General features: G+C 46.7%; 55 protein-coding genes (1 of these 55 cut by a window edge). 28 read left to right on the forward strand and 27 right to left on the reverse strand.

Annotated features, from left to right (window positions below):
- The 3 genes in view from mngB to manA are tightly spaced (at most 42 nt apart) and all read left to right on the forward strand, a layout consistent with a single transcriptional unit that may run on beyond the window.
- Window positions 1-585 carry the end of a mannosylglycerate hydrolase gene (gene mngB, locus I3X05_RS18535; protein ID WP_337971400.1) on the forward strand. 2055 nt of this gene lie to the left of the window's left edge, so only the last 585 of its 2640 coding nucleotides appear in the window; its start codon lies off the left edge, out of view; it ends in the stop codon at window positions 583-585.
- A gap of 42 nt (window positions 586-627) precedes the next feature.
- On the forward strand, window positions 628-1767 hold the full coding sequence (locus tag I3X05_RS18540; protein WP_337971401.1) for a glycerate kinase: 1140 nt from the start codon (window positions 628-630) through the stop codon (window positions 1765-1767).
- Window positions 1768-1780: 13 nt separating this feature from the next.
- Window positions 1781-2974 carry a mannose-6-phosphate isomerase, class I gene (manA, locus tag I3X05_RS18545; protein ID WP_337971402.1) on the forward strand — a complete coding sequence of 398 codons (1194 nt, stop codon included), beginning with the start codon at window positions 1781-1783 and terminating at the stop codon, window positions 2972-2974.
- Between the two features lie 301 nt (window positions 2975-3275).
- Here the strand turns inward: manA and I3X05_RS18550 are convergent, their stop codons facing one another.
- The 8 genes from I3X05_RS18550 to I3X05_RS18585 form a co-directional block, all read right to left on the reverse strand.
- Window positions 3276-3656 carry a transcriptional regulator gene (locus I3X05_RS18550; protein ID WP_337971403.1) on the reverse strand — a complete coding sequence of 127 codons (381 nt, stop codon included), beginning with the start codon at window positions 3654-3656 and terminating at the stop codon, window positions 3276-3278.
- A gap of 125 nt (window positions 3657-3781) precedes the next feature.
- Window positions 3782-3976, reverse strand: a complete 195-nt coding sequence (locus I3X05_RS18555; RefSeq protein WP_337971404.1) for a hypothetical protein — start codon at window positions 3974-3976, stop codon at window positions 3782-3784.
- A gap of 174 nt (window positions 3977-4150) precedes the next feature.
- Window positions 4151-4909 (reverse strand): hypothetical protein, encoded by a 759-nt coding sequence (locus I3X05_RS18560; protein ID WP_337971405.1) that lies wholly within the window; start codon window positions 4907-4909, stop codon window positions 4151-4153.
- Window positions 4910-5031: 122 nt separating this feature from the next.
- A complete protein-coding gene (locus I3X05_RS18565; protein ID WP_337971406.1) occupies window positions 5032-6435 on the reverse strand; it encodes a relaxase/mobilization nuclease domain-containing protein in 1404 nt (467 codons plus the stop codon).
- Window positions 6425-6970 (reverse strand): chromosome partitioning protein ParA, encoded by a 546-nt coding sequence (locus I3X05_RS18570; protein ID WP_337971407.1) that lies wholly within the window; start codon window positions 6968-6970, stop codon window positions 6425-6427. Before I3X05_RS18570 ends, I3X05_RS18565 begins: the two co-directional genes overlap by 11 nt.
- A 1019-nt stretch (window positions 6971-7989) precedes the next feature.
- A complete protein-coding gene (locus I3X05_RS18575) occupies window positions 7990-9786 on the reverse strand; it encodes a recombinase family protein (RefSeq protein WP_321284703.1) in 1797 nt (598 codons plus the stop codon).
- Window positions 9787-9962: 176 nt separating this feature from the next.
- Window positions 9963-11162 (reverse strand): acetate/propionate family kinase, encoded by a 1200-nt coding sequence (locus I3X05_RS18580; RefSeq protein ID WP_337971408.1) that lies wholly within the window; start codon window positions 11160-11162, stop codon window positions 9963-9965.
- 377 nt (window positions 11163-11539) lie between these two features.
- The gene (locus tag I3X05_RS18585; protein ID WP_045570407.1) at window positions 11540-13465 is read right to left on the reverse strand and encodes a DEAD/DEAH box helicase; all 1926 of its coding nucleotides are present in this window, start codon (window positions 13463-13465) and stop codon (window positions 11540-11542) included.
- A 381-nt stretch (window positions 13466-13846) separates the two neighbouring features.
- Here I3X05_RS18585 and rnb point away from each other — a divergent pair, with 381 nt between their 5' ends.
- Together rnb and I3X05_RS18595 are read left to right on the forward strand one after the other, a co-directional pair.
- Window positions 13847-15844, forward strand: coding sequence for an exoribonuclease II (rnb, locus tag I3X05_RS18590; protein ID WP_045570408.1), 1998 nt, complete (start codon window positions 13847-13849; stop codon window positions 15842-15844).
- Between the two features lie 138 nt (window positions 15845-15982).
- Window positions 15983-16789 carry a helix-turn-helix transcriptional regulator gene (locus I3X05_RS18595; protein ID WP_045570409.1) on the forward strand — a complete coding sequence of 269 codons (807 nt, stop codon included), beginning with the start codon at window positions 15983-15985 and terminating at the stop codon, window positions 16787-16789.
- 23 nt (window positions 16790-16812) lie between these two features.
- On the opposite strand, the gene I3X05_RS18600 is transcribed toward I3X05_RS18595, so the two are convergent.
- Window positions 16813-17163 carry a DUF3024 domain-containing protein gene (locus I3X05_RS18600; RefSeq protein WP_045570410.1) on the reverse strand — a complete coding sequence of 117 codons (351 nt, stop codon included), beginning with the start codon at window positions 17161-17163 and terminating at the stop codon, window positions 16813-16815.
- A 171-nt stretch (window positions 17164-17334) separates the two neighbouring features.
- Here I3X05_RS18600 and I3X05_RS18605 point away from each other — a divergent pair, with 171 nt between their 5' ends.
- Window positions 17335-18159: a phosphate ABC transporter substrate-binding protein gene (locus tag I3X05_RS18605; RefSeq protein WP_045570411.1), complete on the forward strand. Its 825-nt coding sequence runs from the start codon at window positions 17335-17337 to the stop codon at window positions 18157-18159.
- Window positions 18160-18227: 68 nt separating this feature from the next.
- Here I3X05_RS18605 and aroG read toward each other — a convergent pair whose 3' ends face one another.
- Window positions 18228-19280, reverse strand: a complete 1053-nt coding sequence (aroG, locus tag I3X05_RS18610; protein ID WP_045570412.1) for a 3-deoxy-7-phosphoheptulonate synthase AroG — start codon at window positions 19278-19280, stop codon at window positions 18228-18230.
- 422 nt (window positions 19281-19702) lie between these two features.
- Between aroG and I3X05_RS18615 the strand changes: the two genes are divergently transcribed.
- Together I3X05_RS18615 and I3X05_RS18620 are read left to right on the forward strand one after the other, a co-directional pair.
- On the forward strand, window positions 19703-20788 hold the full coding sequence (locus I3X05_RS18615; protein ID WP_045570413.1) for an OmpA family protein: 1086 nt from the start codon (window positions 19703-19705) through the stop codon (window positions 20786-20788).
- Between the two features lie 255 nt (window positions 20789-21043).
- Window positions 21044-22744, forward strand: a complete 1701-nt coding sequence (locus tag I3X05_RS18620; RefSeq protein WP_045570414.1) for a phospho-sugar mutase — start codon at window positions 21044-21046, stop codon at window positions 22742-22744.
- 35 nt (window positions 22745-22779) lie between these two features.
- Here I3X05_RS18620 and I3X05_RS18625 read toward each other — a convergent pair whose 3' ends face one another.
- Both I3X05_RS18625 and I3X05_RS18630 read right to left on the reverse strand, forming a co-directional pair.
- Window positions 22780-23217, reverse strand: a complete 438-nt coding sequence (locus tag I3X05_RS18625) for a GNAT family N-acetyltransferase (RefSeq protein ID WP_413470574.1) — start codon at window positions 23215-23217, stop codon at window positions 22780-22782.
- Window positions 23218-23290: 73 nt separating this feature from the next.
- Window positions 23291-23923, reverse strand: a complete 633-nt coding sequence (locus tag I3X05_RS18630; RefSeq protein ID WP_045570416.1) for a LysE family translocator — start codon at window positions 23921-23923, stop codon at window positions 23291-23293.
- Window positions 23924-24157: 234 nt separating this feature from the next.
- Here I3X05_RS18630 and I3X05_RS18635 point away from each other — a divergent pair, with 234 nt between their 5' ends.
- The 3 genes from I3X05_RS18635 (at window position 24158) to I3X05_RS18645 (ending at window position 26115) form a co-directional block, all read left to right on the forward strand.
- Window positions 24158-25003, forward strand: coding sequence for an AraC family transcriptional regulator (locus tag I3X05_RS18635; RefSeq protein ID WP_045570417.1), 846 nt, complete (start codon window positions 24158-24160; stop codon window positions 25001-25003).
- Between the two features lie 84 nt (window positions 25004-25087).
- Window positions 25088-25804 (forward strand): AzlC family ABC transporter permease, encoded by a 717-nt coding sequence (locus I3X05_RS18640; RefSeq protein ID WP_045570418.1) that lies wholly within the window; start codon window positions 25088-25090, stop codon window positions 25802-25804.
- Window positions 25801-26115, forward strand: coding sequence for an AzlD domain-containing protein (locus I3X05_RS18645; protein WP_039427885.1), 315 nt, complete (start codon window positions 25801-25803; stop codon window positions 26113-26115). Before I3X05_RS18640 ends, I3X05_RS18645 begins: the two co-directional genes overlap by 4 nt.
- On the opposite strand, the gene I3X05_RS18650 is transcribed toward I3X05_RS18645, so the two are convergent.
- Together I3X05_RS18650 and I3X05_RS18655 are read right to left on the reverse strand one after the other, a co-directional pair.
- Window positions 26112-26726, reverse strand: coding sequence for a fumarylacetoacetate hydrolase family protein (locus I3X05_RS18650; protein ID WP_045570419.1), 615 nt, complete (start codon window positions 26724-26726; stop codon window positions 26112-26114). The genes I3X05_RS18645 and I3X05_RS18650 overlap by 4 nt on opposite strands.
- 102 nt (window positions 26727-26828) lie before the next feature.
- Window positions 26829-27287: a MarR family winged helix-turn-helix transcriptional regulator gene (locus I3X05_RS18655; RefSeq protein ID WP_045570420.1), complete on the reverse strand. Its 459-nt coding sequence runs from the start codon at window positions 27285-27287 to the stop codon at window positions 26829-26831.
- Window positions 27288-27392: 105 nt separating this feature from the next.
- Between I3X05_RS18655 and I3X05_RS18660 the strand changes: the two genes are divergently transcribed.
- The 4 genes from I3X05_RS18660 (at window position 27393) to I3X05_RS18675 (ending at window position 31066) form a co-directional block, all read left to right on the forward strand.
- The gene (locus I3X05_RS18660) at window positions 27393-27815 is read left to right on the forward strand and encodes an organic hydroperoxide resistance protein (protein WP_045570421.1); all 423 of its coding nucleotides are present in this window, start codon (window positions 27393-27395) and stop codon (window positions 27813-27815) included.
- A 244-nt stretch (window positions 27816-28059) separates the two neighbouring features.
- Window positions 28060-29037 (forward strand): porin, encoded by a 978-nt coding sequence (locus I3X05_RS18665; protein ID WP_045570422.1) that lies wholly within the window; start codon window positions 28060-28062, stop codon window positions 29035-29037.
- A gap of 399 nt (window positions 29038-29436) precedes the next feature.
- A complete protein-coding gene (locus tag I3X05_RS18670) occupies window positions 29437-30318 on the forward strand; it encodes a DMT family transporter (protein ID WP_045570423.1) in 882 nt (293 codons plus the stop codon).
- Window positions 30319-30448: 130 nt separating this feature from the next.
- Entirely contained in the window at window positions 30449-31066 is a 618-nt protein-coding gene (locus I3X05_RS18675) for a glutaredoxin domain-containing protein (protein ID WP_045570424.1), read from the forward strand.
- Window positions 31067-31140: 74 nt separating this feature from the next.
- Here I3X05_RS18675 and I3X05_RS18680 read toward each other — a convergent pair whose 3' ends face one another.
- From I3X05_RS18680 to I3X05_RS18690, 3 genes are all read right to left on the reverse strand, one after another.
- Window positions 31141-31275, reverse strand: coding sequence for a hypothetical protein (locus I3X05_RS18680; RefSeq protein WP_264299426.1), 135 nt, complete (start codon window positions 31273-31275; stop codon window positions 31141-31143).
- A gap of 217 nt (window positions 31276-31492) precedes the next feature.
- On the reverse strand, window positions 31493-31843 hold the full coding sequence (locus I3X05_RS18685; protein WP_045570425.1) for a hypothetical protein: 351 nt from the start codon (window positions 31841-31843) through the stop codon (window positions 31493-31495).
- 59 nt (window positions 31844-31902) lie between these two features.
- Window positions 31903-33057, reverse strand: coding sequence for a multidrug effflux MFS transporter (locus I3X05_RS18690; RefSeq protein WP_193157778.1), 1155 nt, complete (start codon window positions 33055-33057; stop codon window positions 31903-31905).
- A 142-nt stretch (window positions 33058-33199) separates the two neighbouring features.
- Between I3X05_RS18690 and I3X05_RS18695 the strand changes: the two genes are divergently transcribed.
- Together I3X05_RS18695 and I3X05_RS18700 are read left to right on the forward strand one after the other, a co-directional pair.
- Window positions 33200-34087, forward strand: coding sequence for a LysR family transcriptional regulator (locus tag I3X05_RS18695; RefSeq protein WP_045570426.1), 888 nt, complete (start codon window positions 33200-33202; stop codon window positions 34085-34087).
- A gap of 170 nt (window positions 34088-34257) precedes the next feature.
- A complete protein-coding gene (locus I3X05_RS18700; protein ID WP_337971409.1) occupies window positions 34258-36081 on the forward strand; it encodes a putative bifunctional diguanylate cyclase/phosphodiesterase in 1824 nt (607 codons plus the stop codon).
- A gap of 70 nt (window positions 36082-36151) precedes the next feature.
- Here I3X05_RS18700 and mepM read toward each other — a convergent pair whose 3' ends face one another.
- A complete protein-coding gene (gene mepM, locus I3X05_RS18705; RefSeq protein ID WP_045570428.1) occupies window positions 36152-37438 on the reverse strand; it encodes a murein DD-endopeptidase MepM in 1287 nt (428 codons plus the stop codon).
- Window positions 37439-37542: 104 nt separating this feature from the next.
- Entirely contained in the window at window positions 37543-38169 is a 627-nt protein-coding gene (locus tag I3X05_RS18710) for a hypothetical protein (RefSeq protein WP_045570429.1), read from the reverse strand.
- Window positions 38170-38439: 270 nt separating this feature from the next.
- Here I3X05_RS18710 and I3X05_RS18715 point away from each other — a divergent pair, with 270 nt between their 5' ends.
- The 4 genes from I3X05_RS18715 to I3X05_RS18730 all read left to right on the forward strand — a co-directional run bounded on the left by I3X05_RS18715 (window position 38440) and on the right by I3X05_RS18730 (window position 44981).
- A complete protein-coding gene (locus I3X05_RS18715; RefSeq protein ID WP_045570469.1) occupies window positions 38440-39108 on the forward strand; it encodes a YoaK family protein in 669 nt (222 codons plus the stop codon).
- A 303-nt stretch (window positions 39109-39411) separates the two neighbouring features.
- Complete coding sequence (locus I3X05_RS18720; RefSeq protein WP_045570430.1) at window positions 39412-40794, forward strand: YjiH family protein; 1383 nt, start codon at window positions 39412-39414, stop codon at window positions 40792-40794.
- Between the two features lie 289 nt (window positions 40795-41083).
- Window positions 41084-42955 (forward strand): methyl-accepting chemotaxis protein, encoded by a 1872-nt coding sequence (locus I3X05_RS18725; RefSeq protein WP_045570431.1) that lies wholly within the window; start codon window positions 41084-41086, stop codon window positions 42953-42955.
- Window positions 42956-43112: 157 nt separating this feature from the next.
- The gene (locus tag I3X05_RS18730; RefSeq protein ID WP_045570432.1) at window positions 43113-44981 is read left to right on the forward strand and encodes a methyl-accepting chemotaxis protein; all 1869 of its coding nucleotides are present in this window, start codon (window positions 43113-43115) and stop codon (window positions 44979-44981) included.
- A 49-nt stretch (window positions 44982-45030) separates the two neighbouring features.
- Here I3X05_RS18730 and I3X05_RS18735 read toward each other — a convergent pair whose 3' ends face one another.
- The 3 genes from I3X05_RS18735 to ppiC all read right to left on the reverse strand — a co-directional run bounded on the left by I3X05_RS18735 (window position 45031) and on the right by ppiC (window position 47824).
- Window positions 45031-46383 (reverse strand): alpha-amylase family glycosyl hydrolase, encoded by a 1353-nt coding sequence (locus I3X05_RS18735; protein WP_045570433.1) that lies wholly within the window; start codon window positions 46381-46383, stop codon window positions 45031-45033.
- Window positions 46384-46889: 506 nt separating this feature from the next.
- Window positions 46890-47489: a glutathione S-transferase family protein gene (locus I3X05_RS18740; RefSeq protein ID WP_337971410.1), complete on the reverse strand. Its 600-nt coding sequence runs from the start codon at window positions 47487-47489 to the stop codon at window positions 46890-46892.
- 56 nt (window positions 47490-47545) lie between these two features.
- Window positions 47546-47824, reverse strand: coding sequence for a peptidylprolyl isomerase PpiC (gene ppiC, locus I3X05_RS18745; RefSeq protein ID WP_045570435.1), 279 nt, complete (start codon window positions 47822-47824; stop codon window positions 47546-47548).
- A gap of 169 nt (window positions 47825-47993) precedes the next feature.
- Here ppiC and I3X05_RS18750 point away from each other — a divergent pair, with 169 nt between their 5' ends.
- A complete protein-coding gene (locus I3X05_RS18750) occupies window positions 47994-48908 on the forward strand; it encodes a chemotaxis protein (RefSeq protein ID WP_045570436.1) in 915 nt (304 codons plus the stop codon).
- 51 nt (window positions 48909-48959) lie between these two features.
- Here the strand turns inward: I3X05_RS18750 and I3X05_RS18755 are convergent, their stop codons facing one another.
- The 4 genes from I3X05_RS18755 to hutW all read right to left on the reverse strand — a co-directional run bounded on the left by I3X05_RS18755 (window position 48960) and on the right by hutW (window position 52059).
- Complete coding sequence (locus I3X05_RS18755; protein WP_045570437.1) at window positions 48960-49502, reverse strand: ATP:cob(I)alamin adenosyltransferase; 543 nt, start codon at window positions 49500-49502, stop codon at window positions 48960-48962.
- A gap of 79 nt (window positions 49503-49581) precedes the next feature.
- A complete protein-coding gene (gene hutZ, locus I3X05_RS18760) occupies window positions 49582-50112 on the reverse strand; it encodes a heme utilization protein HutZ (protein WP_039434577.1) in 531 nt (176 codons plus the stop codon).
- 24 nt (window positions 50113-50136) lie between these two features.
- On the reverse strand, window positions 50137-50640 hold the full coding sequence (gene hutX / locus I3X05_RS18765) for a heme utilization cystosolic carrier protein HutX (RefSeq protein WP_193167586.1): 504 nt from the start codon (window positions 50638-50640) through the stop codon (window positions 50137-50139).
- A 45-nt stretch (window positions 50641-50685) separates the two neighbouring features.
- Window positions 50686-52059 (reverse strand): heme anaerobic degradation radical SAM methyltransferase ChuW/HutW, encoded by a 1374-nt coding sequence (gene hutW, locus I3X05_RS18770; RefSeq protein WP_193186741.1) that lies wholly within the window; start codon window positions 52057-52059, stop codon window positions 50686-50688.
- Window positions 52060-52211: 152 nt separating this feature from the next.
- On the opposite strand from hutW, the gene I3X05_RS18775 reads away from it, so the two are divergent.
- Genes I3X05_RS18775 through I3X05_RS18800 form a run of 6 tightly spaced genes read left to right on the forward strand, consistent with a single transcriptional unit; the run spans window position 52212 to window position 56764 of the window.
- Window positions 52212-52973, forward strand: coding sequence for an energy transducer TonB (locus tag I3X05_RS18775; protein ID WP_337971411.1), 762 nt, complete (start codon window positions 52212-52214; stop codon window positions 52971-52973).
- Window positions 52974-52975: 2 nt separating this feature from the next.
- Complete coding sequence (locus tag I3X05_RS18780) at window positions 52976-53662, forward strand: MotA/TolQ/ExbB proton channel family protein (RefSeq protein ID WP_193186738.1); 687 nt, start codon at window positions 52976-52978, stop codon at window positions 53660-53662.
- Window positions 53659-54072, forward strand: a complete 414-nt coding sequence (locus I3X05_RS18785; protein WP_193186735.1) for an ExbD/TolR family protein — start codon at window positions 53659-53661, stop codon at window positions 54070-54072. The genes I3X05_RS18780 and I3X05_RS18785 overlap by 4 nt, the downstream gene beginning before the upstream one ends.
- 12 nt (window positions 54073-54084) lie before the next feature.
- The gene (locus tag I3X05_RS18790) at window positions 54085-54942 is read left to right on the forward strand and encodes a heme/hemin ABC transporter substrate-binding protein (protein ID WP_193157752.1); all 858 of its coding nucleotides are present in this window, start codon (window positions 54085-54087) and stop codon (window positions 54940-54942) included.
- Between the two features lie 8 nt (window positions 54943-54950).
- Window positions 54951-55982 (forward strand): FecCD family ABC transporter permease, encoded by a 1032-nt coding sequence (locus I3X05_RS18795; RefSeq protein ID WP_193157751.1) that lies wholly within the window; start codon window positions 54951-54953, stop codon window positions 55980-55982.
- Window positions 55979-56764: a heme ABC transporter ATP-binding protein gene (locus I3X05_RS18800; protein ID WP_045570444.1), complete on the forward strand. Its 786-nt coding sequence runs from the start codon at window positions 55979-55981 to the stop codon at window positions 56762-56764. The genes I3X05_RS18795 and I3X05_RS18800 overlap by 4 nt, the downstream gene beginning before the upstream one ends.
- A 53-nt stretch (window positions 56765-56817) precedes the next feature.
- Here I3X05_RS18800 and I3X05_RS18805 read toward each other — a convergent pair whose 3' ends face one another.
- Window positions 56818-57276, reverse strand: coding sequence for a TetR/AcrR family transcriptional regulator (locus I3X05_RS18805; RefSeq protein ID WP_039427962.1), 459 nt, complete (start codon window positions 57274-57276; stop codon window positions 56818-56820).
- Between the last annotated feature and the right edge of the window lie 395 nt (window positions 57277-57671).

Raw genomic sequence — 57671 nt, forward strand, 5'->3', positions numbered from 1 at the left:
TTGCGTGAGTTTGAAGTGATTTCAAGCCAAGGTAATGAAGAGCGAGACACATTCGCCCTAACCCTTCTGCGTGGTGTCGGCGTGTTGGGTAAAGAAGAGTTGTTACTTCGTCCGGGTCGTCCATCTGGTATCAAGATCCCAACGCCAGATTCACAAGTACGCGGCAAGATTGTTTGTGAATTCGCATTGTTCGGTTTCGCAGGAAACCACATCGAAGCAAACGTCATGGCAGCGGCGCGTGACAACGTGACTCCAATCCAGTGCTACAACAAAATTCCTTACAACGCAATGAAGCTCAACGTTGGCGAGCAAAACCTGCCACTAACACACAGCTTGTTGAACAAATCGCAAGACGGCGCAGTATTGAGCGTATTGAAGAAAGCAGAAGACGAAGATGCGCTCATCCTACGCGTTTACAACCCATCAGAAAGCGACGTGATTAACGACACAGTGACGTTCACCTCAAAAGTGGCCTCATGGAAAGAAACACAGCTAGACGAAAAAGTGTTACCAAATGAGGTAGACACAGCATCGTTCGGCATGCTGAAACCGTGTCAGGTTAAGTCTTTCCAAGTGAAATTTTAAGTTAACCATAGCTCCGCGACATGCGGAGCTTAAGGAATCTTCATGAAAATTGTAATCGCCCCAGATTCTTTTAAAGAATCACTCAGCGCTAAGATGGTTTGCTCTGCAATTGAACTGGGTTTTCGCGACTCATTTCCAAATGCCGAATACGTGCATCTTCCTCTCGCGGATGGCGGTGAAGGAACTGTGGATGTGCTACTGGAAAGCTTAGGTGGCTCATTGCAGAAAACGCAAGTTGAAGGACCAACGGGTGAATGGATCAACGCACACTGGGCTTTGTTAGATGACGGCAACACCGCACTCATAGAAGTTGCTGCGGCCTCAGGGTTAGACTTACTCACGAAAGAAAAACGCGCCCCTCTTTTTACATCTACCTACGGTACGGGTCAGTTAATTAAAATCGCTCTGGACCATGGTGTGAGTAAAATTCTCATTGGTTTGGGGGGAAGCGCTACCAATGACGGAGGCGCAGGTATCATTCAAGCACTTGGAGGCCACCTATATGACTCTCAAGGTAATGAATTGATTAGAGGGGGAGGAGATTTATCTCGGCTTAGCAAAGTCGATCTAAAAGGTCTCGACTCTCGTTGTCAAAATATTGAGATGATAGTGGCCTGCGATGTCACGAACCCGTTGTGTGGTCCACGCGGAGCGAGTCATGTGTTCGGCCCTCAAAAAGGTGCTTCGGTGGCTGATATAGACAAGCTAGATACGGGTCTCATGACTTTTTCCTCTTTCGTTTCACCTAACAAGCAATTCGACCCACTATTCACTCCCGGATATGGGGCTGCTGGAGGGACGCCACTAGGTTTATCGTTAGCTTTCGACGTTCAATTAAAGCCTGGTATTGATATGGTTTTGGAAGCTATAGATGCCAGGAGCATCATCAAAAGTGCGGACCTCGTTATAACCGGTGAAGGGCAAATGGACAACCAAACTATACAAGGTAAAGCACCTTGGGGGGTTGCAAGGTATGCCAAAGAAAAAGATGTCCCTGTGATCGCGATAGCAGGCTCTTTGGGGACAGATATTCACAAGCTTTACTCACATATTGATAGCGTATTTGGTTCAGTGCGCAGCCCTCAGTGTCTCTCACAAGTCCTGGTAGAAGCCGAAGAAAATTTGATAAGAACAGCAAGAAATATTGCTGCAACTCTCAAACTGGGTAAGACGTTAATCTAAAGAGGATTGCACTATGAAAAATTTATTTTTTAAGCTTGAGAATACCATTCAAAACTATTCTTGGGGCAGTCGTGATGCGATTAAAGAACTTTTTGGTATAGAAAACCCTGACAACTCACCCCAAGCTGAAATTTGGATGGGCGCACACCCAAACGGATGTTCGCGCAAAGCCGAAACCCATGAATTGCTATCCGATGTAATAAACCAAAACAAAGTTCAATCGTTGGGAAACTATACAAAGGAAAGATTTGGCGAGCTGCCTTTCTTGTTTAAAGTGTTGGCCGCAGAAATGCCACTCTCGATCCAGGTTCACCCAAGCAAAAGCAAAGCTGAAATGGGTTTCGCTCGTGAAAATGAACAAGGTATTCCGCTTAACGCGGCAAACCGTAATTACAAAGATCCAAACCATAAGCCAGAGCTAGTTTATGCGCTGACCTTTTACAAAGCGATGAATGGTTTCAGGCCAATAGAACAAATTTTAACTTTGTTTGAGCACGCGAATATTACAACGCTTAGAGCAGAAATCAGTGCATTAAGAGCGTCTCCAAACAGTGACGGTCTCAAAGGCTTTTTTTCTGCAATTATGTCTCTGGAAGGTGAACGCAAGCAACAAGCACTGGAAGAGCTTTACACGAGTCTTGAGCGCCCAGCAAAAACAGCGATGGCTCGTGAGGCTTATGGTTATATTAAAGATTTTCGTCAGTACTATGCCGATGATATCGGTTTGTTTTCACCATTGATGCTAAACACTATTGAGCTTGAACCAGGTGAAGCTATGTTTTTGCATGCGGAAACACCACACGCCTATGTTCAAGGCACTGGCTTAGAGATTATGGCGAACTCAGATAACGTGCTACGCGCAGGCTTAACCACAAAGTACATAGATGTGCCAGAGCTGATTGAAAATACGACGTTTATACCCATTGATCCAGCACATATAAAACTTGATCCCATCCATAAAAACGGGAAATTAAGCTACCCAATTCCTGTTGACGATTTTGGATTTGAAGTTGTGCCTGTCGCAAATCAAAACATCATACAATTCGTTCGCAGTCCAGAGATTCTATTTTGTATTGAAGGAAAAGTGACCATTTCCAACCAGCAGGATCAAATAAATCTAAAAGCAGGAGAATCCCTCTTTGTTAGCAGTCATTCCGTTAAGTATTTATGCGAAGGGAACGGCACATTAGCTCGTGCATTTAACTAATTAAAAGCAAGAGCGAAACGCAAAGACTAACCAACTAACATTATCTTCATTTTTCGTGACTGTTAATTTGAAGAAAAAACAGTGCTTGTTATCAAATATAAACACGTTACATATGGCCGACGCTACTCCCTCCTTGGGCCATTCCCACCAATGCTCACGTTCATTGGTGGGTAATTTTTCTTCATAATAAATATTCCTGAATGTAAATCTCCTCGTTAGGGCAATAGGCGACGAATGTTTTCCAGATAATTAAGCACTGACTGCTTTATCAGCAAAAAGCGTTAACTACTTGATGTTAAAATTAAAGGGGTTGTAGAAGCTGGGCTTCCAGTTCTTTGCCCACGAGGATCTCAAAAGAGGTATAAATTGCAGTAATACTCTCCTCGTTTCCACATCTGTCAATACGAACAAAACCTTTAGATGTAAGTTTCTCAATAGAAACCTCAAGCTCTTCGACACTACGATCTGTTATCTCTGCTAGCTTCCCTACACTATTTACTCTCTCACGAGAAATCATATACAAGAGCTTAATATTATCGTTAGTTAAAACCTGTGCCAGCTCCGTTAATGATGCAAACCAAAAATGAGGAATATCTTCGACATTGTTTAATTTACCAGCTGCAAAATCCAACATATACTTACGAACCAGTTCTTCATCGGCGATTCCAATTCTAGCTTTCATAGTCTATCCATGTTAATAAAAATATAATGATTTTGTTTAAATCAAAGGAAAACTGGTGATAATAATGGAAAATTACAGCATATTTCTTATGCCTCAATATGAAATTTCTTTAAACCACGCTCTTATTATTCACTACTTTGATGAAGCGCAATAATCTTAAGAGCATCAGCAGTAATATTAATTGCTTTAGTGCCTGATGGTATATCCATCTTGTCTTGATATTGCACCCAAACCTCTCCGTCTTTAGATATGCGGATCATTGCGAATGTATCGTTAAGAAAGGACTTATTGACGCCAAGTTGTTTATGTATGTCATCCATATGGAATCTTCCTATACTACTCTATAACATATCCAAATGATATTAACCCTTTATTTATAGTTAAACAAGAATGTTTAGTTAACCACTTGGTTTTTAAGTATAGTAAAAAGGCTATATAATAAAAACCAGCTCTTTGAGCTGGTAGTTGTCAAAGTTATCTTTGAACCATAGTTATTAAAAGAAGCACTCTATCGACTTTCTTTGACTATTCATTTTTTTAGGCTTATCGCCTTGATCAAAGCAATCTATTTTATCCTTATGCTTTAAAAATCGTGTAGCATTAAGCTTGCTTGAAATTTTAACACTCGATAAATAATTAATATTTTTTATTCGTTCTACCAGTGCTCTATCAGAAAACAACATATTATGAAAAAGTACGTCAGGCATAACATAAGCATCTAACACTTGTTTAATTCTATACATTGCCTGATACAAATCCTGTGCTTCAACAACAGTTAACAAACCTTCTAAAGCCAGTTTTGTAACAATGTCTGCGACCTCATGTACAGGCATTGAAACCTTTGCCGCTTGTTTCTTAATACCTGCTCTATCAATATCGAAGTACCCTCGACATTCATTTATTTTTGCTTCATAATATAATCTATAATAAGATTTGTGCTTAGCTATAAACTTGTCGTAAGCCCCTTTAGTAACATTATACTTGCCTGACTTTACACATTCAGTTACATCGTTTTCTAGAAACTCTTCAAATGTATATTTTGGAATGTCATCAATACGTTTTTTGGCAACAATGACTACCTTATTCTTAGGACAGCCATTTCTTACTTCTTCATCACATCTTTTAATATTTAGTCGAAGATAAAGAGTCATTCCTTTCCTATGTCGATACGGAGTGTAGTTCTTACCATCATCAAGTATATTATTTCTTTTCTTATCAATCGCGACATTCATTGCATCTGCATAATTAGCCATAACTTAAACCTTAAAATTTATTCTTATCTTTTAATACAAGATACCAGTTAACTTTATATAAGTAAACAAACTGGAATTTACAAAGAATATAATTACATTTAATGACAGCTATAAATATTAGGCTACTTATTTATACCTTTGTGATCCTGGCTAATGATACTTTCTAATAGTTTGTTCACCGAACTTCGTTGTGATTTATCATTCTTGTGTAAGATCTCAACATGCGCAGTAGCAATAAAAGTCTTATAGTCACTCTCAGAAATTTGTTTTGTGCTTAGATTTTCAAATACATTTTCCATTGCTTTTCGCTTAGTGATGCAGCTAAATGCTTTATCAAGAGTATCCAAAAATAGCGCCTCAATAACTGTTTCAAAACCCATTTCGACATCTTTAAGCATAGAAATCATCTCAACGACATACACGACATCAGAAGCGCCTTTTAATCTTTTACGTGCTCTCAGATTCCATTTCATGTCATCTATGAATTGTTCCACTTCCTTGCGATATCTAACATTCACAGAAAGCATCACAAGATAAGTCCTCATATCTTGATCTTGCTTACTTTCATAAACTCTAAGCGCATTATCTGATTGTTCTTGAGCGTGCGCAGCCGCTCTTTCTAGTTCTTCTTCATAGTTACTCAGGTCCTTACAGGCGTCATGTAGAATACCGTTTCCAATAAGCTTTCCGAGTGTATATTTTCGATTTCCACCTAACTGGGAGGCAGACATTCGAACTCCGTCGAGATTAAATACGATACCCACCGCAATCCCCTTCTTTGTTTGTAGCTCAACTTTGAGGCTTGAATGTGTTGACTCAACAGCAGTGACAAACTCTGCAAGATTAGAGCGTGGCTTTAACTTATTGATACCAGTTTTTACCAGCCGAGCTATTTGAGCCTTTTTGTTAAATGTTTTAGCGTCATTAATATCAGCATAGGAATCGTAACCAATCTTATTACTACTTACTAATTGTCGCAGACCAAACTCTATCTCTAGCTCCCTCATTACTTCTTGTGCTCGTATCTTGCTATAAGAGTCTTTGATGCGTTTTCTTGTTACTATATCGATAGTAGATGTGACTACATGTATATGTTGTTCATCGGTATCATTATGTTTAAAAGCAATATATCGGCAATTTGCGTAACCCAAATGGTTCATCAACTTTTTAGCTGTTTTGCACCATTGGAAATTAGTTAAACTCTCATTAGTATCTAAGCTTACAATCATGTGCTTAAATTGCTGTTTGGCGGTTGGATTAAGCCTTATAGACTCCTGCATCTCCCTTATCGCAAGTGTCATATCTAACATCTCCCCTGGTGAGTTTTTAGCATTTACAGGGATATGTATAATATTATTTGCATAAATAAGTTCTGTTACTGCATCAGCGCTTTTAGTGATTCCTGCACCATAATTTACTAAATATTTAGCCACTCGTTCATCGTCACCAGCCACATACTTTATGAGAGCGTCTGCGGTCTGCTCAGTGTGCTCACCGCCTTTTTGTGCAGGTTCCTTATAGATCATGACTTGACCCTCTGAATTCTTTCAGTGCCTGAACAAGCTTGTCTTCACTTAAATGCTGTTTTGCTATTTCATAAGCCGCTTCTTGAGTCAAGCTATTCACTAGCAAGTGACGAGTTGCCTGAAACTCTCTTAATAGTCCCGCTAATATTACAAGAGTACTTTCTATTTCATCTCTTGTGAGAGCTTTACTATTCTCAATATCGGTGGCAATTGTTTTAATTTGATCACTGAGTTCTGAAGTTTCTGTAAAGAACTCTTTAGATGCCTCTAGAATGATGGGTTTGACTTGTATAGCATTATTGATGACGTCACGAGTAAATGCTGAAAGCTTTGAATAACCAGCCATACATTGCTTTTTAACTAGTTCTTGATATTCTTTTTCAGTGAGATTTGTCTTTACTGATTTAATCTGCAAATCAGCAGGTTCTTTACGAGATTTGTATTTTTCTTTTTTTACTGTCTTAATGGCAGTTTCAATAGTTCTAAAATCTCTTGCACCTACATTTCTTAAAATGTCTAACATATCGTTGTTCATAATCATTACCTTTTATTGTATCTATACTCACCTCTCAAATAATTAGATATAGCTATTAAGATCTAAGACTAACAGCATATGATAAACCAGCGCTAACACCGAAGGGGGTTAGTGCAACCAACCAGAATGGGCGGAGTATTTGTCGGAGTTTTTATTTGGGACAAATAAACGCGCAGACACAGCTTGCTTCAAGTTGTATTTTTATCATATTAACAATATATTAAAAATATTCAATATAAATTTAAATCAAGCGTCTGTTTTTTAATTTTAATCATGAGTTTATATCTCTAATTTTAGAGCTAACCAAAAAATAACTTTACAATCATCGACTTAACAGTTATTTTATTAAAATTAATTACATGACTTCTTAACTATTAAGTGCCATGGCATGTGATAATACTTACCCTTTAAGTAAAAAGATAATATTAAATACTTATCGAATAATAATTTAAAACATCTTTCATTAAATAATAATTACAATAGTTACTCCTTTGAAATCATTCCATTTATTACAATTGAATTAGTCAATAATTAACATAGCCTGAGTCGTCATAAAAGAACGGAAAGAAACACTTTTTACGTTAAATATAATTGGGAAAGTGATATTATCAGAGAAGTAATTTGTGATACAAACTTAAAGTAACGCTATACTGAACAGGAGAAAAGTAAAATCGAACATATGCACGATTCCAGTTGTAACAATCGATTATTTCAGCTACCCAATCGGTTTCCATAGCTCTCATTGAATAGAACAGAATTAACTATTAATAAATCATGTTTTACCCAATGACCAATCATTTATTGTCCTGAGCAGAAATCTAAGAAAGAGGTTTAGCAAAGTTCCTACTCTATTACCCCGAGCTTCGTAAGAGGATATATCACGGCACTGAACAAGCTACGAAAACATACTGCTCAAAGGCAAAATTGCCTACTCAATGATCTCGGGTATATAATTGGTTTTTTTCGCGTTTTTCCAAACGAAACAAAAGCACCGCTTTGCGGTGCTCTGTTGGTGGAAGTTACTCAAATAACCTTGCGTCATCTGCGATTGCTTGCCATTTTTCGGGGTTTTGTAGTACAGCTTGTCTTACTGCAAAAAGATATTTTATCCTTTCTAGTGCGTCGCCCAAATCATCAGGTACGGGTACAGTATCAATAGCTGCTAGTTTACCTAAATTACCATGCACGCGTGACATGTTGATTAGTCGTATTGGGGCAGCTTCGTTTACATCTTTCTGCGCGGTAAAAATATCACTAATAGCTTTGTTATTTTTGTCGTCATTAAAGAATACTGGCACTTCACCCACAGCTTCACTTTTAAACACTATACGCAGTGGTTTACCAAGCTTTGAATCCGATGCTATCACATACTTGACGAATGAGCGCACAAAGCCGTTGTAGCGCTCTCTGTCCTCGTTTCGCTCTAATTGTAGCTGCTCAAGCGTGTTTACATCATAGTCGCTTGTTTGCGTTGATAGCTTTTCAAATCGTGCTTTTGCTTTATCTTGCTCTGTATAGATAGCTTTTAGCTTGTTTACATAAACGGATATAATACGAGGATCTGACTCTTCAAGCATTTGTGTCTTAATATCGTCAGCGCTTGCTTCTAGCTCTGCAACCTGCGCTTCTAGCGTGTTTAGCTCTTTCTGTAAGCTAGCAAAGCTATTGTTGTTAATCTTTGCGTAATCTAAACCAGCCAGCGCTTTAATTAATCGCGGCTCGATTTCTTCATAGTTAAGTGCGCGTTGGTCGCAGCCTTGCTTGTCAATCTGCTTGCGACATCTTACTTTGATGCGCCCGCGATTAGGCTTAAAGTAAGACATGCAAGAACCACAGGTTGGGCAATAAAGCATGTAGCTAAATAGATTTGAAAACGCGCCCGTTTGTCGCCCTCCAGATCTCTTAAAAGATGCTTTAAGCCTGATCCACTCTTCTTCTGTAATCAATGCTGGGTAATAGCCTTTTATTACATCTCCAACAGGTTCTTTGCGCACCCCCTTTTCGCCGTGCACATGCTCGACTGGTTGAAAGTCGCCGACAAGCTGTATCATCTTTAGATACTTCTCAACAATCTTTGTGTACCAAGTATTGCTGCGGTTCCAGCAAGGACATCCTTGCTCATTAAGATAAACTGTAATGCGATGAGCACCCCAGCCTTGCAGCTTTAAATCTACCATCTTGCGCACAATTCGCGCACGCTCAGGTATCAACACAAAGTGCGTTTTATCTTTGCTTAATTCAATCCAGCTAGGACTCATTGATGTGCGTCTCTCACCGCCCTCTTTTTCTAATAGTCGCTTGTGTGTGAATCTGGCACGTATGCGTTTTGATTTCTGTTCACTCTCTAAGTGCGCTAAATGTATTGCTGTAGTGATAAGCAGGTCTTGACCTAAGTCACTACTTTTGTCGTGATAAATGATCAGGTTGAAACGGCAAATGGCAACATCAATGCCGTACTTTTTGAAACGTGCAAACAGAGCGCGGGCATCATCAACGGGCAAGCGACTTATACGGTCAATTGCTTCTACAATTAGCAACGTACCTTTTTCTACCTGTCCGTTTTCCGCTGCTTTTAAGAATGCGCCAAGCCCCGCGTTTTCATCTGTATTTAATCCAAAGTACGCACTTAACCCCCTGTCGTAGATGGGGCTATCTGCAAGTGTATACACTGGTAAACCATCACGGCTGTTTGAAATGTTTACATCTTCAATAAACTTGCTAGCTATTTCGATTTGTCGCCGTAGGCCATCTCCTTTTACTTGTGTGCCCTTTGAAACTCTAGAATAAATATGTGCAATGCGTGGTTTTTCGTCCATTCCAATCAGCCTGTAATGCTATAACCTATAATTTTTTGTTAGGATTGATTATTGCACATTAATCAAATGGATCAACAAAAAGAGGGTTTTATACAGGAAAGTGCATTAAGTTACTGAATTTATTGAATAAAAAAGCCACCATATTTGGTGGCTTGTTGTTTAAATTAACTGCTATACTATTGATTTAGAAGCTTAACGGATTGCGATGCTATCACCCACTCTTCATTGGTTGGCACCACCAACGCTACTGCGTTGAGTAGTTCTGATTTGGCAATCACGCCAGCCTTGCCAAAACGAGCCTCTTCGTTGCCTTTTTCATCTTCGACAAAACCAAGCAGTTTGAGGTTTTGCAGAATCTCGCGGCGGATCGGCAGTGAGTTTTCACCAATGCCACCAGTGAAAATAATGCCATCAAAAGAATCAAGCGCAGCCAGATAAGAGGCAATATACTTCGCGACGCGGTAGGTAAACACTTGGAATGCCAATGTGGCCCCTTCGTGGCCCTGCTCCATCGCCTCTAAAATGCCACGAGCGTCGCTGGTTAGGCCGGACACACCCAAGAAGCCAGACGCTTTGTTGAGTGAGTTAAACACTTTCTCTTGCGACCAGCCTTTCTTCAGCAGGTATTCGATTATCCCAGGGTCCAAATCGCCGCAGCGTGTGCCCATCATCAGGCCAGACAATGGGGTAAAGCCCATTGAGGTATCCACCGATTTTCCGTTGTTAATCGCGCAAACAGAAGCACCATTGCCAAGGTGCACAGAAATGAAACTCGACGCTTCGACCGGCTTATTGAGCATCTTGGCCGCTTCACGGCTAACGAAATAGTGGCTGGTGCCGTGGAAGCCGTAACGACGGATCCCAAAGTCAGTGTACAGCTCGCTCGCAATCGCGCCAGTGAAAGCACGTTTAGGCATAGTTTGGTGGAACGCGGTATCAAACACCGCAAATTGCGGCAACGCTGGGAAGGCTTCCATCGCGGCACGAATACCAATCGCACCCGCCGGATTGTGCAACGGCGCAAGATCGGCCAATTTTTCGATCTCAGCCGTGACTTCTTCGTTGATCCGCACTGTCTTAGTGAACTTCTCACCGCCATGGACGATACGGTGGCCGACGGCGACGATATCTTGCGTAAGGCCTAATTCTTCAGTCAAACCAACCAACTTGCCAATAGCAAGTTTATGGTGGTTTCCTTCCCCTTCAATGGCAATTTCCGTTTTCTCGCCAGCGTATTTCCAGCTCATGCGAGCGTCTGCCAAGCCAAAGCACTCACCCAATCCACTCAACACCGCATTACCGCAGACCGAGTCGATAACGGCAAATTTGAGAGAAGAACTACCTGAGTTGATCACTAGTACGAACGAATTAGACATGGAGTATGTTTCCTGTTGTGGAGCGGGAGCTGGGTACAACGCATTTGCGCGGTTCTCTTAATCTACAGGTCATTATTCAATAATTTTTTAATCTTTCAACTATCTTTTAGTTAAAACGGCTTAAACGCTGATTTTTTGTTGATCTTGAACAGGTTTTGATTTTATTAGAGGCGTAAAAAATATAAAGGGCGGAATCAGAAATGCATAACATCGCAGCAAGAAATGAATTGATTGATAGAAAAGGCAGAGAGATGAATGGCCACTTTATGCTTAAGCATTTCGGGGCGGTGCTGCAACTTGCCGACAAAGAGGCCGACTACAGACGAAAAAACGCACAGACGAAAAAAAACCGGGTCGAAACCCGGTTTTCTACAATCTTATGCTTCTTCGCGACGACTACTGCTGTTACTGTTGCTGCGGCTATGGCCACGTTCACCACGATAGTTACCACGATGATCACCACCACGGTTACGGTCAAAGCGACGCTCACCTTCACGGCTAGCACGGAAACCGCCTTCACGACGAGCACCGCCTTCGCGACCGCCTTCGCGCTGACCACGGTAGCCACCTTCACGGCGTGCACCACCTTCACGACGAGCGCGTGGCTCACCGAAATCTTCGAAATCACACACTACCGCGCCGACTTCTTTCTGGCGGATGCGCAGCTTACGAAGTTTGCTGGCTGCTTGTGTGCTCATCGCTTTTGGCAGCTGAACAAAGGTATGCTCTTGCGCTAGTTTGATCGCGCCAATAGAACCTTTACCTAGGCCAAGTTCGTTTGCGATTGCGCCAACGATGTCTTTAACCTGAACGCCTTGATCACGACCAACTTGCAACTGGTAAGTATCCCAATCTTGGTTGTTGAAGCTCTCACGACGGCCTTCACGACCGCCCTCACGACCTTCACGACCGCCCTCACGACCACCTTCGCGGCGATCTTTACGGCGTTGTTTTTCGCGTTCAACGGCTTCAACCATTGGGTCTTCGCCAACGTAAAACAGCGGGCGTTTACCTTGCTGACGTTTGAGCAGAATCGCAGCCAATACTGAAGAATCGATTTCTAGCGTTTCTTCTAGCTTTTCAACCAGTTCAGCAAACTTGTCTAGCGCTTTGTGCTCCGTTTCTGCTGCCAGTTCAGCGGCCAGCTTGTTCAGGCGAGCCGTTGCAACTTGATCGCGCAGTGGCAATTGGATCTCTTCCATCGAAGATTTCGTCACTCGCTCAATGGTGCGTAGCATGCGGATCTGGTTAGTACGAACCAACAGGATCGCTTTACCTTGACGTCCAGCACGACCAGTACGGCCGATACGGTGGATGTATGATTCCACATCGAACGGGATGTCGTAGTTAAATACGTGCGTAATACGAGGAACGTCAAGACCACGTGCCACAACGTCAGTTGCAACAAGGATGTCGATCACACCTTGTTTAATGTGATCAACAGTGCGCTCACGCAGAGACTGAGGAATGTCACCGTGTAGCGCCGCTGCTTTGAAGCCACGCGCGCTTAGCCAATCCGCCAGACGCTCGGTATCTTGACGAGTACGAACGAATACGATCGACGCATCGGTCTCTTCAGTTTCAAGCAGACGAGACATTGCTTCGTCTTTCTCTACGCCTTTTACGACCCAGAATTGCTGAGCAACTTTGTCAACCGTGTGGTTTTTACCCGCAACGTCAACCGTGACTGGCTCACGCAGGAAACGCTCAACAATGTTTTTCAGCATTGGAGGCATCGTTGCCGAGAAAAGGACACGCTGCGCACTGGATGGTGCGTGTTCCATGATTTCGGTCACGTCATCAACGAAACCCATATTTAGCATTTCGTCTGCTTCGTCAAGAACGAAAGTGTGAACTTCACTTAGGTCAAGACGCTCACGGTTAATCAGGTCTTGAACACGACCTGGTGTACCCACGATGACGTGAGCACCATTTTTCAGTGCGCGCATTTGATCAACGATAGAAGCACCACCGTAGATCTCGAGAACTTTCAGTCCCTTGATGTTTTGGCCGAGATTTTTCATCTCTGCAGCAACTTGGATAGCCAACTCACGAGTTGGTGCTAGCACGATAGCTTGTGGCTTACGTTGTGCTAGGTCCAGTTTGTTTAGCAGAGGAAGAGAAAACGCAGCGGTTTTACCTGTACCTGTTTGTGCTTTGCCTAACGCATCTACGCCCTGAAGTAGATGTGGGATAGCGGCTGCTTGGATTGGTGTTGGAGAAACAAAGCCCATTCCTTCTAGAGCAGAAAGGATAGAATCATTCAGTTCTAAATCACTGAATTGAATAACAGAATCTTGCATGGGGATCCTACTGTATTTAATGTAAAAATGGGTCCCACAAGCTCTTCTCATTCGATACTGATTCATCCGGTTTTAGCTTCCTTTTGCAGGAAACAGCACAGTACAAAAACGCTACAAGCCATTGGGGACGACTTAAGGGACGCGGATTATTCCTTAAAAGCATAAAAAAAGCCAGAAAAAATTGAATTTCATCACAAATATTTCTTAGCAGTGGTAGAATCGGACCGCCTAATCCCTTCAGCCCAAGTAAATACAAGGGCTGAGCTCAATCATTTATTGGTCAAATTGTAGATGATGGACGGTGAAATAGCCTGTTTTTGGTAGTAATAAAGCCGTGCAATGATTATAGTGTGCCCAATTCAAAACATAAGCTAAGAAAAGATGTTTCAAGATAACCCACTACTCGCCCAACTTAAGCAGCAAATTCAAGAAAATCTGCCTAAGAAAGAGGGAACCATCAAGGCAACCGAAAAAGGTTTCGGTTTTCTCGAAGTCGACAGCAAAACCAGTTTCTTCATCCCACCGGCTTACATGAAAAAATGTATGCACGGTGACAAAGTGATTGCCATCATCCGCACGGAAAACGAACGTGAAGTTGCAGAACCTCAAGAGCTGGTGGAACAATCTCTCAATCGCTTTATTGGCCGCATCAAAATGTTCAAGGGCAAGCTCAACGTCGCTCCTGATCATCCGCAACTGAAAAAAATGTCACTGAAAGCCAAAGTGAAAAAAGGGCTGAAAAGTGATGACTTCGCCGAAGGCGATTGGGTCGTTGCACACCTTGTGCGTCACCCTCTGAAAGATGAAAACGGCTTCTTTGTTGAAATCTCAGAAAAAATCACTGATGCCAATGACAAAATCGCCCCGTGGTGGGTTACGTTGGCCGAAAATGATCTGCCTAATTCTGAGCCTGCGGGTATTGAACACTGGGAAATCAAAGACGATGCGGATCTGCAACGCATCGACATGACGCACGTGCCGTTTGTCACGATTGATGGCGAGTCGACCAAAGATATGGACGATGCCTTGTATGCGAAGAAAAACGCCGCAGGGGATTTTGAGCTAACCATCGCAATCGCTGACCCAACTGCGTACATTACGCCAGACGATGAGATGGACAAAGTCGCGCGCGAACGGGGTTTCACTATTTATCTGCCCGGACGCAACATTCCGATGTTGCCACGCGATCTGGCCGATGAATTGTGCTCGTTGATCGAAGGTGAAATTCGCCCTGCCCTTTGCTGCACGGTTACCGTGTCAAAAGATGGCGTGATCGGCGATGACATTCGTTTCTTTGCTGCCAATATTAAATCGCATGCTCGTCTGGCCTACGACAACGTCTCTAATTGGTTAGAAAGCGGCGTATCGGAAAAATGGCAACCAAGTGAAGCGATCGCAACCATCGTTCGTGACTTGTACGACTTCTCTCTGGCACGCGCACAGTGGCGTGAAAAACACGCGGTCGTCTTCCCAGACAGACCGGATTACCGTTTCGAACTCAGCGAAGATAACGATGTGATCGCGATTCATGCCGACTCTCGCCGCAGCGCCAACCGTTTGGTTGAAGAGTCGATGATCACCGCCAACATCTGTGCAGGTAAAACCTTGCAAGCGCACTTTGGTACGGGCGTATTCAACTGCCATTCTGGCTTCAAAGCAGAAAAACTGGCTGATGCGGTTGAACTGGTTAATCCAGACGGCACCTTACCTTTCACCAGCGAATCGTTAGCCACTTTGCAAGGCTTTGCTGCCCTGCGTCGCTGGTTATGTCAGCAAGAGAGCACTTACCTCGACAACCGTATTCGCAAGTTCCAAACCTACAGTGAAGTGAGCAACCAACCACTGCCTCACTACGCTATGGGGCTAGATATTTACGCAACTTGGACCTCTCCTATCCGTAAGTATGGCGATATGATCAACCACCGTATGCTTAAAGCACTGATCCTCAATAAAGAGCCCGTGCAAAAGCCCGATGAAACGGTGGGTGACGAGTTGGCTCTGCATCGTAAACATCACAAGATTGCTGAGCGTAATGTCGCGGACTGGCTCTACGCGCGCACCTTGGCCGACGAGCCGGCGAAAGAGACTCGCTTCCATGCGGAAATCTTTGACATCAACCGCGCGGGAATGCGTGTTCGTTTGATAGAGAATGGCGCGGCGGCCTTCATTCCAGGTGCACTGATTGTCGATAATAGAGAGCGCATTGAGTGCAATGGTGATGCGGGCACAATCTCCATCGATAAGGAGCTGGTTTACAAACTGGGTGATGTGTTGGAAGTGGTCCTTACCGAAGTCAACCAAGAAAACCGCAGTTTGGTCGCCAAACCAACCGCCGTGTTTGCCGAATTGCCAGTCGCTGAAGCGATACAAGGCGAATAAATGATAACAAGCGCTCAATTTGGGCGCTTTTTATTTTCCCTAATCCCAGTAAAATCATCTCGAAGAGCAAAAACGATTGAAGGGCACGAATCCAGCTGTCCATTCAGTGATTAACGACCAAACAGCGATTTCGATTTTATGCCAGCAATAGAACTTCTAACCTTTACTCACTTCGCGCCGCGTAAGCAAGAGCGCTACCCTACGGCGCAAAATGGTCTGTTTTGTGTCGAGAAAGGGAAATTGCAGCTTCATCCACAAGCTGGAGAAGCGTGTTTACTGGGGGAAGGCGAGTTTGCCTTTTATCATTCTGATCAATTTAAAGAAGCGTTGGCACAGCCCGGAGAGCAAGGCTTTTCCGCTGTAGTACTGATTTTCTCCCCAGCCCTGCTGCAAAAATTTCGCAATAGCTATCCACTCGCCAGCGCAACCACCAGCCAAAGTGAATCACTGACTAAGTTTGGCGCAACCGCCCCAGCTCTCCAACAGTTGAAACACCTGCTGATCGAGTCCATATCGCGCAAAAGCCCTCAACTGGCTCAGGAACATTTGGCGCTGGCACTCTTGAGTTTGATGGTTGAAGCTCAGCCTCAACTGCTGGGCTCTATCTTCGCGGCGACTCAGTTTAGTGAAACACAAAAGATCATTTGCTATATTGAAGAGAACATCGATCACGAGATCTCGTTAGAATCGCTGGCACAGCATATGGGCATGTCCATCGCAACATTAAAACGCCGTTTAGCTGCAGAAGAGATGTCTTTTTCACAACTGCTGAAAATCAAACGTATTAGTTATGCGACCAACCAACTGCGCAACAGCCACAAATCCATCACTGAGATTGCGATGGATTCAGGCTTTAAAAGCGCAGCCCATTTCAGCACCGCTTTTAAAGCGCTTCAGCATATGACACCCAAAGAGTTTCGCGCCAAGGTTTCTGGGAAATCGTGATTAAACAGAAGGTTTGAAAGGGGTTACCAAAAGCAGCCAGCCGGATCGTGTTCTATCTCATGGAGAATATCCTCAAGATGCGCACTTTGCGTTAAAGCCGAATACGGTTCCCAATAGTAATTTTCGCCATCAAATCGAGCGATAAAAAACAGCCAATATTGCTGCGCTTGATCAAAAAGAATTTTGGCTACAGGAGAGGTGTACTCACTGTGTCGGGAGTCCAGAAGATAGCTCGCTTTGTGCAGCTCAACCCCAGTTTCAAGAGGCACATACAGACATTTGCCAAGCTCCACTGGCACATTGGCGTTACGTTTGGTACACAACTCTTCAACTTCTTTATAGAGACGATTGGTGGCTATTTGCGTGACTGACATGGTTTTCTCCCGCGCCCAATACGAGTAATGAGTATACGCAAACTCTACGCTTATCTCACAAGAAAACCAGTCTGTGACCATGCTTTCACAGGATATGCCAGCCCTTTCACAAAAGTGTAACCTGAACGAAATATCATAAGCGGCTAAAATACGCTTATATTGGAGTACCTTATGATTCGCTTAGCGGTCTCTACCTTTTTGGCTTTTGCCCTATCCTTTCCATCCGCTTACGCCAAAGAGCTCAATATTTCAGGTTCAACCTCTGTCGCACGCGTGATGGATGTGTTGGCTGAAGAATTCAACAAAACTCATACTGAAACCTTTGTCGCCGTACAAGGCATCGGTTCCACTGCGGGCATCACCATGGTCAACAAAGGGGTGGTGAAACTGGGTATGAGCTCACGCTACCTTAGTGAAATGGAGAAAGGTGAAGATCTGAATGTCGATTTGATTGCTTATGACGGTTTGGCGCTGGTCGTCAATATCGCTAATCCGATTGATAACCTAACACAGCAACAAATCTTCGATATTTATCAAGGTAAGCTGACCAACTGGAAACAAGTGGGCGGTGAAGATAAACGAATTGCCGCAGTAACCCGTGAAGCCTCATCAGGTTCACGTTACAGCTTCGAGAGCCTTCTCGGCCTGACTAAAATCATCAAAGATCGTTTAGTCTCCGATATCAGCACCAGCAATCTTGTGGTGAACAGCAACAGCATGGTGAAAACCATCGTCAACCACAACCCACAAGCGATCGGTTTCGTCTCTTTAGGGTCGGTCGATCGCTCGGTAAAAGCCATTACCATCGACGGTATTGACGCGAATGCGAAAAACATCGCCTCCAATCGCTATCTTTTGTCACGGCCATTTTTGATTGTGTACAAAAGCGATAACTTGGATCAATCGGCGAAAGAATTTATCCGCTTTATCAAGTCCGAACGAGGCCAAGCGATTATTCAAGAGTACGGTTACATTCCGGCAAAAGAGCATGATTGACCGATAACCTAAGACTATAAAGGCCTGCGATTGCAGGCCTTCTTAATAGCACTTGGCGGGTTAATGACTTACTTCGCGCGGCGTGCGGACACGGCATCGGCCAACTGACGTAGAACGTTTTCGGTATCTTGCCAGCCGATACACGCATCGGTGATTGACTGACCGTAAGTCGGCGCTTTGCCATCCACCAGATCTTGACGTCCTTCGACCAGGTGCGACTCGATCATCACGCCGAAGATCGCATCTTCACCACTGGCAAGCTGCTCAGACACATCATCGGCCACCAGCATTTGGCGCTTAAACTGCTTCGAGCTGTTTGCGTGGCTGAAGTCAATCATCACTTTTTGTGGAAGACCAGCAGCGGCCAGTTCCTCTTTCACCGCAGCAACGTGTGATGCACTGTAGTTTGGCTCTTTTCCACCGCGTAAAATGATGTGGCAATCTGGGTTACCTGCCGTTTCAACAATCGCAGAATGGCCGTATTTGGTTACCGAAAGGAAATGGTGCGAAGCACTCGCCGAACGAATCGCATCACTGGCGATTTTGATATTGCCGTCGGTGCCATTTTTGAAACCAACCGGGCAAGAGAGACCTGACGCCAACTCGCGGTGCACCTGAGATTCTGTTGTACGCGCACCAATCGCGCCCCAGCTGATCAAATCAGCGACGTATTGCGGGGTGATCATGTCTAAGAATTCGCTGGCTGTAGGTAGCCCCATGTCCGTAAGATCCAACAACAACTTGCGCCCCATACGCAGGCCGTCGTTCAGCTTAAAGGTATCATCTAGGTATGGGTCGTTAATAAGGCCTTTCCAGCCAACCGTCGTACGTGGTTTTTCAAAATAGACACGCATCACGATTTCCAGTTTATCGCTCAGCTCATCACGCAGTGCTTTGAGTTTCTTACCGTACTCCACCGCGGCGACAGGATCGTGAATCGAACATGGGCCGACAATCACCAGCAGACGGTCATCATCGCCGTTCAAAATATTGTGAATCGCATTGCGAGATTCAAAAGTGGTCGAAGACGCGGTTTCAGTGGCCGGATACTTCTCTAGAACCGCCACAGGTGGTAACAGTTCTTTGACTCGATTTATTCTTACATCATCAGTTTGAAACATTGCGTACTTCTTCCTATTCACTCTTTTCTGGCTGCAATCGCAGAAGGAACGGATCCTCTGCACAGCCCGTTTTTTCTGGGTATGGGGTAACTTATCGGCTTAAAACGGAGACTGCAATCATTTTTTTTAGCAAAAGGCAAACTTTTCAATAATTTTACGCTTTACATTGATTGTAAATATTTAATTACACCCATTAGGAGTACGCTTCTGTGCAATGATCAAGTAAGACAAAACAGAGATTTCCATTCGTCCCATATATGAGACACATCACATAATTTCACATTCTCACATGGGGTTTGCAACATTTTGTCACTAGAATGAAGCGACTTGGCTCTCTTGCGTTGACAACGTTGTCATCACGTTTAATGACAAGTTAATCAAGTTCCCCATACCGTCTTAGCCTGAGAACAGAAGGAATAATTATGAAAAAATTAGCTATCACTATTTCCGCCGTGCTAGCTAGCAGTGGTTTTTTCTCAGCTACCGCTACAGCCGCCCTCTCTGATGTATACGTGGGTGGTAAACTTGGCTATGTTGCTCTTGAGGATGCCTGCTACGCATCCAGCCCTTGTGATTACAAATCCTTTGGTTTAGGGGCTTACTCTGGCTACAACTTTACCGACAACATCGCTGCCGAAGTGGGCATTGATATGTTGGGTAAATTTGAAACCACGTTTTCAGATTGGCGCTATGTCAAAGACCGTCTCTCGGCAATTTCTGTTGCGCCAAAGCTCAACTTGCCTGTCAATGAAAAGCTCGATGCCTTTGCTAAGCTAGGTGCGGCCTACATGCGCTTTGGTGATGAGAATGACATTGTCGCCACAGGCTCACTGGGTCTTGAATACCAATTGTCAGAAACGCTAAAAGCGCGCGCTGAATATCAACGCTTCCAAGATATGAGTGACGATATCGTGCAAGACATGGACACCAACGTGTTCAGTTTGGGTATCACTTACCTGTTTGGCCAATCAAGTGCAGCGACCGTTGCCACCAGCGAACCAGTGGTAGAGCCACGCCCTGTCGAACAAGAGCAACCTGCCGTTGTAGAACCCGTTGCTCAAACTCAGCCAGAGGAAGTGGTTCAGGAAGTGAAAGAAGAAGTGAAGCCTGAGCCAAAACCAGAATGGGTGACTAAATTCACTAATCAGAAGTACAACCAAGAGCTGTTTGCAACCGGAAGTTCAACACTTTCTGCTGGTGGCAAAAAATCGTTAGATCCTCTTTTGGAAGTATTACTTGCTTACCCAACCGCGAACGCGGAAATTGTCGGTCACACTGATTCAACCGGTTCAGAGACAGTGAACCAACGCATTTCGGAGAAACGCGCTCAAGCGGTGGCAGATTATCTCATCCAGGGTGGCGTGAAAGCAGAGCAACTGACCGTGGTCGGTGCGGGTGAATCAAGCCCTATTGCTTCAAACGACACGGCCGAAGGGCGCGCGCAAAACCGCCGTGTAGAAGTCATGATTCCAAGCTTTGAATATCAAGAGCTTAAAAAAACAAACTAAGGTGCACTGAGCCTTAACAGTCTAAGGGGAGCGAATCGCTCCCCTTGTTTTCTCTCTCTACCTTATTCCCTCCACATCCTTTTATGCAGATTGCTGATATCTCATTGATATCACTTTCGTAGCAGAAGCTTTGGCAGAAGTTGACTATCTTTACATCAACGCGTTTTTTGTTCACAACTAAACGATTGGCTTCAAAGAAATGATAGTTGTTATCATTTAGATTAATTCCAAGCAAGATGCATAAGGAACAAAACAATGAACAAAGAGATCACTGCCTGGCTAGCCCGAGATCCTGATCCAATCAGTAAAGCTGAGTTACAAACCCTTATTGATAACCACCGAGATGAAGAACTGGCCGATCGATTTCGCGGCCGACTCGAATTTGGCACCGCTGGCCTACGTGGCAAAGTTGGCGCAGGGCCAAATCGTATGAACCGTTTAGTCATTCAAGAAACGGCCGCCGGGCTTGGTCACTACCTGATGCAAACCATAGACAATGCGCAATCGCGTGGCGTCGTGATCGGCTATGATGGCCGCACCGATTCCAAACAATTTGCCCACGATACCGCAGCGGTGTTGAGTGCGCTGGGGTTTAGAGTCTACCTCACTTATAAAGTCGCCCCGACTCCTGTGGTCGCCTATGGGGTGAAACATTTCCACGCGGCGGCGGCCGTGGTCGTGACAGCGAGCCACAACCCACCCGAGTACAATGGCTTCAAGGTATATTGGGAAAACGGCGCGCAAATCATTCCCCCGCATGATGCAGGCATTGCCACGCAAATCGACCTTGCCTCGGCATGCCCAATTCCTTACCAAGCGTTAGAACAAGCCGAACACAATGGTTCATTGATATGGCTGACCGAAGAGTATTACCAAAGCTATCGTGAAACCATGAATAACCATCCGCTGCTGGAGAAAAGCGCGCCCAATAACCTTGTACTGGCTTACACCGCTATGCACGGCGTTGGCGCAGAAATGGCCGAAACGCTGCTTCGAGACGCAGGATTTACCGAAGTACACAGCGTTGCCGAGCAACGTGAACCAGACGGCACATTCCCGACGGTAAACTTCCCCAACCCAGAAGAGGCTGGAGCGATGGATCGGGTGATCGAATTAGCCACATCGGTCAATGCCGAGATTGCGTGCGCCAACGACCCAGACGCAGACCGTTTTGCCGTTGCCGCAAGACGAAGCGATGGTCGCTACCAGATGCTCAGTGGCGACCAAGTCGGCGCGTTGTTTGCGGACTATCTGCTTAGTCGCAGCGATGCGAGTAAACAGTTGGTTGGCAATACCATAGTGTCATCTCGCCTGTTGTCTGCCATCGCCAAACATCATGGCGCGAGCTACTACCAAACGCTAACTGGTTTCAAATGGCTGACTAACGTAGCAATGAATCTGCAAAGCGAAGACCAACAGTTTCTTTTTGCTTATGAAGAAGCGCTGGGATACACAATCGGCAACAAAGTTTGGGATAAAGACGGCTTATCTGCGCTCGTGGCATTTGCCCAGCTCACCGCCAGATTAAGCGCACAACACAGGACCATCTGGGATAAGTTGGAAAGCCTCTATCGTCAACATGGTTTCTATTGCAATGCGCAGCGCAGTATCGCCCTCTCACCCGATTCACCGCCGATTGGCGACAAACTTAGAGCACTACCGCCCAAAACGATTGGCGGGCAGAAGGTCGTCGTGACTGAAGATCTCAAAGCGTCTTTGCGTTTTGTCTCGGGTGGCATCACAGAGGCAATCAATCTGCCTGCCAGTGATGTACTTATCTATCATCTGGAAGATCAATCGCGAGTGATTGTGCGCCCTTCAGGCACGGAGCCAAAGCTGAAGTGCTATTACGAAGTGATTGGTGATTTCCCGGCTGAAATGGATTATTCCACCGCGCAGCGTCATACCGAAGAGAAAATGAACGCTCTTATCAACGCGCATCAAGCAAGCCTGTAACCTGATCGTTACACGCCAAGCAGAAGCTTGGCGTGTTAACCATTCCCGTATTCAGGTTGAATACGTTTTTGCAGAAAATACTTACTAATGCCTTCTGCTGGAAATCCGCGATATTCACCCACTTTTTCAAAACCCAGTTTGAGGTAAAAACCCAGAGCTTGAAAACTGAATGTGTCGAGATAAAGATCCGTTATCCCTTTGGGTTTGACTTCCGCTTCTAAACGTTGCATCAGCTGTGTGCCAAGACCGCCCTTGCGATGGTTTTCATCCAGCCAGAGAAATTCGACAAACACCGTGTTAGCAAATAAGTTGCCTGTCAAACCGCCGACCATTTTGCCCTCTTCATCGCGCACAAAGCAGCCAATTCGTGTTACTTCACCTGAAGGTAAATGCTGCAAGTTATAGGCACGAATGCCGCTACGAATCGTTTCAAAATCGTCCGGCTGGAGATCAAAAGTGAATTCCGTTGTCATCGTCATGGTGACGCGCTCCTCTGGCTAAGAAAAAGCCAGCAGTCGCTGGCTTTAGAAATGATGCTAAACCCTATCACGAGTTGAAATTGGATAACATCCAAAGAGATAAGAAAACAAACACCAGCCCCATGAGCTTGTGTTGATAGAGGCGAAAGGCATCGCTTTCTAGCAAGCGCTTACCCAGCGTTCCAGCTAATACCACCAAACCGAGATTGAACAGTAAACCCAGTAAATTGAGCAGCAACCCCAAAGCCAGCATCTGCTCGCCAGTACTGGCGCTGATGTTGGCCGACACGAACTGTGGCAAAAACATCACAAAGAAAACGAGCGCTTTCGGATTGAGTAAATTACTCATTAAAGCGCGCTGATAGTAAGTGGCCGCCATCGCTTTGCTATCGCGGTTTTTCGGTGCCTGCGCAGGGGTGCTCTTGAGGCAATCCCAACCCATTTTCAGTAAATAGGCACCACCGAGCAGATGCAGCGCTTTTAAGGCAAGTGGACTCATGGCAATTAAAGCCGACACGCCCATCGCCGCAAGCAGAGTAAGAATCATGCCAGAGGTCGCATTCCCCAAGCTGGCAAAAAGACCCACTCTTTTCCCGTAACTCATGCTTGAGCTGGCGATCAACAACATATCAGGGCCAGGCAGCAGTAGCAGAGCAATGACCGCCGTCAGGTAAACAGGCAATATAGCGAAATCGATCATTTGTTTAGTGAATCGTTGTCAACAAAGCGGCGGATTCTATCTTAAGCCATGCCAGCAAGCCATATTTACGGCTGATTATTTAATTTAAAGCCAACTATATGACTAATAAATATCCGATGGTCGGAGAATCAAACCAATTTGCTCACAGTGATATCATCCAGAGCAATTTTGTACAAAAATGGCGTTTCGAACTCGGGTAGACTGAATGAAGATGCTGTTGCGAATCACCACACGATGAAAAATGATAATAAAGAAATCGCCCATTTTCAGATTGCCGCCGAACTCGGAGGCTTAGAAATGCTCGATGCCAAGTACGAGAAACAGAATTTTTCTCGACACAGCCACGAAGGCTACACCATTGGTGTGATTGAGAAAGGCGCGCAACGATTTTTTCGCACCGGTGGAAACCACATCGCGCCGCAAGACAGCATTATTCTGGTCAATGCCGATGAAGTGCATAACGGCCATTCTGCTACCGAAGGGGGCTGGGAGTACAAAGCGATGTATCCGGTGCCGGAGCAGTTTGCCAGACTGAGTGACGAGCTCAATTCGCCCAACTTAGCGCAGCCTTACTTCCCGCAACCCGTTGTGTACGATCCTGAATTAGCGATGCAACTACGGCTGGTGTTTGACACTTTAGCCAATTCAGACAATCGGTTACTGCGTGAAACATTGGTGTACGGCACCTTGATCAAACTGGCTGCCAAACACAGCAGTGTACGCCAGCCGCTACGAACGCCTGCCTCTGCTCAGCGCCAGCTCTCGCTGGTTAAAGAGTTTCTTGATGATTTCCCACAAGCCGATGTCTCTTTGGAAGAACTGGCGAAACTTGGTGGCATCAGCCCGTTTCACTTGGTGCGGGAGTTTCAAAAAAACTACGGTTTTCCACCACACGCCTATCAGATCCAGCAGCGTTTGCGCCTCGCCAAGCGGTTATTAAGAGGCGGGCAGCGCATCTTGGACGTGGCGCAAGAGTGCGGTTTTCATGACCAAAGCCATTTCCACCGTCATTTTAAAAAAGCCATGGGCGTGACGCCGGGGCAGTATGTCAAGCATTTGGATCGCTTGGCAAATGGCTAGCCGTCGCATCTTCTCTCAGCAAAAAAATACAACACTTTGCCCATACGTCTCGCTAAAGTGAGAAAAAACAGCAAAGAGTACACTATGGATATCAGTTTGACCTCACAACAACACGACTCACAAGCGAGACGATTCTGGCAAGGCACGATTGCCATGATGCCACTGAGTATCGCCGTTCTCCCTTGGGGGCTGCTTGCCGGCTCCTTCGCCATTGATTCAGGGTTGCATCCTTTTGAAGGACAAGCCCTGTCGGCGATTTTATTCGCCGGCTCGGCGCAACTGGTCGCAATGGGCATGATCAAAGCGGGCGCAGGGCTGACGACCATGCTGCTCACCACCTTTTTCATCACCTCTCGCCACTTTCTCTACAGCGTGTCGATGCGCAGCAAGGTATCTCCTTTGCCGCTAAGGTGGCGTTTGTCACTGGGTTTCTTGCTAACCGATGAGCTGTTTGCCCTCGTTGGGCATCAAAGCGAAAAGCAGTTTGATCGCTGGTACGCTCTGGGGGCAGGGCTTAGTTTTTATCTCTTTTGGAATCTCGCGACCTTTGCCGGCATTTTGGCGGGCAGCTTCCTACCTCAGCTCAATGAACTGGGTTTAGAATTTGCCGTCGCCGCCACCTTTATTGCCATCGTCGTCCCCGGGATCAAAAATCTGCCGGTCTTGCTCAGCGTCGTAACGGCCCTGCTGCTTTCGGTGGCATTGCACTTTTTTAAGGTCGAAGGCGCTTTGATGATTGCCAGTATCGGCGCGATGGCTGCTGGCTATTTAGCCGAAGAGCTTGGAGGTAAAAAACGATGATTTTATTGACTATTCTAGCCATGACAGCGTTAGTGTTTGCCAGCCGCTATCTGTTTCTCGAACCCAATCTGCCTTTGAAATTAGGCCAGCGTACGCAGCGCTTTTTGAGCTACGCCAGCCCAGCGGTTTTAACCGCCATCTGGGCTCCGATTGTCTTCTCCCCCGAGGGAGAGCTTCATTTGTCGCCGCAAAATCCGTACATTTTAGCCGCGCTGCTGGCGGCCTTCATCGCTTGGAAAAGCAAGAACGTGCTGCTGACGACTGTCGTCAGTATGGCGGTATTTCTGCTGCTAAAGCTGCTGGTGTTCTAGCTCGCCAGCCATTCGATTTCGATCAACGTATGCTCACCACATTTAAGGCGGCCCAAGAAAACGTCGCCTTTGTGTACCACTCCGACACCTTGCGGCGTTCCGGTCATGACGATGTCGCCATCTTGTAATGTCACATAGCCTTTCAGTTCGGCCAAGATGGCCTTTGGAGAGTAGAGCATCTGATTGACATGCCCTTTTTGCACTCGGACGCAGTTGATAAATAGCTCAAGGTTGAGATCGCCGACATCCAATCCGGCAAGTGAAACAAAACGGCTCATAACCGCGGAACCATCGAACGCTTTCGCCCGCTCCCACGGCAGCCCTTTCCCTTTCAAATAACTTTGCATCTCTCGCTTAGTGAGATCCAAACCGATACCAACGCCCGTATATTGGCCATCTTCCACCACAAAACAGATCTCAGCTTCATAGTGTAACGGCTCTTGATGGAATGAACTCAGGGAGGGAGTGACCGAAGTAGCTGGCTTGTGAAATAAAACCATCTGTTCAGGCAGCGCGTTATCTAACTCTTTAATGTGTTCGAGATAATTTCGCCCGACACAGAGCACTTTACTTGGCTGCAACTTTTTGTTTCCTAAATAGATAGGATGCATTTTTCTTCCCTGAATAAACTCAAAAAAAGGATTCTAAACCAGCCACTGATAAAGTGCTCAGAATTCAATCACAGAATGAAAGAAAATGAGATCGGCTCTCCATTAGCCCAGTTGGCCAATAACTCGCTCACACAACGTTTTCAAGGTGAGCAATTCGTCCAAAGAGAGATCAAACTTGCATTGCATCTCAAGCGGAATCGACAACGCCTGCTGTTTCAAAGCCTGCCCCGTATCGGTCAAGTAGAGCTCTCGAACTCTTTCATCATCCTTACCGCGACGCCGCTCTACGATGCCTTTGCTCTCCAAGCGTTTGAGTAGCGGCGTTAGGGTGCCCGAATCGAGATACAACTTTGCGCCGAGATCTTTCACGTTGATGCCGTTTTGCTGCCAGAGCACTAACATCACCAAGTATTGAGAATAGGTGAGATCGAGCTTCTCAAGTAACGGACGGTAAGCTCGAATGACGGCATTCGCAGCGCTGTAAAGCGAAAAACAGATCTGATTTTCCAGCAAAATGGCATCTTCTGCACCGCTCTGGCAAGTGGGGTTGGACTGAGACATAGAATCATCCTTTAAATAAATTGCGCACAATATACTTGCAAACAACTCAGGGATCGATATAAGATTGCAAGCAATTAAATTGCACACAATCAAAAGGAAAAGACGATGACAACACTGTATCAAACTACCGCAACCGCTTCTGCAGGCCGTAATGGCGTGGTCAGTACCGACGACAAGCTACTGGAACTGAACTTAAGCTATCCAAAAGAGATGGGCGGTAACGGAACGGCCACCAACCCAGAACAACTTTTTGCAGCAGGTTATGCCGCCTGTTTTTCTAATGCTATCTTACACGTCGCGCGCGAAGGCAAAGTGGCATTGAAACACGCTCCGGTAACGGCAACGGTTGGCATTGGTCCAAATGATCGCGGTGGATTTGCCTTAACAGTGGCTTTGAACACTACACTTGACTTACCTCAACAAGAGGCCAATCAATTGGTTAGCCTTGCTCATCAAGTGTGCCCATACTCCAATGCCGTGCGTGGTAACATTGATGTGAAAGTGATCGTTAACAATCAGCCACTTTAACTAAATCGGCCAGCATTTCTGCTGGCCGCATCTTCTTCGGTGAATCACCGCTTTACTTCTGCAAGCCTCTTTTTCTTCTTTTGCTCAGTGTCCCGTATAAAAACCAATCAATTCATAGATTTGAAATATATTCACAACCGAATTGTCATCAATCAGCCATCGATTGTTCATTTTCAACCCGTACCTTAGCCACATAAACAAAACGGGCAAGTAAGCCCATTGATTAAAAATAAGGTAACAGGTAATGAAAAAGGCAGCTCTAGCAACAGCAATTCTTTCAGCAGTGGTAACAGGTTCTTCATTTGCTGCGACAGTATACAGCAACGAAGGAACCGAACTAAAGATTGGTGGCCGCGTTGAATTCCGTGGTGACTTCATCGGCAGTAAAGGCGCTGAAATCGACGGTACGATGAAAGACAGCACTCGCGCTCGTCTCAACCTTAAAGGCAGCACCGATTTAGGCAACGGCCTAGAAGCTTTTGGTTTCTATGAAGCTGAGCAAGGTACTGGCAAAAGTACCTTTGACAACCGTTACATGTATGCAGGCGTGAAATCTGACGCAGGTTCGTTTTCCGTCGGCCGTCAAAACATGGCAGCAGTGATTGTTTCAGACCTAACAGACATGACTGAATTCTCTGGTGTACAGCAGTACATCGATTCATCATCAGACAAAACAGACAGCACTTTCGCTTACCGTGGTGCTTTTGATGCACTGCAAATCCAAGCGACTTACTCAGCGAAAAGCACAGACAGCACCGATTTGATGGGTGTCAGTGGCCTTTACTCACTGCCAATGGGCCTAGACTTAGGCTTGGCTTACTCATCTGGTGACCTCGGCAAAGGCGCTGGTAGCGAAAATCAAATCCTAGCGGGTGCGGGTTACACGCTCGATAAACTGTACCTCGGTGCCACTTACTCAACCGGTGATATCGATGATAAAGCGAAAAAAGAATTCACTGCCTACGAGCTTGTCGCGCAGTATAAAATCAGCAAACCCTTTAGTCTCGCACTGCTCTACACCTTCGCGGAAGAAGACAACAACGGCACGAAATCTGACGCAACTAAAGGTATTGAGTTGGCTGGTTACTACAAGCTAAACAGCAACTTCCGCACTTACGCGTCTTACTACATGAACCAAATGGATGAAGTAAAAGACACGACGACAGGCAAATTAAAAGAAGGTGAAGACACGCTTCGCTTGGGTGTACGCTACGATTTCTAATTGTCCTTAACACTTAGAGTCTTTAAGCCGGTCCAGTCACCGGCTTTTTTTATTTTCGAGCAACGATGGCGTCAATTGGTGGATAACAACTTGCCCTCGCTGTGCACCAAAGGGGATAGTTGAGCATGATCTTGGTGCAATTAACGGCATATCAAAATGGCTCTCCCTATAAATATCAACAACTTATAATCTGGCACGCATCATGCTCTTAGTAAAGTACAAATGCATGGCAGCGTTTGTGCTTCTCGTTCTTAACCTCTTAATCAGAGGTAACGTCCTTTAAATCGGCATTTGCCCCCTTCACTGGGGGCTTTTTTTATCTCGCATTTTGTAGGGAAACATTGGCTTACTCAGCGAGAAAACGTATGATTCTCAAACTTTTACCAACGTCAATTGTCTATGCAATCTCAACATCACCCCATTCGAGGCGCGAGTTGGATGTTAACCGCCGGGCTCGCTTTTGCTCTGGTTAACAGCCTTGCGCAAATTGCCAGTATCCATTTTGCCATTCCGTCCACCACCGTCGCTCTGCTGCAATACGGCATCGCGCTGCTTGTTATTCTACCGTATCTCAGAACCCTCGGTATCCGCCGTTCGCTGCGAACCTCGCACTTCGGTTGGCATGCCCTGCGTGTTTTTCTCTCGGTGATTGGTATCCAATTGTGGCTGTGGGCACTCGCCTATCCGGTGCCGATTTGGCAAGGCATTGCGCTTTTGATGACATCACCTCTGTTTGCCACTATTGGCTCAGGCTTGTTTCTCAAAGAAAAAGTTGGCCTCGCTCGCTGGGCCGCCACGTTAATGGGATTTGTCGGTGCAATGATCATTCTTGAACCATGGACAGATGATTTCAGTTGGGCGACCTTACTGCCTGTCGGCGCGGCCTTCTTCTGGGCATGTTATTCGCTAATGGTGAAAAAGCTCTCGGTGAATGATCCGCCTTCCACCATGCTGGTCTACTTACTGCTGTTGATCACCCCGTTTAACATTTTGCTCGCCTTGCCCGATTTTACCCTGCCAAGCAACACAACCATCTGGCTGGTACTTTTTGCCGCAGGCTGTATGACCGCACTGGCACAGTGGGCGGTGGTCAAGGCGTATGACAGCGCTGATGCCTCCTTTGTGCAACCTTTCGACCACGCGAAACTGCCGCTCAATGTCTTGGCCGGCTGGCTGGTTTTCGGCTGGGTTCCACCGGGCAGACTTTGGGTCGGTGCGGCGATCATTATCGCTTCCGTCGCTTTCATCACTCATTGGGAAAGTAAGAAAAGCAGACGGTGAGAAATCGCTACTAAGAAAACCGAAAGTAAGCAAAGCGATAATTTCTACTAGGCTGAAAGAAAAGGCAGACAAACTCGTTCTTATCCACAAGAAACTGATTAAGGCGAATAGCCAAATTAAGGAAACGCTCGTGAGTAAACCGATCATCATCACTTTGTATAAATGGGCTGGAAGTTGGGGCCCTTTTAAAGTCAATATCCCTTGTGGCGAGTGCACCTTAACCAAAGACATTCTCACTGACACCTTTGCCAACGAACTGGCAGACGTCCCCGTTGAGCTGGAGGTCAAGGATTGGCTTTCTCACTGGTGGGAACCGCTAAAACTGGGTGCTTGGCACGCACCGATTCTCGTGGTTGAAGGCAAAGTAGTCAGTCAGGGAGAGGCGCTCAACCGTGGCGTATTGGTTCAGTCAGTCATCGCCGAATGGTCCAAACGCGATACACTCAAAGGCAACATCGTCTACGGCAAAGCAACCTGCCCTTACTGCGTTAAAGCCAAGAAACTGCTTGATGATGCAGGCATAAAATACCGCTATCACGATGTGGTCAAAGAGAGTGCGGCCCTGTATCGCATGATACCTGAAGTAAAAGCCATCATCGGAGAGAAAACGCCTGTGACCGTCCCGCAAATATGGCTGGAAGGCAGTTACGTCGGTGGCTGCGATCAACTGCAACTCTGGCTAGAGCAACGTGGTTTAACCTCGTTGCCAGACAATGTGGTGGATATGAGTCATCAAACGGCTCACTAAGAGCCTAACTGAGCGAAAATAAAAAACCTGGCTAAAGCCAGGTTTTTTTGAAAATTTATTACAAATGAATGATCTTATTTTGCCATTTTTTTGAACATACGGCTGATCAAAGAGGCTTTCTTCTTGGTGCTTTTTCCGTACAAAGCGTTGTGCATCGCTTGTTTTGCCATCATTTGACCAATGTACGCGCCACCTAGTTCGTTACCCATTTTGCTTCTCCTCAGTTTTCTTTTCTCTCATTTATGTTGTAATTTTACTTCATATTCAGCTAATAACAAGCGTTAGATCACATTTATTTCGTAATTTTATTTCATGAGATGATAAAAAGATCTTATCGAAATGAGAAAAAGAGAGCAGCGTTGCAGTTATCAACAAAAAACGCCGCAGTGAACAACACGGCGGCGTTTTACGCAAAGGAAAAGGAGGTTAGCTGCGTTTGGGCTGCTGGTATGTTTTGCCTACCGCTTGGTAAGTATCCTTCGCTTTCACTTCAAACATGCTGTCAAAGAACCAAGCCGCAAATTTCACCAAGTGCTCACCTTCGTTCATGATGTGTTCTAGGTACTCGGTTTCTTCTCCCGCTTCATTTTCTTGGTAAGAAACGTGATAGATACGTCGCTCACCCTCTACTTCGGCCAAAACAAATTGCCCCGTGAGGGATTGCGCTGCCTGCGAAATTTCTTCATCGTCCGACGCTTTTAGCAATTCCAGCGCTTTTGGTAGGTTTTCTTGCTGGCAAAGCGCTTTCACCAGTTGTTCAAATTCGTTCTGTTGCATCAATATGCCCTTGTGAAGATTTGCGCGCATTGTAGTAATGCCGCTCGGTAGAATCAAGCTCACACTTGTTGTACTTCGCGAGCAACAATAATGCGGCGATTAAAAAGCAGCACCGCAAAGCAACCACTTGCCACCATCAGATAGAACAGCCCAAGCTGTGTTTGTGTGGCAATGCAGTGTTCCACCAAAAATCCGCCCAACAACGCGGCAACCGACATCTGTACCGAGCCAGAGAGCGCAGACACCGCGCCCGCTTTTTGTTTGTGTGGCGCTAGCAGCAAGCTGATCGACAACGGAAATGACAAGCCTTGAGCGAAACTCATCAGAGTGAAAGCGCCCACAAGGCTCGCCACACTCAGCGGTAAACTCATGAGTGCAAGCCCAGCCAGTACAATCAGGGTAAAACTGAATCCTAGTACGCTACGGATAGTAAAACGGCGCAGCAGAATATTCACCGCAACACTGCCACAAAGAAGCCCGACGGAGGGAACGATCATCAAGCTGCCGTAATCCGCGGCCGATAAACCGAGTTGATTTTGCATCATAAAGGGGAAAATCGATAAGCTGACCAAACTCGCTAAGTAACTCATCCAGTTAAAACTTGCACTGCCCAAAACTTGTGGGCTGGTCAGTAGCTCACGATAGATCGCAACCAGGCTCAGCGGACGAAAACGCGTTTTCGCATACGGCAAAGTTTCCGGTAAGACAAAATAACCCAGCGTAAAGATTGCCAGCAGGTAACATAGCACAAACACAAACACCGCTTGCCAACTAATATGAAAGGCTATCCAACCACCAAACACAGGGGCGATGATCGGCATAATTGATGCGGTTACCGAAATGTACGACAGCGCTTTAGTCAGTTGATCCCCTTCGTAGCTGTCACGCAACACAGAGCGCCCCAGCACCGATGCACTGCCCGCCCCCAATCCTTGCAGTAGGCGCCCAAATTCCAACGCCTCCATACTGGAGGAAAAAGCGATACAGACTAAGGTGCCCAAGAGATATACCCCTTGACCCACAATGAACACCGGGCGACGACCAATCGCGTCCGAGAGCGGCCCGTAGAAGAGTTGCGAGAAGCCAAAACCGAGTAAAAACAGCGTCACCAATTGCTGCACACTGGCTTGCGCCAAGCTGAGTTCAGCACTGATCATCGGCAGCGAAGGCATGTAGATAGCCACTCCAACCTGCCCAGTTGCAATAATCATCATCGCCAAAAGTAGTGGTGTTTTACGCAGCCGATTTTGCACTTTACTTCTTTCTCCCTCAAACTATCGTCGCAGTGTATATTGCTTATGATTTGATGATAATCTAGGAAACTGGAAAGAAATTAATTCCTAGAGAGAATGAATAATGGATTGGATCCAAAGCGTACAGAGTTACATCAAAGTGGTGGAGGAAGGCAGTTTTAACGCTGCGGCGCGAAAGCAGAACACCACCAGTTCGGCGATCAGCAAACGCATTCAATGGCTAGAAGATAAAATTGGCGTACAACTGTTAAAGCGCACCACGCGTTCGATCAGTCAGACCGAAGCCGGCGCACTGTTCTATCAACGTGCTAAAGTGCAAATGGAAAGCTGGCAATCGGTGTTAGACGAAACACGTTCCGTCAACCAAAGCCCAGCAGGTCTGTTGAAAATTGGCGCGACCTTATCGGTAGGTTCTAAGTTTCTGGTTCATTATCTTGATGATTTTCTTGAGAAATATCCAGACATCAAAATTCAGCTTTTTACCACGTTACCCGGCCAGTTGCCGGAGCTGAGTTTGGATCTGTTTATCAGCCGTGAGTTGGAACAGTTAAACTCGCTCAGCTTTATTGCCACACCCCTATTTGAGCACAAGGCAACATTTTACGCCGCCCCTGCCTATCTAGCCAAACATGGCACTCCGACCTGTGCAGACGATTTGTTGCAACATAACGTACTCATCTGGGGGGAGAAGCCGAGCCGAGAAGTGAAAATCAACAAAGGAAAACGTCTGACTCTCTCTGGCAATTTCTCTACCACCAACCCAGAAGCGCTTTTTCATGGTGCCAAGCGAGGCATGGGCATTTTATTGAGCAATAACGTGATGATCAAAGATGAGTTAAAACAAGGCACACTGGTGCGGGTTTTGCCTGAAATCACCGCCGACGAATCAACTGTCTATGCTTACTATCCAAAACTCGACTTCCAGCACACACGAACGAAGCTGTTTATCGACTATCTAAAAGAACGGTTGGAACAAGAAAGATCCAGTTGAAGTGTATTTTTACCTGATGGGAAAACAGTGGCTTAGCGGCTAGGCAGACAATCAACGTTGCAAACTTTGCAGACCTGTACAATATTTAACACGATGCATAAAGTAATGATTTTGCAAATCTGTGCACCAATCACAACTCGTGAAAACTATTCAGGCAGAGATAACGTCAGATGAAAAGTTCAACCTTGGAAGCTTGCATTGAACTCGATACGCTCATCCAGGCTTTGTCCCTCGATGGGAATGAGTTACTGCACCAAGTTACTTTAGAACTGCAAAGAAAGTTTGCTGCTTACTCAACTTGCATCTTGCAGGTTGATTTGCATAGCGGTCACACCAGTATTAAGTCTTGCACCAAACGCGACTCGGATTCCGATCTTGCTCACCCTACGCCTGAATCGTTAGAGAGAGTCGCACTGGCCATCACTGAGTATTGTCTTAGCCACGCGAGTTGTTACTGCTCTGCCCCTCATTCTGCGACGCTCACAGCGATGGGAATCAAAACCTTTGTTGGCATTCCACTTCACGCACCCAATGGTGACATTATGGGCATGTTGATTTCCGTGTATGATTCCCCACCGCAGGAAACGGTTAACCTGATTAAGCACCATCAAGTGTATGCCAAACTGGCAGCACAAAGCCTACGTGAACAGTGGCTAACGGCACGCTCTGATCAGTTGGTCAATCAGCTCAGTTATGAGGTCTCTCATGACAATCTCACCGGATTGGAAAATCGCAGTAGTTTGAGTGATACCTTGGAGACGCTAACCGAGCAGACCGAGATCCCGTTTTCTTTGGTCTACTTAGACATTGATAACTTCAAGCTGATCAATGATATTCACGGTAACTACATCGGCGACCAGATCCTTAAATTTACTGCGAATGCGATTCGTCAAGTGCTGCCACCGCCGAGATTAGCCTATCGAATTTCTGGTGATGAATTTGCTCTTATTACGTTCGCAGCACAGCCGGAAGAGGTCTGCCAGCAAATTTTGGACAACCTCTCACCCGGGTATCAAGATAAATGCAACCATGTCAGTTTTGATGTCAGCATAGGCATCGCAAAAGCAGCAAACAAACGAGTCGTGAGCGGCGACGAGCTGATCCTCAACGCCACCTTGGCGATGAAAGAGTGTAAGAAACATCCTCAAGAACGGATACGCTGTTACGACACGCATCTCAGTGCGCACTACCACCGTAAGTCACAATTGATTGAAGCCATTCGCGAACAGCTCTCCTTGCCTGTAGAAAATAGCCAGGAGTTTTATGTCGTGATTCAACCCATTGTTAACATCAATAACAAACGCTGGGACTATTTTGAAGTGCTCGCTCGCTGGAACAGCGCTGAGTATGGTGCCGTATCACCTGTTGAGTTTATCGACGCGGCAGAGCAATCTGGCTTAATCACTCAACTAAGCGAACGCATTATCGAGCTGGCGTGCCAGAGTAAAGTGTGGCTGGAAAATGAGCTAGGTTATCGAATCAAACTCGGTGTTAACTGCTCAGCCTATGAGCTGGTCAACGACCAACGCTATCTGGCTTTTCTCGATGCCATGATGCGCAAATATCACCACCATCCAAAAGATTTTGTCATCGAGTTAACTGAGACAGTTTTGCTAACTCAATCTGGCAAAGAGCAGCTTTTACTCGATGCACTAAGACAAAAAGGCTTTCAAATCGCACTGGATGACTTCGGTACGGGCTACTCCAGTTTGAATTACATCTACAGCTACCCCATTGATGCCATTAAAATTGACGCCAGTTTCGTGCGCAATATGCTCAGCAACCAAACTGCCGAGCGTGTGGTTTGGTTGATTATTCAACTGGCTAGCCAACTGAATGTCGATCTGGTCGCAGAAGGGGTTGAAGACGAACATGAATTGAACAAACTGGTCGAAATGGGCTGTGAGCGTATTCAAGGTTACTACTACTCCAAACCGCAAAAACCGCAGGAAATCATCGCCAGATTGAAGGCGCAAAACGCGCGCAGTGCCTAAACGGAAAGCTTGTCCAAACAGATCAAAGGGGCATACGCCCCTTTGCTATTATCATTTGCTCGCAATCCGATCATATCGCCTGCGGCGTTTGCTCTCGCAAAATAGAATCCACTTCTTTCACCGTTGCTAAGAAAGATTTCATTTCCTTACTCGGCACCGAACTGGCCATTGGGATATTGGCCTTCATCGCATTAACCGGGCGATTGTGCTCCAACAGTTCATAGTGAAGATGCGGCCCGGTCACTCGACCTGTATTACCAGATAAACCAATTTTTTGCCCACGCGACACTTTTTGTCCTTTACGCACAAGGATCTTGCTTAGATGCAAATAGCGTGTTTTGTATTTGCTGCCGTGTTCAATCACCACATAGTTACCGGCAAATGGGTGATTGCGCACCATAATGACCGTTCCATCGCCTGTCGACATCACGGGGGTGCCAATCGGCGTGGCAAAGTCCGTTCCATTATGCGGAGCAACACGTCCAGTGACAGGATGCAAGCGACGTGGATTAAACTGCGAGCTCAAACGCCAATTACGTGCAACGGGATAACGCTGGAAGGCTCGTTGCAAGCTCTGCCCTTTGGCATCGTAAAACTGGCCATCCGTGTGTAGATAAGCGCTGATTTCACGCCCACGGTTGTAAATTTTGATCGCTTCTAGCTGACGCTTGCCACTGTCGATGCCATCGATATATTGCATCCGCCGCACCACTTCAAATTTATCACCAACGCGCAGATCTCGCGTAAAATTCAATTTCTCTCTCAACAAAGAAACCACTTGATCAATTTCTGTACTAGTCAATCCTAGGCGATTGGCCGAAGTAGAAAAACTGCCTTCAATCGTTCCTGTCAGCGGTTGCTGCCGCCACTCGCCGGGAAGGTTAACCTGCTCAAAATCAAAAGCGCCGTCGCTGTTGCGCACGTAAACCGCTTTATCTGCGATGCTGAACTCCAGCTCCATTTTATTGAGCTCACCGGTCGCTTCATTTCTCCAGAATCTCAGCGTATTACCGGGTTTTAAGGTATCAAGCGCCAGATAGTTTAAGTCGGTTTCCATCACTTTCATCATCTCAGCGTAGCCAAAACCAAGCTGGGTAAAAATTGAGCTGAGGTTGTCACCGCTTTTTATCTGGTATTCAAAACTGGGAGGAATCATCCAACCGTCTGACTTATTGGCTAACAGCGACTCAACCACTTGGCTCGTCTCGGGTAAATTGAGTTCAATCGTGCGAGTGAGTTTGGATTGAGGTAATGACGCGGCAATACCGACAATTGCCACCAGCGGTAGAGAGAACATCATCCACTTCTTACCGCTGCTGCGTTGAGAAACACGTCTGTTAATTAGTTGGGAAGACACGGCCTTACTATCTCCTGCTGAACAGGCTTCACAGCTTATGCATTTCTTATTGAGAAATCACCATGAAATTGCCATTTTTAGCACAAAAGTTCGCTAAAAAATGATTATTTATATTGTTTGAGTTTATTTGTCACTCGCTCATATTGCCGTGTCACTCGGTCAAGCGGTTGTTCTACATAGGGTTGTTGCGCCGAATGTTGCAAAAATCCCACTTCAATACGGCCATTCTCGGCCAACAGAGTCCCTTTAATCTGGATACGATCGCCAAGTAAAACCGCATCCGTCATAATCACTCGTCGCGGCTGCGGGTCATATTTAAACAATCCCAAATAGTAAAAACGGCCGCTTCCCTGATTACTGACCATCAATGGCGCAGTAAACCAGGTTTCTTCATCCGAACTGAGATCCAACTTAAACTTAGTAAACAGCGTGACGCGACCTCTCTCCATCCCCGCGTCATACGGACCTGATGCCACACCATTTGCACTGTCATACTCATCAATAAAGGCAAATGCTTTGCTCTCGGGCACATTGAGGGTCAAGGGATTGGGCGTTGAGATCCCAAGCCAAGCGTAAAGCAGCGCATCACGTTCTATCGGTTGATTGGGAAACTTTGCCATTATGTCATCGTCACTGAGGCTAAAGCGGTAAACGCCAGCCACAGTCACTACCGCCAACATCGTGATTGGGACGAGCAAAATTAATGGAATAGGCAGTCGGCGTCTTTTCATCTTTCTAACCGGCAAATTTGAGTTAGGCAGACCTTAAAGCTCTTTCTCACAATGATCAAGACGACAAAGCGGCTCAAGATGACAAAGCGCCGCTCAAAAAGAGCGATCCATGCTTTGGCTCGTTTCTGTGGCATGAAATCATTGACCGCTCAAATTTTGATATAAAAGTTCAAAATTACTTGAGAAGGATCAACCACCAACAGCTCGTACCACTTTAACTTGGCGCACGCAGCGCTATAATCACTACCTTAGTCCTTGAGAGAGATGACCGTGATTTCTAGATTGCCTCGTTGGGTTGAATTTGGTGCCTTCCTACTGGCACTGTTGGCTGGCTGCGTGAACGCTATTGGTCTGATGGGATTTCAACACCAAGCGATTTCACATCTCTCTGGTACGGTGACGCTGCTCGGTAGCAGCTTTCTCACTGACACCACCGATACTTTTCACTTGGTGCTGATTATCGTCAGCTTTTTATTAGGCTCAACCTTCAGCGGTTTTTTTATCGAGAGCAGCGCATTAAAACTTGGCCGCCGCTACGGTGTGGCACTCTGTATTGAAGGCTTTTTGTTAATCATGTCACTCGGATTTTTGGTAAATGGTCATATTTACGGCCAATATTTAGCCTCTGCAGCATGTGGATTGCAAAACGCGATGATCACCACCTTCAGCGGCGCAGTGGTGCGCACCACGCATATGACAGGGGTGATAACCGATCTCGGCATCATGATTGGCGAAAGCTTACGCGGCCAACAGTTTGATAAGCGCAAAGCCAAGTTGTTCCTATGCATATTCTGCGGTTTCCTCCTCGGCGGCTCGGTTGGCGCTGTTAGCTTCCTTCATTATCAACTCTACGCATTAATTTTCCCCGCCAGTTTGGCGATTACCATCGCGTTCGCCTACTGGATCTACCTTTACCTCAATCGAAACAGGGCTAATTGACAGAGTTATCGGCTATTTTTGGCCCCTTCCCGCAGACGAAATCACAAATTTTTGCATCAGATGAAGCGCCCCAAACTCAAAATGATACAATTTCCTAACATTTAACACATAGTCAATACAATACTCTGATTTCATATTGCTCATCGGATGTTACGCCTGAATATTTAGGGTATTTTGTTGAATAGTATTGCATCGAGGTGCGTTTGCGAGTACTCTCGCGCACTCTGTGATTAAACACAGACGTTTAGTGAATATCTATTCTCCAGAAATGGAAGTATTGACTAGTAGTAACATGAGAAACGTATGACAGAAAACACCAATACTGCCACGCTGACCAATGGTGAAGTGGCTGGAAAAAACAACTTTTGGAAATTTTTCATTCCTTCGCTTATTGGCCTACTTCTTTTTATGGCTCCAATCAGCTACCAAGGTGAACTAACCATCCCAGTGGCGATTTTAGCCAAGCTGGTTCCCGCTTTGTTGGGAGATCATCTTGTCGCACTCGTGACAGCAATTATCGCTTTTATGGCTGTAGCCTCTCTTGCTACCAAACTTTTCCAGCCAGCGAAGATCGTCAAAAACGCGTTTCTCAACGGCCTGTTTAACCCAAGCTCGCTATGGCTATTAGTTCGCCTTTTGGGCGGTGCGGCCGTGGTGATGACTTTTTTCCAAGTTGGGCCAAAAGCGATTTGGGAAGAAAACACCGGTGGCCTAGTCCTGACTAGCCTGCTGCCAACTCTGTTTGCGGTGTTCATCTTTGCGGGCATGCTACTGCCACTGCTGCTTAACTTCGGTTTGCTGGAACTGTTTGGCGCGCTGCTGAGCAAGGTGATGCGTCCTGTATTTAACTTGCCTGGCCGCAGCGCTATTGACTGTATGGCTTCTTGGCTTGGCGATGGCAGCGTGGGAATTTTGCTCACCAGCAAGCAGTACGAAAGTAAGTTCTACACGCAACGCGAAGCGGCAGTCGTAGGCACCACTTTTTCTGCAGTGTCCATCACCTTCAGTTTGGTCGTGATTGCCCAAGTGAAACTGGAGCACCTGTTTCTGCCATTCTACGGCGCTATCTGTCTTGCGGGTATTGTTGCCGCCATCATCATTCCTCGCTTACCGCCACTGAGCATGAAGAAGGATCGCTACATCGATGGCAGTGAACCACACGCTGACGCCAACGCGGTGCCAGCGGGTCATACCGCATTTAGCTGGGGCATGGAACTGGCTCTGGATCGCGCTGGCAAAGTGACGTCGGTAAAATCTGTGGTTGCTGAAGGCATCCGTAACGCAGTGGATATGGTGTTTGGTGTACTACCCGTCGTGATGGGATTAGGCACCATGGCGTTGATCATCGCTGAATACACTCCTGTGTTTTCTATTCTTGGCCAGCCGTTCATCCCATTCCTTGAGCTATTGGGTGTACCAGAAGCCGTTGCCGCATCTGAGACCATTGTTGTTGGTTTTGCCGATATGTTCATCCCGGCCATTTTGGCGGCGTCTATTGATAACGAGATGACTCGCTTTATCATCGCAGCCATGTCGGTCACTCAACTGATTTACATGTCTGAAGTTGGCGCGCTACTGCTCGGCAGCAAAATCCCAGTCAATATTGTTGAGCTGTTCGTGATTTTCATTCTGCGCACACTCATCACTCTGCCAATTATTGCTGGCGTGGCGCATTTGATTTTCTAAGCACATATCACTGCATGCAAAGCCTCGTTGAATACGAGGCTTTCTTGTATTTGAGACGTTGAGACTTCTCATCTTTGTGACGTCCACTTAGCTATCAATCCACTTAATATTCAATCGGATGCAAGAGAAGCCTATCAAAGTCACAAAAACAGGACCGACATCTACAAATATTTGCCTAGCTTGGAAAAAAGTAACAAATTGTACTTAGGTATACGGCGCAAATGCCGATAATACTTCTACAATTAATAAAAAATTACAAAGCTTGCTGGAATTAAGTTAGGGGATTTATATGAAATTCAGTCATAAAGTTGTAGCAGCCTCTTCTGCGCTGTTGTTAGTGACTATATCCTTGCTGTCACTTAAGCAAATTTACACTGTTCGCAGCACCATTGAAGAACACGTAACTAAAAGCCTAGATGAGATGATAAGCAGTGTACGCAATACCGTAATATCGGAGATGGAAGCGCGTAAGATGCTGGCTCAATCCACCACCGAAGTGATTGAGATTTCGCCATCCGACAAAACCTATGTCAAAACCATTCTTGAGAAACCAAAACTGAAATCCAGTTTCCTTGCGGTGGGTTTCGGCTACGAGAAAGATGGCTCCGTGGTTGAAAACGATGACGGCTGGGATGCTGGCCCGGATTACGATCCTCGTAAACGCCCTTGGTATATTGATGCCAAAAACAAAAACCAGTTGATCGTCACCGCACCTTATATTGATGTTTCCAGCAAAACCGTGATCATTTCGGTTGGTACTCCTGTGAAAGAGAATGGCCGTTTCGTCGCTGCCATGTTCTATGACATGAAACTGACTAACTTGGCCAATCTGGTCAACCAAGTTAACCTGTTTGACGCGGGTTATTTGTTCCTCGTCGCCTCCGATGGCACCACCATTGCTCACCCAGAAGCAAAAAATAACGGTGAGAAGCTGTCGAGCTATTTACCGCAAGTGCAGCTCAAAGAAGGCTCGCAAGAGTTTGAGCTCAACGGTACTCGTTATCTGGTTGAATTTAGCAAGATCCCAAGTGAAAACTGGTATATCGGTGCGATTGTAGACCAAGATATCGCTTTCTCAGCAGTCAACTCTCTGCGCAACAACTCCATGATTTATGCTGTGATTGCCTTAATCCTCAGCTTGACCGCGCTTACCATGCTGATCCGCTTCTTAATGCGCCCACTGGATGCATTAAACGCGGCAATTCAAGATATGGCTTCTGGTAACGGAGATCTGACTCATCGCCTTGATACCAATACCGATCAAGAGTTTTCACAGCTTGCGGCAGGCTTCAATACGTTTACCGCCAATCTGCAAAAGCAAATCATTGAGTCGAAAGAGATCGGTGTAGAAATTCGCCACGGTACGGAGCTGACGGCAAGCGGTGCTCGAGGTTCTGCCGAAGCAATGAGTGAGCAATTGCAAGAGCTTGAACAACTGGCTACCGCGATGAATGAGATGGCCGTAACCGCAACCGAAGTAGCTAACAATGCTCAAGGCGCAGCGGCCGCAGCGCAAGAAGCCGATGATGCCACACAGCAAGGAGCCAACGTGGTCAATCAGTCAACCGATTCCATCAACCTGCTGTCGCAACGTATTGATATGGCAGTTGAAGAGGTGCACGGATTGGAGTCCGCAACTGCCAATATCGAAACCATTTTGAAAGTCATCAACGACATTGCCGACCAAACCAACTTGCTAGCGCTTAACGCGGCGATTGAAGCAGCCCGCGCGGGTGAATCCGGCCGTGGCTTTGCCGTGGTTGCCGATGAAGTGCGTACCTTGGCGCAAAGGACTCAACAGTCTACGACTGAAATTCGCAACATGATCGAGCAACTTCAATCGGGCGCGTCTTCTGTGGCTGGTGCGATGAAAGAGAGTAAAAACAGTGCAGTTGACGCGGTGGAAAAAGCCAACTTGGCGCGTAACTCTCTGCAACGTATCCGTGATGCGATTCAACGAATCACCGATATGAATATGCAAATTGCCTCCGCTGCTGAGCAACAAAGTTTGGTCGCAGAAGAGATCAACAGCAACACCGTCAACATCAAAGATCTCTCTACACAGGTAGCAGGTGAAGCGAGAAATGCCAACCAATCGATGCAAGTTCAGACGGACAACGTGCGTAAATTAGACGATATTCTCAACCGTTTTACTGTCTAATCATCATAGAAAAAGCGAAGGATTCTCCTTCGCTTTTTTTTCGGACAAAAAATACTTTATAAATTAGATATTACTAAATAAATAACTGGATGAACGGTACTTTCTTAACTATAAAATTATAAGTAGTTGGTTACTTAACCAAACTGAGGGACACAGGATGAAATTTAGCCATAAAATTGTTGCAGCCTCTTCGCTACTGCTGCTCGTTACTGTTTCTTTGCTAACGGCAAAGCAATATTTTACTGTTCAGGACGAACTGACCAAACAAGTAGAAGCCAGTGTCACTGAAATTGTCGATGGGGTCCGAAATACCGTCGCAGCTGAAATAAACGGCAGAAAAGCCATCGCCGCCTACTCAACCAGTATGATGGAAACCGACCTCTCACCTAAACATATCTCAGACGTCATTACTCGCCCAGTGGTTAAAAATACCTTCCTACTCGCTGGCTTGGGCTTCGAAAAAGACGGCTCGAATATTAATAACGATCCGAACTGGAACCCGGGGCCGACTTGGGATCCTCGAGTTCGCCCTTGGTATAAAGATGCGAAGAATGCCGGAAAACTGATTATTACTGCCCCGTATGCTGACTCGGCAACGAATGAAATTCTTGTCTCCATCGCGACGCCTGTGCGCGATAACGGCAAGTTTATTGGCGCAATCTTCTACGATGTAAGTTTGGCGGGGTTGGCCGAATTAGTAAACCAAGTAAAACTGTTTGATGCGGGTTACGTCTTCATCGTGGCAAAAGATGGCACCACCATCGCTCACCCAGAGACAAAGAAAAACGGCAAACCGATGTCGGAATACATGCCAAACGTGCAAATTACCGACAAACCGCAGAAAGTCGAGTTGAATGGTACTTCTTATACTCTTGATTTTTCTGCCGTTCCTGGGGAAGACTGGTATGTAGGCGTGGTACTCGATGAGAGTATTGCTTACCAATCGATAAGCCAGTTACGTAACAGCTCCATCATCTATACCTTGATTGCGCTGATTATCAGTATCGCGATTCTGCTGGTGCTGATCCGCTCTTTGATGCGTCCACTTGATGATCTCAACACGGCGATTCAGGATGTTGCCTCTGGCGATGGAGACTTAACTCAGCGCCTAGATACCAATACAGACCAAGAATTCTCGAAACTGGCCAGTGGTTTTAATGCCTTTACGGGCAATTTGCAGCAGCTCATTAAGCAGTCTAAAGCGATTGGTGCTGAAATCCTGCATGGGTCAGAAAACACCTCTGTGGGTCTTCAAGAGTCTGCGGCAGCGATGCAAGAGCAGTTACGTGAGCTGGAACAACTTGCCACCGCGATGCATGAGATGGCGACAACCGCTTCCGACGTTGCCTCTAACGCCCAAGGTGCGGCTTCTGCAGCGAAAGATGCCGATGACGCCACTGTCGATGGCACCGCCATTGTCAACGACACGACTCAAGCGATTGATGAGCTCTCAACTCGCATTGACGAAGCGGTCACAGAGGTACAAGTGCTCGAATCGGCCACGTCGAACATCGAAACCATTCTAAAAGTGATCAATGACATCGCCGATCAAACCAATTTGCTGGCTCTAAACGCGGCGATTGAAGCGGCACGTGCGGGCGAATCTGGACGTGGGTTTGCTGTGGTTGCAGATGAAGTGCGCACGCTAGCGCAGCGTACTCAAGAATCAACCACCGAAATCCGCAGCATGATTGAGAAGCTGCAAAGCAGCGCGAACTCGGTTGCAAGCGCCATGAACCAAAGTAAGGACACAGCGATCAACGCCGTTGCAAGGGCACAAGAAGCCAACAGCGCACTTGAACGCATTCGTGGTGCCATTCAGCAAATTAGTGATATGAATATTCAAATTGCTTCAGCCGCTGAAGAGCAAAGCTTAGTTGCCGAAGAGATCAACAACAACACGGTGAAGATCAAAGATCTCTCCGTACAGGTATCTGAGTTGGCAGAGAGCGCTAACATTGCGATGCAAGTTCAGGTAGAAAACGTCCGTGAACAAGACGCAATCTTGAACAAATTCATCGTTTAACGCATTTACTAACCATAAAAGACGGCGAAGCTTAAGCTTCGCCGTTTTCCTACCACATCATCAAGCTGGTTTTCGCGTCAATGGTGAAATCAACTCGACCTTTACTTGAACTGTAACGTTTTCCAGTCAGCACATCCGTTAAAGACGTGCTGCTAGGGATAGAAACCGACTGTTTGCGAGTCGACTTATTGATCACCACAAAGCCTTCTTTACCACGTCGGAACAGTAGCATGTCGTCATTGCCCTCCAACACCTCCATTTCTTCACCATGGAATCGGTTGTGAAATGCAATCATCTTCGCCATTTTGGGATCGCGCCACGCTTTAAGCCAGCGCGGTTCTCCTGACGCATTTTTCATTCCACTGGTGTCGAGATCGGTATAAACCAGCGGGCTACCGCCATCACGGCTAAGAATATAAGCATAAGCGAGCCATTCGGATGTCTCATCCATCACCAAACTGGCAAACACATCGTTATTGGGAATATCGTGGGTAACCACAAAGGTAATCGCCCTGCGTTTAGAGAGCGCTTGCCCAAAACAATATGGATCGATCAGGCTTTTGAAACTGCCCTTTTCTGAGAAAGCCTTAAATAGAGTGCTAAAGAGCGGAAAATCGTACGCCCCCAAGCGGGTTTCTTGCAAATAGGGTTGCAAGAAAAGCTCATACTCTTCCTGAGTCGCCCCACCATCGGTAATGATCTCACCAAAGATATGCATCCCTTCAGTAATCTCATCCGTCCAAACTTGTTTGATGTGCTCCAAGGTCATGTGCTTGGCCGCATCAATGCGAAAACCTTTCACACCAAGTTTTTTCAACGCGCGCAGGTAGTTACGCTGCTGCTCAATCACATGCTCATGCACGCGCAATGTCGGCAGACCCGGATCGCTTGGACCACCCGAAATCCGCCCGTTTTGCACCTGCCATTTATCTTTCCAATCTTTGATACCGAACGCTTCAACAAAATCATTCTCGGTGAATAGCGGCTCAGAAAGATCGCCAAACAAGCGTTGCTTTTCAAAGTACTCGGGGTTGCTGATGTACTCTTCCAGCACAGATTTGGCCGGATAGTTCAAGTCGCTGCGTTGCTTGGCTTCGTTGGCCATGTGGTTAAAAACGACATCGGCGTAAACGCGAACGCCAACCGTCTCAAGAGCTTGAACCATGCTGCGGAAATCTTGTGTGTTGCCGAGAAAGTTGTCGATAACACGATAATCTTGTGGCTGATACCGTTGCCACCATTTTGCGGATTTGGCGCTACGCAGCGGTGGTGATACCAGCACCGAGGCATAGCCCATTTGATTGATCTTTTCTGCTTGAGCGCCAATCTCATCATAGCGCCAGTCGAAAGCGTGCAAAATCACGTTGCCTTTTCGTTTTTGCTCGTTGTTTAAGCAAGCCATTTTCACTCTCCTTTCACGTTACACCTTGCGAAGCAGCGTATCGCCATATCGCTTCGGTGCGCCTGAAGAAAATTATAGAGCGAACTGGCTATTCGCCATCCACCTAGGGAATGTACAAACGGGAGGAAACCCAGGGCGTAGAAATCGGCCAAGTGGCCAACTTTCATCCTTCCTAGAGTCATAAAGAAATGAGACCGCCTCGACGAAACGATCCTATCCAACTGTTTTAAAACAATAAAAAAGAATAAACACGCTTCTTTTGGGAAAGAAAATCTGACGATAAGTATTTGAAATTAGGCTTGAGATAAAAATTACACTGAGATGAATCACATCAAATTTGTGAACTTAATCCAAGTAAATTATCAAACCAAGCTATTACTGACCGTGATTCATTGCGCCGATAAGCGTTGATATTTGTAGGTGATCGCTTTGGGTAGTCTGCGTTCGATGCTCAATCGTGTCGCAAATGCCGTGCACTCTTAACGCTTGGTTATAGGAAGTAGCGCCTAAGGGTGTGGCTCTGACTCCGCGATCTTCTTATCTGCTCTTAAGTGCAGCAGATGATTGCGGTAAAACTCGTCCTCAACACAACCATGTTGCCGCGCTTTTTTGTAGATTGACGCGACAAAAATGTCCGCCAGCGAGAAATGATGACCAACGGCATAGCCTGAATCACAACACAGAGTCGCACGCAATGTATCAAGGCAACGCATAATCCACTGACCACGCAAGACCCGCTTTTCTCTCTCGCCCAGCTCAGGACGCCAAAACGTCAGCACGGTTCTGTTTTGCGGTGAATGAATACTGGAATTAACGTACTCACATACCCGTCGGACATGGGCTCTTTCGCTGCGCGTTTGCCCGAGCAAAGGCCAATGGTCGCCACTTTCTTCAAGGTACTCAATAATGGCCATGGACTCTGAAAAGATCTCGCCATCCACCGACAATGCGGGCACGTAGCCAAAAGGGTTGATATTGAGATAGCTGCCAGTGAGCGCTTCGCTGCTCACTTCTATCCGCCGATAGGCGATTTGCTTGTAATTAAGCACCCATTCCACTCGCTCCGAACTGTTGGAGCCTTTCGCACTGTAGAGAATAACGTCCATATTTCGTCCTAAAACGCTCTGTTCAACAGGAGCTGACTAGCTAAACCTGCCGCTGATCATGTCCGATACAACACCTTCACCACATGCCAGCCAAATTTGGTTTTTACCAGATGTGGGGTGAGCACTTCGCCGCTAAAACACACTTTATCAAATTGAGGGACCATCTGGCCGCGTTTAAACTCACCCAAATCACCACCGCGTTTACCGGATGGGCAAAGGGAATGTTTTTTGGCGAGTAGGTGAAATTTCGCCCCTTTTTTCAGTTGCGCGATGATCTCTTCCGCTTGTTCTTTATGTTTCACCAAAATGTGTAACGCCGCTGCTGTTTGGGCCATGAAATTCCCCTCAAAATGTCAAAGTGCGCAAGTTTACCTGAAGTCATCAATCGGATCATTAATTGCCGTTGAGATAGCTCTATCGCACTTTCGTCGTCGATATCCCTTGAAGGTGAGCCATTATGCAGTAAGATTGACAGTAAAAAATAACGTAAAGCAAGGTAACAGTATGGCAAAAGCCCCTAGTAAGGCAAATCAATCGCAGGGAATGCTGGTGTTTAAGCTGACACTAAAGCAAAATTTCGCTATTGGTACGCTCAAAGTTCGGGAGATCGTGCCATATTTGCCCACCACGCAAATCCCTTATTCACACCGCCACGTCATCGGCACTGTGACGATTCGTAACCTGACCGTTCCTGTCATCGATATGTCGGCGGCGATTGGTTTTCGCCCGATTGATAAGTCGGAATACAAAAATAGCTATTTGATCGTCACAGACTGCTTGCGCACTGTCGTGGCCTTTATGGTGCGTTCGATTGAGAAAATCATCGATTGCGACTGGCGCTCCATCGAGACGCCACCCGCCAGTGCTGGACACAATGTGTTTGTCACCGGTATCACCCGTTACAACAATGAAATTGTGCAGATGTTGGACGTCGAACTGCTACTGTCAAAAATTTACCCGCAGTATGAAAATACTAAGATTCCAATGCTCACCGACATTGAACGCGAACGACTCAAAGCATTAAGCATCTTGCTGGTGGATGACTCGTCGATTGCCCGTAAGCAATTAAGCGATGCGTTGGACAGCATCAATATCTCTTACCAAATCTGCAAAAACGGTGCGGACGCACTGGCCTTAATGCGCAGCGAAGCAGAACGAGGTCGTCCGGTTGATTTACTGGTCAGCGACATTGAAATGCCGGGATTAGATGGCTACGAACTGGCGTTCGAAGTACAAAACGATCCGGCGCTTAATCGCTCCTATCGTATTTTGCACACCTCGCTATCGAGTGAAATTTGTGTCGATCGCGCCCATCAAGTTGGCGCGCATGAGGCACTGGAAAAATTCAACGCAGGTGAACTGGTAGAGGCCATGCTGCGCGGTGCGCGAACGCTTGAAAAATCCAAAGAGGCGGTGTAATCCGCCTCATCTTTCCTTTACTTACTTTCATTATTCCTTTACTTACTTTCATTACTTTTTTTTCGGCATCGGATAGCTTTTGCTAACAAACTCCGTTTCTTCCACTTGGTTGATCTGGTTCGTGTACGAGGCAAGCGCATACATCACATTGGCCAGCAAATTGCCATAGCGAAACAGGATTGGTGCAGGCGACTTCAGGCCACTGTGTTCAATCGCAACCAAGGCCCTCACTACTTTTTTCGCCTGACAGCGGCAAAGGTGCAATTGCGACGACACAGGGTGACCACCCGGCAGCACAAATCCAGCAAAACCACCGGACAACGCTTCACGCAGCGCGTCATAGTCGGCGGTCAATGCCTCAACATCCTCTTCGCCGATCGCTAACTTGCCACGCACTGAACCGTTAAGATGATAAATGTTCGCTTGCAGTCGGCTCAGCACCTCTCGCACCAGAGGATCGAGCGGCTGCATGCTCAGGACGAGCCCAACTCGGCAGCAAAGTTCATCTGCGGCAATTTCAAAATCACACACAGCACTCTCTTCATAAATAAACGGATAGCAGAGCTCTGCCATGACTTTACTGACGGGTTTCACAACGTATCTCCAGCCGATAAAAAAGGGAGTCAGTATAACCTAACTCCCTTAAACTCATTAATATTTGCCAGCGTCGAGCTTAGCCATTAGAGATCTGGCGGTGCCCTTCTTGCAAATGAACAAAATCGACCAAATCTTCGCCAGACACTTGATACGCTTGACCAAAGCCTTTGACAAACAAACCCCGTTCAGCTTTTAAATTGAACAAGACAAAATCTTCCAGTTGGCTCAAGCCCGCAACAATTTCACCAAAGCGCTCTTGCATCTGACCAATCACCTGCTGCCAAAGTTGGCTATCGCGCTCCACCACACTGGCGACGGCATCAAACGTCAGGCGTTTACGCGCAAATAGCTGTTTTGCTGAATCTTCATCTTCGATCATCATCAAAGAGACTTGTGGATTCTCTAGGAGATTGCGTGCATGACGTGCGATTTGCGAAATCAGCACAAAGTAACCTTCTTGATTTTGTACAAAAGGCGCGTAGCTGACATTTGGGCGGCCATCTTTATCAACCGTCGCCAGTTGCAAGGTTTGACGCTCTTGGCGGAACTCTTTGATCTCCGGCTCTAAGCGGCCTTGTAGTCGTTCTTGTTTTACCTGCTGATCCATGACTTTCTCCTCACTCTTATTCTATTACTTTGCAAACTCAGCTTGCATGGCTTTAAAACGCTCCACTTGCTGTGGAATCAGCTCACGCTTATCATCACGGCCAAGGTAGATTTTAAAAATGTTTTCCCCGCTCTCGGAGAAAAAGCCGAAATAGTGGCTCTCACGCCCCATAAAAGGCTTGCTCACTAAACCAACCGCTTTAACGTTGTCCAGCTTGAGATGGCCGTGCAGCTCACCTTGACGTCCCATCAGGTTGTAATAGCCTCTGGCTTCTTTTCCTTTGGGAAATGGCGCTTTCACCTCAAATATTGAGCCAAAGGCGTGCACTATCGTCGTCACTGGGCCGAAGTCGACCAGACTTTCCAAGACAGACTGAGCCATTTCACCCGGTAGCATTACCACCATGTCGCTTGGCAAGGCACTGACCACATCCAGCTCTGACACATTAAGGCGTTCGGCCATTGCCCCCGGCAACAAAGTTGGTTCTTGTTGCAACAACTCTGCGACTTTTGCTTGTAGTTCGTTCATTTTGCTTCCAAAAGTTCTTGGTTTATTCAATAAATTGCGCTGTTGTTACAGCGCAATATCGTAAATTTGCTGTTGTTGCTGATACTCAGAGCTTAGTACTTGAATGCAAGCTTGAGCGAGTGTCACCGCCCAAAAGCTACCTGCCAACGTTAACACCAGACTCTGTTCATTCAGATCAACTAAACCTTTTTGCTGCCAAACTTCAAACAGTGGACGCAGATACTCAAACGTGCCCACTCCAGAAAAATCAGCAAGCTGGCAGGCTTGCAGCACACCGCGATCAAAACCCGATTTTAAGGCTGAAAAAATTGGCTCTAAGCGGTGCTGCTTTGTCATCAGCATCAAGGGCAGGCGTTGCTGTCTCATCGCTTCGAGATAGCTATCAAGCTGGCGCTCTTGCATCAAACCATAACCACCAATCGAGCCACCCGCACCACAACCGATTGGCAACACTTCAGCGTAGGTTTTTGCCAAACTGTTGTATAAACTACGCTCACGATTGTCCGTTGCCCAGTGATTAACACTGAGCTGCTTGAGGTGGTGCGCTTGCATAAACTCAACACCCAGTTGATACATAGACGCTTTCTCTGCGGTGGTTGCGGGTGCAGGCAAACGGCCTTTTTCCACTAAGTTGAGCATGGGCGCGCTGCCACCAACGACCAGTTGATACAGATCTAAACCATGCGCACCGGTTGAGATGAAATCCTGCAGATCTTGCTGCAGCACTTGCTCACTTTGATGCGGTAAACCGTAAAGCAGATCAACAATGATGGGCGCTTCATCGTAACCTGCCAGCTCACTAATGCGAGAAAGCACTTGCTCTCTGTCGTCCAAGCGTTTGGCGCTGCGTCTTACTAAAGTATCAAAGCTCTGCACGCCAAAGGAGAAACGGTTAAAACCTCCTTTTAGCGCACTTTGATACATCTCATCGCTAAAACGGTTGATTCGGCCTTCTAAAGTGATTTCGCAGTCAGCCGCCAATGGAAAGCGGCTGCGCAGCAACGTGCCTAGCTGCTCTACCTGTTTCGGCGATAAGTCAGTTGGCGTTCCGCCGCCAACATAGACCGCGTGAAACACGCCGTTTTGTGTCCAAGGCTGTGCCGCTTTGAGTTCAACTTCTGCCATCAAGGCGGCGAAATAGCTATCAACCAACTGACGGCTAGCTGCATTTTGGAAGAAATTACAAAAGGTACAGCGCACGCGACAAAATGGAATGTGCACATAAAGACAACGCTTTTGCTTGGTGCTCTCTTGCTGAGACATCAGCTGCTGGAACGTCGGACTCATTTTGTCCGCTGCTACGGGGCGACTTCCTCCCCCTGCGTGCGCAGCGTGTTTTTGTGCAAATGCAAAGCGCAGTGGATCGGGGGTGTTCGCGCCAAGAATCGATTGATCGTACTTCTCTAAATTAAGCGTCATAGTTACTCGCTTATCACTCACCAGATAAAGCTTGGGAGCCTAACTCTTTAAACTGGGCAAATGATAAAATCAGACAAATGATAATGCAATTGATAATTGATATTATTTGTATTGTAGGTGATAATCTCGCCCAGTTAGCTTGACTGGACAGTATGAACATTGTGAATTTACCTAGATATGTCTTCGCAGGAATGGCGTCTCTCGTGCTGCACGCTGCCATACTTTTTGTTGCAGATGAGCAGCAAGCCTTTGCTGCAACCGCTGGAAATCAATCTTCTCCCGTGGCGGTGAATCTTGTTGCGGTTAAGCCTCAGCCACCAGCAGCGAAAGTCGAGCCGCAACATCCACCCGTCGAAAAAAAACCAGTGGTCGAAGAGGCAAAAAAGCCTCAGCCAGCACCCGTTCAACGAGAAAAAGTGCACAAGCCGGTTAAGAAAGAGGCTATCAAACCGCCAGCAAAAACGCAGCCTATAAAAGCAAAACAAACGCCACCTGTGGCAACGGACAAGGCTGAAACTCAAGCAGAGCAGACAGAAGTACAGCCGAAAGAAGAAAAGCAAACCGTGGCTGAAAATCCACAACCGAGCAGTAAACCGACACCAGCGCAGAGTGCGCAAGGAGCGAGCAGTTTGCCGGTACTGGTCGACAGACCAAGTTATCTCGAAAGGCCCGTGCCACCGAAATACCCTCGTCTTGCACAAAAAAGGGGCATCGAAGGCACCGCGATGATTGAGATTTGGCTCAATGAAAAAGGCGAGCAGATCAAATCGGTGCTGATCGCCTCCAGCGGCGCAGAGATGTTGGATAACGCCGCGTTAAAAGCGACCAAAGCGTGGCGCTTCTCTCCACACGTTGAGAACGGCAGAAGAATGCCTTCTCGCATCAGAGTTCCCGTTCGTTTTTCATTGGATTAACTATGCAACATATACATCAACTACAGAGCCAACTTGGGCTAATGGCTTGGCCGCTAATCATTTGTTCGACCGTGATGGTGATGATCCTTGTCGAGCGATCCATTCAAGTCGTGCTGAGTCTTGGGGTTGGCAAACGTGCCATTCGCCGTGAGTTGCACACTATTTCGCCCACCAATAACCTGCACATTGAACAGTTGGCTGAACGCCTAGCGTCGAAGCGTCCACTGCTTTACAAAGGGGTCGCCATGTTACTGGCGCATCACGCGTTTGCGAAATCCTTGCGAGAAGATGCCGCTGGAATGTGGCTGCAAGAAAAACGCCATCAACTTCACTCTGGCTTACGTTTGCTCACTTTGATCGGCGTGCTTAGCCCTTTAATTGGCCTGCTCGGCACCGTACTGGGGCTGATTGAGATGTTTAAAGGCGTCGCTGCTTCCAGCGGTAATATCACTCCCAACGATCTCGCCGATGGTCTTGGCCTCGCAATGCGCACCACCGCCGCTGGCCTATTGATTGCCCTGCCCGCAATTGCAGGGGCGCAGCTACTTGGGCTTTGGGCAGATAGAGTGATGGCCAAACTGGAGCACACGCTCAACTACGTCAACTTGTGGCTGGAAGGCGTTGCCGTAGAGCACGTTTCTCCACAAGGTCAGCGCACAGCAACCGAACTGACGACGGAGCTGAAATGATCAAAGCGCCGCCACCCGACAACTCGCCTGGCTTGACACCGGATCTCACTCCGCTGCTCGACATCATCTTCATTGTGATGGTGTTTTTGATGCTGACGGCGGCTGTCAAGCTCGATTCCATTGATGTTGACTTGCCAAGCAGCGACTCCAACACCGCCGCACCAGTCGAAAAGCAGTCGTTGACCATCAATATTTTGGCTGAGGAACCGCATTGGGCGATCAATGGCCAACGTTACATCGATTGGGATAACTTTACGCTCGCTTTAATTGAAGAAAGCAAAAACTCAGACAAACCCGTGGTGATTGGCGCAGATAAAACCGCCGACATTCAACATCTGGTGAGGCTGCTCGGATTTCTTCAAGAGAGCGGCATTAAAGCGACACAACTTCTTACCGAACCACCGCAATAAGAGATTTCATCTATGAAAAAGCAACTGACGACCATCGCTGCGAGCATCGCTCTGCTTGGCACAGTGATGGTGAGCCAAACCGCCGCCGCAGAGGAACGCCTAATCAGCGCAGGCAGCGCCGTGACTGAGCTGGTTTTTGCGCTCCACGCTGAGAAAAGTTTAGTCGGCGTCGATGTCACGAGTCATCTACCCGACTCGGTATCACTGCCCCAAATTGGGTATCACCGCAGCCTCTCCGCTGAAGGATTACTGGCTCTAAACCCAACCACCTTAGTCGGCTCCGATGAAATGGGCCCAGCGCCTGTGCTAGCACAGCTTAAATCCACCGGTGTGGATGTTAAAGTGGTCAATACCGACACTAATGTCGACGGCTTGATGCAGCGTATCGACGATATTGCTCTACTGGTTGATCGAACCGCAGAAGCCTCTCAGTTGAAACAGATCGTTACCCAGCAAGTAGCCAAACTCAGCAGTAATCAACCGGCCGAAAGCAGCAAAAAGAAAGTGCTGTTTCTTTTGATCCACGATGGTCGTGCACCCAGCGTGGCTGGCAATGACACTACGCCGGATGCCATCATCAAGCTCGCTGGTGCCATCAACCCCGCTGCAAAACAATTAAACTCATACAAACCGCTGTCAACAGAAGCCATGGTCGAAATGCAGCCCGATGTGATTTTGGTGAGCGGCCGAAGCTACGAAAAATTAGGCGGGCCGGATGCCATCATCAAGATGTTACCGCTGCTTGCAGCAACCCCTGCAGGCATCAACAAACAGATCGTCACCATTGATGGGTCAGCCCTTGTGGGTGGCTTAGGTCTAAAAAGCTTAGCGGAAGCTGAGCGTCTTAATCAGCTTCTCTATACCAACTAGTGATCACCATGTTACGCCGTCTTTCTCTTGCCCAAGTGCTGTGCTTTTTTAGCTTGCTGTTAGTTGCGACCGCCGTCTCTTCAGTGACCGTCGGGCCGATGAACATCAGCGCCAATGACACTTTCCACAGCTTACTTAATTTAGGCGACTTACCAGCGCATATCGACATCGTGATCCGCGAGATCCGCCTGCCACGCACCTTGCTCTGTATGTTGGTCGGCGCGATCCTCGCGTTGTGTGGCGTAGTAATGCAAGGCCTGTTTCGTAACCCATTAGCCGAGCCGGGCATCATCGGTGTTTCGGCCGGTGCGGCGCTCGGCGGCGCCGTGGCAATTGTCGGCCTTTCTCAAGTCAGTCAGCTATATCCGCAACTGATGAACTTGGCGATTTTGCCGCTGTTTAGCTTTCTCGGCGGTGCGGGCGCAACATGGCTTGTCTATCGTATTGGCGCGAGCAAGTTCGGTACGTCAGTCACCATCATGCTACTTGCGGGTGTCGCCATCAGTGCCATTTCTGGCGCGGTAATTGGCTATCTCAATTTTCTCGCCGACGATCAAACCTTGCGCGATCTCTCGTTATGGTCGATGGGATCTCTCGCCGCCTCCAGTTGGTCATCCATCATGCTGGCACTGGTCACTATGCTGATTCTTTATGGTTACTTTGCCCACAAAGCGATGCCACTCAACGCGCTGTTACTCGGAGAGGCCGAAGCGAGACACCTTGGCATTGACGTACAATCACTCAAACGAGGGTTGATCACATTGGCGGCTGTGGGCGTCGGCGTAACGGTCAGCATTTGTGGCGCGGTCGGTTTTATCGGTTTGGTCATCCCTCATCTTGGCCGAATGCTCGCCGGGCCGGACCATCGCAAGCTGATCCCCATTTCGGCGATACTTGGCGCGTTGCTGCTGACAGCTGCCGATATGATTGCACGCATCGCGGTTGCCCCCGCAGAACTGCCTGTGGGCATCGTCACAGCGGCGATTGGCGCTCCTTTCTTCATCTATCTGTTACTGCAACAAAAAGGAAAAATGCTGTGAGTGGACATGTCGTGCTAAGTGGTCGACATCTGGAGGTCAAATTTGGCTCTCGAGTGGTGCTAAACAAAGTCGATGTTGATTTTCGAGCTGGCGAAGTGACCGCATTACTCGGGCCAAATGGCGCAGGCAAAAGTACCTTGCTCAAGCTGCTGTGCCGCGAAATTTCATCGCCGAACAAGATCGAATATTTCGGCAAAGCGGCTTCACAATGGCAGCCCGCCGAACTATCCCGCCATCTCGGTCTTTTGCCGCAGAGCAGCGCACTCACGTTTCCTTTTCTGGCACGTGAAGTGGTCGAACTGGGCGCAATTCCCTTAAGTCTGCCTCAGCATGAAGTCAGCCAACTGGCCCAAGATTACATGCAAAAGACCGATGTATTGCATCTTGCCGAAAGCGTCTACCCTTCGCTATCGGGCGGCGAAAAGCAAAGGCTCCATTTAGCGAGGGTGCTGACACAATTGCACCAAGCGGGCAAAGACAAAATCTTGATGTTGGATGAGCCGACTTCGGCACTCGATCTTGCCCACCAGCACAACACGTTGGCGATTGCACGTCAGCTGGCCAAAGAGGAAAATGCCGCCGTCATCGTGGTCTTGCACGATTTAAACCTCGCTGCACAATATTCGGATCGCTTGGTCATTTTACATCAAGGGAGAATTGCTGTAGACGCTGCGCCATGGCAAGCGTTAACGCCGCAGATAATTGAAAATGTCTATGGCTACAAAGCGCTGATAGCTCAGCACCCGACCCTGGGCTTCCCACTGGTCCATGCTGCGGCATAACGCTTAACCATGAAAATCAAAAAAGCTCCGAAATTCGGAGCTTTTTTGTTCTACTAACTTAGCTGAATCAGTGATTTACCAATCAGCCATTCCAATTCTTTCTCACTGCCTTCACCAAACTGACTGTCCACCATTTTATACAAACGATCGATGCCATTGGCGGCAAAATCATGGGCACGCTCTGCCGCCACGATGTGGTGAAACAGCAGACGGAGGATGGCACGGAATTGGTCATTTTCCAGTGCGGCTATCCAGCTATGAGAAAATTCACCCAGTCCTTTATCGAAATCAAGGTGCTCCACAAACAACTTAAAAATCCGCCCATCCAGTGCCGAGGTAAAGTCCGTTTTCTTTGGAAAATGGTGGCTTATCCCCGTACGTGAAATGCCTGTCTGTTGGCTAAGAGTGGTGTAGGACATTTTGTCGTACCCCAGTCTCAGAAGTTGGTCAACAACCGCATCCATGATTTTCTGGATAGTGATTTCGGTATCTTCTTTACTACGCTTTGGCATATTTTCAGCTCTACTCTTTGTAAATGCATCCTACTCTACGTATGGAGCAGGAATGGTCATCGCGACTAGGGATCACTGCCCTTAGACTGCATACCGAAAATAAAATTACCTACTTTTTATGACGGTACTCTGCAATAAAAGCCAGACACATGCCTAAGAGCAAATCCAAATCACAGAATATGCAACCAAATTAACAACAAATATTGTTATCAAATTGGATTTTCTATCTGCCTGGATAATCTTTTAATAGCGATAGATTATGTAAAATTTATTTATCCCGAGATACTGTAATAAAATTCTCAAAGGTGCAACTAACACGACAGGTTTACTGTACTGCTAAACGGTTAAATCAGTTCAAAAATTGACAAAGATCACGTCATCCATTAACAAAAGCT

It is taken from the genome of Vibrio navarrensis (assembly GCF_015767675.1).
Taxonomy (GTDB): Bacteria; Pseudomonadota; Gammaproteobacteria; order Enterobacterales; family Vibrionaceae; genus Vibrio.

Excerpts from the sequence above, each read along its gene's own strand:
- hutX (WP_193167586.1), bottom strand. The coding sequence starts at position 50,640 with ATGAACGAACTACAAGCAAAAGTCGCAGAGTTGTTGCAACAAGAACCA.
- I3X05_RS18550 (WP_337971403.1), bottom strand. The coding sequence starts at position 3,656 with ATGAAAGCTAGAATTGGAATCGCCGATGAAGAACTGGTTCGTAAGTAT.
- hutW (WP_193186741.1), bottom strand. The coding sequence starts at position 52,059 with ATGACGCTTAATTTAGAGAAGTACGATCAATCGATTCTTGGCGCGAAC.
- I3X05_RS18540 (WP_337971401.1), top strand. The coding sequence starts at position 628 with ATGAAAATTGTAATCGCCCCAGATTCTTTTAAAGAATCACTCAGCGCT.
- I3X05_RS18630 (WP_045570416.1), bottom strand. The coding sequence starts at position 23,923 with ATGATCGATTTCGCTATATTGCCTGTTTACCTGACGGCGGTCATTGCT.
- manA (WP_337971402.1), top strand. The coding sequence starts at position 1,781 with ATGAAAAATTTATTTTTTAAGCTTGAGAATACCATTCAAAACTATTCT.
- I3X05_RS18790 (WP_193157752.1), top strand. The coding sequence starts at position 54,085 with ATGAAAAAGCAACTGACGACCATCGCTGCGAGCATCGCTCTGCTTGGC.
- aroG (WP_045570412.1), bottom strand. The coding sequence starts at position 19,280 with ATGTTTCAAACTGATGATGTAAGAATAAATCGAGTCAAAGAACTGTTA.
- I3X05_RS18670 (WP_045570423.1), top strand. The coding sequence starts at position 29,437 with ATGCAATCTCAACATCACCCCATTCGAGGCGCGAGTTGGATGTTAACC.
- I3X05_RS18795 (WP_193157751.1), top strand. The coding sequence starts at position 54,951 with ATGTTACGCCGTCTTTCTCTTGCCCAAGTGCTGTGCTTTTTTAGCTTG.
- I3X05_RS18585 (WP_045570407.1), bottom strand. The coding sequence starts at position 13,465 with ATGCAAGATTCTGTTATTCAATTCAGTGATTTAGAACTGAATGATTCT.
- I3X05_RS18725 (WP_045570431.1), top strand. The coding sequence starts at position 41,084 with ATGAAATTCAGTCATAAAGTTGTAGCAGCCTCTTCTGCGCTGTTGTTA.
- I3X05_RS18620 (WP_045570414.1), top strand. The coding sequence starts at position 21,044 with ATGAACAAAGAGATCACTGCCTGGCTAGCCCGAGATCCTGATCCAATC.
- I3X05_RS18560 (WP_337971405.1), bottom strand. The coding sequence starts at position 4,909 with ATGGCTAATTATGCAGATGCAATGAATGTCGCGATTGATAAGAAAAGA.
- I3X05_RS18565 (WP_337971406.1), bottom strand. The coding sequence starts at position 6,435 with ATGATCTATAAGGAACCTGCACAAAAAGGCGGTGAGCACACTGAGCAG.
- I3X05_RS18555 (WP_337971404.1), bottom strand. The coding sequence starts at position 3,976 with ATGGATGACATACATAAACAACTTGGCGTCAATAAGTCCTTTCTTAAC.
- I3X05_RS18710 (WP_045570429.1), bottom strand. The coding sequence starts at position 38,169 with ATGAAAAGACGCCGACTGCCTATTCCATTAATTTTGCTCGTCCCAATC.
- I3X05_RS18780 (WP_193186738.1), top strand. The coding sequence starts at position 52,976 with ATGCAACATATACATCAACTACAGAGCCAACTTGGGCTAATGGCTTGG.
- I3X05_RS18785 (WP_193186735.1), top strand. The coding sequence starts at position 53,659 with ATGATCAAAGCGCCGCCACCCGACAACTCGCCTGGCTTGACACCGGAT.
- I3X05_RS18735 (WP_045570433.1), bottom strand. The coding sequence starts at position 46,383 with ATGGCTTGCTTAAACAACGAGCAAAAACGAAAAGGCAACGTGATTTTG.
- I3X05_RS18665 (WP_045570422.1), top strand. The coding sequence starts at position 28,060 with ATGAAAAAGGCAGCTCTAGCAACAGCAATTCTTTCAGCAGTGGTAACA.
- hutZ (WP_039434577.1), bottom strand. The coding sequence starts at position 50,112 with ATGGATCAGCAGGTAAAACAAGAACGACTACAAGGCCGCTTAGAGCCG.
- I3X05_RS18595 (WP_045570409.1), top strand. The coding sequence starts at position 15,983 with ATGCCAGCAATAGAACTTCTAACCTTTACTCACTTCGCGCCGCGTAAG.
- I3X05_RS18680 (WP_264299426.1), bottom strand. The coding sequence starts at position 31,275 with ATGGGTAACGAACTAGGTGGCGCGTACATTGGTCAAATGATGGCAAAA.
- I3X05_RS18635 (WP_045570417.1), top strand. The coding sequence starts at position 24,158 with ATGAAAAATGATAATAAAGAAATCGCCCATTTTCAGATTGCCGCCGAA.
- I3X05_RS18660 (WP_045570421.1), top strand. The coding sequence starts at position 27,393 with ATGACAACACTGTATCAAACTACCGCAACCGCTTCTGCAGGCCGTAAT.
- I3X05_RS18570 (WP_337971407.1), bottom strand. The coding sequence starts at position 6,970 with ATGAACAACGATATGTTAGACATTTTAAGAAATGTAGGTGCAAGAGAT.
- I3X05_RS18600 (WP_045570410.1), bottom strand. The coding sequence starts at position 17,163 with ATGTCAGTCACGCAAATAGCCACCAATCGTCTCTATAAAGAAGTTGAA.
- I3X05_RS18740 (WP_337971410.1), bottom strand. The coding sequence starts at position 47,489 with ATGGACGTTATTCTCTACAGTGCGAAAGGCTCCAACAGTTCGGAGCGA.
- ppiC (WP_045570435.1), bottom strand. The coding sequence starts at position 47,824 with ATGGCCCAAACAGCAGCGGCGTTACACATTTTGGTGAAACATAAAGAA.
- I3X05_RS18730 (WP_045570432.1), top strand. The coding sequence starts at position 43,113 with ATGAAATTTAGCCATAAAATTGTTGCAGCCTCTTCGCTACTGCTGCTC.
- rnb (WP_045570408.1), top strand. The coding sequence starts at position 13,847 with ATGTTTCAAGATAACCCACTACTCGCCCAACTTAAGCAGCAAATTCAA.
- I3X05_RS18655 (WP_045570420.1), bottom strand. The coding sequence starts at position 27,287 with ATGTCTCAGTCCAACCCCACTTGCCAGAGCGGTGCAGAAGATGCCATT.
- I3X05_RS18575 (WP_321284703.1), bottom strand. The coding sequence starts at position 9,786 with ATGGACGAAAAACCACGCATTGCACATATTTATTCTAGAGTTTCAAAG.
- I3X05_RS18605 (WP_045570411.1), top strand. The coding sequence starts at position 17,335 with ATGATTCGCTTAGCGGTCTCTACCTTTTTGGCTTTTGCCCTATCCTTT.
- I3X05_RS18615 (WP_045570413.1), top strand. The coding sequence starts at position 19,703 with ATGAAAAAATTAGCTATCACTATTTCCGCCGTGCTAGCTAGCAGTGGT.
- I3X05_RS18645 (WP_039427885.1), top strand. The coding sequence starts at position 25,801 with ATGATTTTATTGACTATTCTAGCCATGACAGCGTTAGTGTTTGCCAGC.
- I3X05_RS18640 (WP_045570418.1), top strand. The coding sequence starts at position 25,088 with ATGGATATCAGTTTGACCTCACAACAACACGACTCACAAGCGAGACGA.
- I3X05_RS18580 (WP_337971408.1), bottom strand. The coding sequence starts at position 11,162 with ATGTCTAATTCGTTCGTACTAGTGATCAACTCAGGTAGTTCTTCTCTC.
- I3X05_RS18775 (WP_337971411.1), top strand. The coding sequence starts at position 52,212 with ATGAACATTGTGAATTTACCTAGATATGTCTTCGCAGGAATGGCGTCT.
- I3X05_RS18750 (WP_045570436.1), top strand. The coding sequence starts at position 47,994 with ATGGCAAAAGCCCCTAGTAAGGCAAATCAATCGCAGGGAATGCTGGTG.
- I3X05_RS18685 (WP_045570425.1), bottom strand. The coding sequence starts at position 31,843 with ATGCAACAGAACGAATTTGAACAACTGGTGAAAGCGCTTTGCCAGCAA.
- I3X05_RS18720 (WP_045570430.1), top strand. The coding sequence starts at position 39,412 with ATGACAGAAAACACCAATACTGCCACGCTGACCAATGGTGAAGTGGCT.
- I3X05_RS18695 (WP_045570426.1), top strand. The coding sequence starts at position 33,200 with ATGGATTGGATCCAAAGCGTACAGAGTTACATCAAAGTGGTGGAGGAA.
- I3X05_RS18690 (WP_193157778.1), bottom strand. The coding sequence starts at position 33,057 with ATGATGATTATTGCAACTGGGCAGGTTGGAGTGGCTATCTACATGCCT.
- I3X05_RS18625 (WP_413470574.1), bottom strand. The coding sequence starts at position 23,217 with ATGACAACGGAATTCACTTTTGATCTCCAGCCGGACGATTTTGAAACG.
- I3X05_RS18650 (WP_045570419.1), bottom strand. The coding sequence starts at position 26,726 with ATGCATCCTATCTATTTAGGAAACAAAAAGTTGCAGCCAAGTAAAGTG.
- I3X05_RS18805 (WP_039427962.1), bottom strand. The coding sequence starts at position 57,276 with ATGCCAAAGCGTAGTAAAGAAGATACCGAAATCACTATCCAGAAAATC.
- I3X05_RS18700 (WP_337971409.1), top strand. The coding sequence starts at position 34,258 with ATGAAAAGTTCAACCTTGGAAGCTTGCATTGAACTCGATACGCTCATC.